We start from the raw sequence: 57,671 nt of genomic DNA, 5'->3' as shown, positions 1-57,671 counted from the left end.
ATATTCTGAAGCAATGAAAGCGACCGTTCAAGGCGAAGATGGTAAACCTCTTGTGATGACAATGGGTTGCTACGGTATTGGTGTAACTCGTGTGGTGGCTTCAGCGATTGAACAGCATCATGATGATCGCGGTATTATTTGGCCTTCTGATGAAATTGCCCCATTCACTGTCGCCATTGTGCCAATGAACATGCACAAATCTGAAGCCGTGCAAAAATACGCTGAAGAACTTTACCGCACTTTACAATCACAAGGCGTAGATGTGATTTTTGATGATCGTAAAGAACGCCCAGGCGTGATGTTTGCAGACATGGAACTTATCGGTGTGCCGTATATGATTGTAATCGGTGAGAAAAACTTAGAGAACGGTGAAATTGAATATAAGAACCGCCGTACCGGTGAAAAAGAAATGATTGGTAAAGATCAGTTGCTCAATTTTTTGAAAGAAAAGTTGGGTAAAGCTTAATAAGTAAAATTAATTAGAGTTTTGAACTGATTCTAAAAACTAGCTTATTCACTTAAAGACTGACGACTATATTATATTGTCGTCAGTCCTTTTATTTCAGTTAAATTCATCGATGATTACAGTAATCTAAATAATCTCTTACTGTATCAAGTATCTCTTCTCTACTGTATAAAATTAAGGGGCTGACGTAGATTAGCAAGTGTGTTAGTCTATAAAAATGAAGATAACTCATTATAAATTAAAGAAATCTATACAAAATAAGCTCCTTGAATTTTTTGTATTAGAAGTGACAGCCCGAGCAGCGGCTGATTTACTCGGTATCCAAGCCAATTCAGCGATTTTGTTTTACCGAAAAATTCGTGAAGTCATTAGCTATCATTTAGCCCTTGAAGCCGATGAGGTTTTTGATGGTCAAATTGAGCTTGATGAAAGATATTTTGGCGGTCATCGTAAAGGAAAACGAGTCGAGGTGCAGCAGGAAAAGTTGCCGTATTCGGTTTGTTAAAGCGACAAGGAAAAGTATTTGCAGTAGTGGTAGAAAATACCAAAACAGGGACATTAATGCCTGTTATTGTGAGAAAAATTAAGCCTGATAGCTGGGTTTATACCGATACTTATCGACTCTATGATGCCCTTGATGTGAGCAAATTTCACCACGAACGAATCAATCATTCCGAACTATTTGCGGTGAAACAAAACCACATAAATGGAATAAAAAATTTCTGGAGTCAGGCGAAGAGAATCCTTCGAAAATATAATGGAATTGACCGAAAAAACTTTCCTTTATTCTTGAAGGAATGTGAATTTAGGTTTAACTTTGGAGCACCAAAAGAACAGCTTAAAATATTGAGAAAATGGTGTGGTATTTAGGGCTAATCTACGTCAGCCCCAAAGATCTTGATGCAAAATATATCATTATTGGCCATTCTGAACGCCGCACTTATCATAAAGAAAGCGACGAATTCGTAGCGAAAAAATTTGGTGCATTAAAAGAAGCTGGTTTAGTACCAGTATTATGTATCGGTGAAACTGAAGCTGAAAACGAAGCTGGCAAAACAGAAGAAGTGTGCGCGCGTCAAATTGATGCAGTAATCAACACATTAGGTGTTGAAGCATTCAAAGGTGCAGTGATCGCATACGAACCAATCTGGGCGATCGGTACTGGTAAATCTGCGACCCCAGCACAAGTACAAGCTGTTCATGCATTTATCCGTGGCCACATCGCAGCAAAATCACAAGCTGTAGCAGATCAAGTGATCATTCAATATGGTGGTTCGGTAAATGACGTTAATGCAGTTGAATTCATCGACAATTCCCTCCACCAAATAATCCCTTACTACATCAACTATCTTCTCTCTACGGTTAAATAGCCAGCCATAAAACATCCCGTTTTTAATGGTTCAAAGAAACTTTCCATTATTTCATTAGCGAATATTTTTATAGCTATACTGTCTGGCTATAATAAAATCTGCACCTCAATTATTGGTAATTTAGTCCAACGTTTGAGGTGCAGATTATTTTCTCTGCACTTTTGTGCTTTTAGATACAATTAGAATTCAAATTGAACTGACATTCTATAGTTTCTACCTGGGGCATAGAAACGATTGATACCTAAGCCTGTATCTTGATTAATCATATTACTTGTACCAAATGGTCTAATTGATCTAGCAGAATCCCAAGTAATATATTTTCTATTAGTTAAGTTATACACACCAGCTCTTAAAGTAAGATTTTTAATTGGTTTGATATATCCTAACAAATCAATGGTTGTATAAGATTCACTTCTCCATTTGATTGTAGTTTCTTTTTTACCTTCTTCTTTATAGAACATATTATAAGTATCTTCTGTATTTTTAGCTGATGCATGAGAGATATAAAGATCTAGACCATATTTATCATCAGGATGAACATAACTTACTCCATAAACAGCTGTTCTAGGCTGAATTGCATTCATTGGTATATTGCCATTTATTCTGCCTTTTTGATAGGTGTATTTATAGCTTAAACTGAAACCATTGAATAATTTAGTAATATTTCCTAAGGATATTTGTGAAGCAATTTCAAAACCAGTTACTTTAGCATTTGGTCTATTTACATTTTGATAAAAATGAAATGGTATTAGTTTTGAGTGCCCATGAACGTCACGACTCCCTTGATAGGATAAATCAATAAAGTTTTGATATCGAGTATCAAAAACAGAAGTTGTAATATATCCCATGTGATTATGCACAGTTAAAGATAACTCTTTGGTTTTTGCTGTTTCTGGTTGAAGATCTCTATTTGGTCGAATAGAAAAATCTGGATGTTTAAATGTAAAGTAGATTTCATCACTTGTTGGTGCTCGGAATCCCTTACTATATTTTGCCTGTAAACGTAACCAATTTAACGGATCAAGTGTTGTACCAAAAGAGTAGGAACTTGCAGAAAATTTTTTCGGTTGTGCAATTTCTTTAATATTTGCTGCAGCATTGGCTTCTTTTTTTAATAATTCATCAGCATCTGAATCTGCTTGACTTGCATTAAATTCTGGTGTGGTGATATAAAGATTTGTCACCATATCATCAGGGATTTTTGGTGTTTTTCCAGGAATATATTCTGGTTCATATTTCACTCGATCATAACGATAACCTAAATTAAAAGCGATATAGTTATTCACACGGAAATCATTAATAAAATATAACGCGCCTGTTTTCGTTTTCACTGGAATTAGGAAAGAGAACACATTGACATTATTACATAATGTACTCGTCCGTTCTGGATTTAACGTTGGTTTAGCACCTGTTGTAGAAGGAGCTAAAAAGATATCACAATTATGTGGATATTGAGCCCACCATTTTACATTTAGAGGGGCATCTCCAGCTAGATTGGTCATTGATTTTTTCATTTCAGACCACAGACCACCATAAGACAAATCGTGCTGTGTTTTACCTAACTCTAGATGTTTTGTTAAGTCAAGGTTAATTTGTTTGGTTTCACTTGTTAAGTCACGTTGCGACCAAAGATTCGCCTGATAACCCTTTTGATTTGGCATAAATAGGTATGGACCAGATCGCTGATCATTAGCTGTAACTTCTGTTTTGGCATATTTTTTGCCATTTTTTTCAATCACATCAAAAGGAATATCTACAGTAGTTCCATTTTTGTTAAATCCTTGAATTGTTTTTTTATCGCAATTTAATCCATCACAGCTAAAAAGATAGCTGATGTTAGTCGGCAATCTTTGTTCATCAGAGATAACGTTTTTATCTGCTTCAGATAAAAGATCGTATTTTTTACCATTGATTTCAAAAGTATTTTCTTTTTGAAGAGTTTTTACCTCGTAAGTACACTTATCCATTTCATCATCAATACAATATCCATAGACTGTCTTACCTGGATGTTTTGCTCGAACAGCATCCCAATCTACTTTTTGCCATGCCCATTTTCCTGGTTTAGTTAGTTCTGCTGATCCTGCCACTCCTGTCTCTTTTATCTCTTTATCAATATCTTTATATTTTACAGAATTACCATCCTTCCCAACAAGTTGATTATCCTGATTGTATTTCATTCCAAGCAAATTACTCGATAATGCACATTTATCATTCCCATCGCAATAATCGTCTGTTCTTGCGCTTGTAGTAATTTTTTGGTGGGAATAGGTGATTTTTAATGTATCCCAAAATGGTGTTTCAGTAAAATTCTCATAAACAAAAGCGATATTTTTACGTTCTACTTTATCGTTAGTATGACGTAATTCTTCTTCATCATATGTCATGTACTGTGTATTTGGTTTTAGAGTATAAGAAAAATCATGACCTTTAGAAGTTTGTTTATATAAATCTGCAACAACTGAGAAACGGTGATTTTCTGTTGGTTGGAAACCAATTTTTAAAAGTGCACTATCTTGGGTTCTTCTATAAGGATCTGCTTTTTCTCTCGTTTTTCCTTGAATTTTATCGTTATAATTTTTATAACCATAGTTTTCTAATTCATGACCTTTACGTGATGTAATTACAGCAATTGCATCAAAATACTTATAACGCCCAGCAAGAGTGAGCGTTTGAAGATTTTGGTTATCTGCTGTGTTATAGCCTCTTTTATAGGAAGCGTAGTAATTTTTGTTAAGTAAATAATCTCTAGCATCTTTTGTATCAAAACTAACAGAACCACCTAATGCGCCACTACCAGATTTTAAAGAATCAGCTCCTTTTCGAATTGTAACTTGTTTTAGCGTTTCTATTTCTGCGCTATTACGCGTATTATTAAAATTTCCATATCCTTCAAATAATTCTTTAAACCCTTGTGAAGAGATGGTTTCTGCTTGATGCAGTCCATCTATTTGAACTGCTACACGGTTTTCTTCCACTCCTCGAACTGCAAAGCCACTATTTCCAAAGCGTCCTGCTTCTACGACAGTAATTCCTGTTTCATAACGCACGAGATCTTTAACATCTTGCGCTTGTTCTTTTTCTAATTTTTTAGCTGTTTTCACAGTTTCGGCAATTTTTGGAGGTGTTTTCGTATCACTATGTTCGGTAGAACCAGATACATTAATTTCCTCAAGTTGCTGTTGAGTTGGTTCATCAGCATAAGCAACACTTGCCGTTAGCCCAAGCATAACGGAATACGCAAGCAGATTTAATCTAAGATTGGTCATTTTTTCCCTCGTTAAAGATGACATGTAAATTAAATTATGTATTTAAATTAACCGCACATTTACTATCACTACTATTATTATGTGCGGTTTAGATAAGAGTACATCTAAAATTCTAATTGAATAGATGCTCTATAATTTCTACCTGGTGCGTAAAAACGATTTAAGCCTATACCTGTTTCAGTATCTATTCGATTGATTGTACCGATAGTTCTAATGGATCGGGCAGATTCCCAAGTAAGATATTTTTGATTTGTTAAATTATAAACACCAGCTGTAAATGTAAGGTTTTTAATTGGTTTCCAGTAAGCAATGGCATCTATCACTGTGTAATGTTTATTACGCCATAATGCTCTTCTGTCAATAACTTTTTCGTTACCATTTACTGTTTTTGCTGGCACTGTTTCAATTGCACCAGTATTAATATTTTCTGCTTGACGTTCAATCATGCTATGCCATTGAGGGTTAAAGCTGTCTTTTGCCTTTTTAGCTGAAACGTCGGTAATATAAAAATCTAATCCCCATATTTTATTAGGTGAATCATAACCTAAATTGTATACGGATGTGGTCGGTTGCAAAGCGTTCATTGGCTGGTCTTGCAAGGCCATATTCATATATTTAGGGTTATGTTCTAATAAATTTTTATATCCCTCTAATGGTTTACCATCTTTTATTCGACCTTTTTGATAAGTCAATTTATAACCCAAATGGAATCCTTCTAATTTTTCAATAAGGTCCCCTATTTCTAGATGAGTAGAAATTTCGATTCCGTTTACTTTTGCCTTATCACGATTCAAACTCTGATAGAATGGATAATAAGACGATTTACTTTGATCAATTGGACGTTCACCTAAATATGCCAAATCAATAAAATTCTTATAATCGGTTTGGAATAAATTAGTAGTGAAATAACTACGTTCTCTATAAAAAGTAAAGGCGATTTCTTTTGTTTTAGCTTTTTCTTCTTTTAAATTAGTATTTGGTAAAAGTGAAAATTGAGGATGTTTAAATGTTATATACATTTCATCAGGCGTTGGCGCTCTAAAACCATTAGAATATTTAAACTGTATTCTTAACCAATCTGTTGGATCCAAGTTTAATCCTAAATTATAGGAATGGTGCTTAAATGCTGTTGATTTTTGAATTGCATTTAAATTGTCTTGTACATTTTTTATATAATCGGCATGATTATAATTATACCAACCATTGCCTCCAGTTAATGCACTATCTGGAATAGGGATCATTGTACCAGCTAATAATCCACGTGGAATTTCAGGATCTTGTCCTAAGCGATAATGCGGTAAATGTCTGACATTGTCATATCTATAATTTAAATCAAAACCAAGCCAATTTGTTACTGTAAAATTATCACCTAAATAAAATGCATGGTTTTTAGTTTTAACTGGGATCAAGTAACTTGTTTTACCTAAATTACTTTCCTTTAAGGCTCCCGTACAATCACTGATAGGATAATATTGAGGAGAGGGTGTTCTTATTCCATTCTCTAATTTATTACAAATAAAGTCATCAGCCCACCATTGAACATTTCCACCTTTGTAACCCTGAAGATTAACCATGCTTTTTTCTGTTTCTGAGTATAATCCACCATATCGTAAAGCATGATCCGTTTTTATTACAGAAAAAGATTTATCAAAGTCAAAGTTAAATTGTTTTGTATTTGTATTTAAATCACGATCATTGTAATCATTTCTACTATATCCTGCAGATTTAGGAAGCAAATAAAAGGCTTCTTCATATTGTGTTAGGGTTGAGTCAAAAGGGCTAGGTCTTGAAGCTAATTCAAGTTGACCATATTTTTTACCATTAGGTAGAGTTTTAATATTAATTCTTCTATCTTCAAATTTATAATTTTCAGTATAACCATACTCTCCATCTAATTTATTTGCAGAGAACACTCTAAATTTCTTATTGCAATCTAACTTATCACAATCTATTGATAAAGACTCTACAGGGCGCTCAAAAATATCATTAGTAACATCTTCATTTCTAGAGTTTTTATATGTTGTGCCCCAATCATATTCTCCAGTGAGTTCTTTGTTATCTTTATCTAAAATCTTATATACACCATTTGAATCATCTAAATGTAATCCTTGCGGATTTAGCACTCCAGCACAATTAGCTGATGCGCAATATTCATCACTACGAGCTTTATTTTTAATTTTTTGAGAGGAATAAGTTAGTTTAAAGTGATCCCAAAATGGAGTTTGTGTAAAGTTTTCATAAGAAAATTGGATATTTTCCCGTTTAGATTTATCGTGAATAAAACGTTCTCCTTGACTGGTTTCAGTATTGACATAAGAACTAGGACGTAATGAATAAGATAAATCTTGTCCATCAGTTTTTAATGTTGATTTATCAACAGCTACACTAAATCGATGATTTTCTGTTGGTTCAAACCCTAATTTCACTAACGTACTATTACGGGAAATGGAATAAGGATCTGTTTTTTCTCTTTTAATTCCAACAACCTTATCGTCATAACTTTCATAACCATAATTCTTCATTTCATTGCTATTACGCTCAGTATGAACAATTAACGCATCAAACCCTTTATATCGGCCAGCAGCAGTAAGAGACATCGTATCTTGACTATTCATACTTTGAGTAGAACGTTTAACACTAAAGTAATGATCTTTTCCTATTAGATAATCTCTAGCATCTTTTGTATCAAAGATAACCGAACCACCCAATGCCCCACTACCTGATTTTAAAGAGTCAGCACCTTTGGTAATAGTCGCTGTTTTAACATTCTCTATTTCTATATCATTACGAGTATTATTAAAATTTCCATAGCCTTCAAATAGCTCTTTAAATGCTTGTGAACTTAAAGTTTCAGCTTGACGAAGTCCATCTACCATAATACCTACACGGTTTTCATCAACTCCTCGAACCGCATAACCGCTTGCTCCAGTTCTTCCTGTTTCAACAACACTAATACCAGTTTCATAACGTACCAAATCTCGAGAATCTGAAGCCTGTTGCTTAGAAAGTTTCTTAGCTGTAATTTGGGTTTCACCAACTTTTTTTTCTTTCACATTTATTGTTTCTGTATTCCCTGAAACATTAATTTCCTGCAATTGTTCAAGCTCGTTGGCGTAAACAGCTCCTGCTGTCAGTCCAAGCATAACGGAATATGCAAGCAGATTTAATCTAAAATTGGTCATGTTTAACTCCATGGGAAAGTAAATAATAATAATTCTCAAATATATTACAAGGAAAAGTATTTTCTCACAATCAGAAAATTTTGTTTTTGATCAATATCAAACAATAAAAATTATTCTCATTATGCTCTATATTTAAATGCGCTTGTTCTCTATAATGCAAGCCATCGATTGTTCATGTTAGAAAGCATACGCAATCGTTTTAATTTTCACCATTAAATGAAAAGTGCGCATTGATTGCGTACTTCTTTTTAGGAGTAATCATTATGATGATAGATAAACGCCTAATTAACACGGTGGCCGATAGTAAAAAATGGATTGGTGTCACTGTGTTGTGGAATTGGGTGGCGTTAGTTGGCGGGATTATTAGTGCCGTCGTGTTTTCTTATATTTTACAAGCCGCTTATTTTAAAGAGTTGACGATGTCAGGTGCGGTGGGTTTAGGTGTGATTTTAATTGCGGCATTGGCATTACGTGCTTTTGCCGGTAAAAAATCGGTGCAGGCGTCTTATTTTGCCAGCACAAAAGTGAAGCATGAATTGCGTAGCCTTATCTATCGTAAATTGGCTTCTATGCCACTTAATCAAGTGAATCAACAATCCACTTCAAGCATTATCCAAGTGGCATCAGAAGGTGTAGAACAGCTTGAAATCTACTTTGGGCGTTATTTGCCGCAGCTTTTTTATAGCTTGCTTGCTCCACTTACTCTCTTTGCCTTCCTGATCTTTTTCAGCTTTAAAACAGCCATTATTTTATTAATTTGCGTGCCGCTTATTCCGATGTCGATTATTGCGGTGAATAAAATTGCGAAAAAACTTTTGGCAAAATATTGGTCCATTTATGTGGGATTAGGCAGCAGCTTTTTAGATAACCTACAAGGTTTAATCACGTTAAAAATCTATCAAGATGATGCTTATAAAGCGAAAGCAATGGATGAAGAAGCAGAGCATTTCCGCAAAATCACCATGAAAGTGCTTACTATGCAACTTAACTCGGTATCACTGATGGATTTGCTCGCTTATGGTGGCGCAGCAATCGGGATTTTAACCGCACTATTGCAATTCCAAGATGCACAACTCAGCGTGTTAGGCGTGATTTTATTTATTCTACTTTCCTCTGAGTTTTTTATTCCGCTTCGTTTGCTGGGTTCATTCTTCCATGTGGCGATGAATGGTAAAGCAGCTTCGGATAAGATTTTCACATTGCTTGATACGCCAGTGGAAAACCAACAAAGTGCGGTGGATTTTGAAGCAAAAAATAACGTTCAAGTGGAAATTAAAGATCTACATTTTGCGTACTCTGCAGAAAAACCAGCAATTCAAGGTTTAACTTTAACGATTCAACCAAACCAACTTTCTGTATTTGTGGGTAAAAGTGGTTGCGGCAAATCAACCTTAGTTTCGTTGTTGATGGGCTTTAATAAAGCGCAACAAGGTGAGATTTTGTTTAATGGACAAAACGCCTCAGAAATTGACCGCACTTCTTTCTATCAAAAAGTATCGTTGGTGAGCCATAGCAGCTACGTGTTTAAAGGTTCGCTGCGTGAAAATATGACGATGGCGAAAATTGATGCCACAGACGAGCAAATTTATGCGTGTTTAGAACAAGTAAATCTTGCCCAATTTGTACGCGAAAATGGCGGGTTAGATATGCCGCTATTAAGCCGTGGCGCAAATTTATCAGGCGGTCAGATTCAACGTTTAGCCTTAGCGCGTGCTTTATTACACAATGCCGAGCTTTATATTTTTGATGAAGCGACCAGTAACATTGATGTGGAAAGCGAAGAAATTATTCTGCAGTTCATTCAACAATTTAAACAACAAAAAACCATTGTGATGATTTCTCACCGCTTGGCAAATGCGGTAAATGCGGACTGTATTAACGTACTTGACCAAGGCAAATTGATTGAGCAAGGCACACACGAAACCTTAATGGCAAAACAAGGTGCGTATGCAGAAATGTTCCAACAACAAAAAGATTTAGAACAAATTAGAGAGGTGGCAAATGCGTAAAAATGGTTTTGTTGTGATGGGGCATTTATTGAAATTAGTGACTCCACTTGCGCACATTATGGCGTTTACCATCACCATGGGAACGCTCGGTTTCCTGGCTGCCATCTTTATTATGGTGCTGGGTGCGATGGGGTTAGTGAATCTTCTTAACTTTGACACCCATTTAACTTTTTCTGGAATTTTGACCGCACTTATCGTATTGGCGGTGGCTCGTGGCGCGTTGCGTTATTTAGAGCAAATGTCTGGGCACTATATTGCTTTTAAATTACTGGCATTATTGCGTGACAAAGTGTTTTCTTCTTTGCGTCGCCTAGCTTTTGTGAAGTTGCAAGATAAACAAGCAGGACAATTAGTGTCATTGGTGACCAACGATATAGAATTACTCGAAGTATTCTATGCACACACCATTGCACCAATTATGATTGCGTTCTTTACCTCTGCGATTTTATTGTTGGTCTTTGCGCATCTTTCAGGCTGGTTTGTGCTTGTGGCATTAGCCGCTTATTTAACAGTTGGCGTGATTTTACCGATTATCACCACCAAATTGGCGCGAGAAGATGGCAGACGCTATCGTGAATTGGTAGGCGAAATGAATGATTTCTTCCTCGACAGTGTGCGTGGTATGAAAGAAATTCAGCTTTTTGGCTATGCACAACAACGTTTAGAAGAAATCCAACAACGTAGTCAAAAAATTGATACAGCTTTCGAACGCATTAAAGACCAAGAAGCAAAAGTGCGTGTTTATACTGAAGTAGCAGTATCAGCATTTAACATCATTATGTTATTCACTGGCTTAATTTTGTTTAGCCTAGATAAGATTGATTTTTCTGCCTTTTTAATCGGCGTGATTTTATTGATGTCGAGCTACGGGCCAGTTATCGCCTTAAGTAACCTTTCAAGCAACTTGTTACAAACGTTGGCTTCAGGTGAGCGAGTATTAAGTTTATTAGCGGAAGAGCCAGAATTAAAAGATGTAGAAAGTGCGGTCGATTTAAAAGATGTTTCTCGCATTGATGTCGAGAATGTAAACTTCGCTTATGGCGAAGAACAGATTTTATTGGATGTCAGCTTATCTGTGAAAAAAGGTGAAATCTTGGGGATTCACGGCAGAAGCGGTAGCGGTAAAAGTACCTTGTTGAAATTACTGATGCGTTTTTACGATCCTAAATCAGGTAGCATTAAAATTAACGGCGAAACTTTACCGAATATCAACACTCGTAGCTTGCGTGACAATATGGCATACATTACCCAGCAAACCTACATTTTCAACGAAACCATCGAGGAAAATATTCGTCTTGCTCGCCGTGATGCAACATTAGAAGAAATTATGGAAGCAGCAAAGAAAGCCTCAATTCATGATTTCATTTTAAGCTTGCCAGAAGGTTATCAAACGAAAATGACGGAATTGGGCGGCAACCTCTCTGATGGTGAAAAACAACGTATCGGTATTGCGCGTGCATTCTTACATAATGCACCGATTATTTTACTCGATGAACCGACCAGTAATTTGGATAGCTTAAACGAAGCGATGATTTTGAAATCATTACTCGATGTTAAAGCTGAGAAATTGATTATTCTCGTCAGTCATCGCCAGTCTACGATGGCAATTTGTGATCAGGTTATTGGTATAGAAAACGGCAGAATGTCCTAAATTAATATAAGAAAAAATCGCACTGTTAAAGGTGCGATTTTTTTGTTATAGAGCGCTAAAGTCCGACTATAAAAACTATATGCTAGAATTTTTAGATAGTTATAGAGCTTATAACTACATGCTCAACGGAAAAGTCTTTGGATATTAATCCTAGGGGTAGGTATTTCCGCTTAATTTCATCAAATTTCTTAAGTATCTTTTTTGTAAACCAATCAATTTAAACTAAATGCTCGAATATAAGGTAGTTTTCCTTTTTCTAGCATTTCTTGAATACCGCTTTGATGGTCATTGGTGCCTAAACCTCTTAATTCTAAGGTTACGCCAATGCTATTATCGTAAACGACCTCATTATGTTTTTGATTTTGGTGGCTTGTGACGTAGCGTCTAGCTCCGATACCAGCAGCCCAACAACAGCTGTTATATTGGACGCCAATATACTGTTCTACTGGTTTCTGTAAGGCGAGATCTTGATAATAGCGCCCTACCACAGCCCAATTATTCACAATTTCCCAGCCTACAACCAATCCCACTTGTTGGATATCTTGTTGATATGCGTTAACTGATTTACCTAAGTTTTGGTCAATATATTCCTGGTTAGCGTATCGATAATTTAACTGAATTAAATTATTTTTTTCAGGATTATATTCTAGTGATGTATTCGCTAATGATGTTGAGTTAGTATGAGTATCAAATTGATAGCTACCACGCCAATGCCATTTATCACTCATTTTCCAATTAGATTCTAAGGCCCAATCTGATGAGGAAGTCGGGGTTTTATTTGCTGGGTTTTCATCAATACGAGAATTACTTAAGTAATAAATTTGACCTGCAGATAAATTAAAGCGTTCTTCGCCACCAATATCATAAAAACGCGTTGTGCCACCCAAGGTAATTTGATTTGCCGATGAAATTCGGTCTAAACCACTATAACGGCGATCACGAAATAGAGAATAGTAATCTTGCTGTACTAATGCTGAATCGTAACCAAATCCTAAATATTCATTATTAAGTTTTGAACCAATATTGCTTTGATTTCGGTAAGGACGATATAAATACTGCACGTGCGGTTCGAAAGTTTGTGTATAGTCTTTTAAGAACGTTGTATCGCGTGCTAATACGCTTTGTAAATCAACTTTAAATTGCGGAATAACTCGATTTACAGTTTTTTGCACGTCCTCTGCATTTTTTCCTGAACCTTTTTTCTGATCGTAGCGAGTCGCATAAAGTTTAGTTTCAATATTCAAACTGCCGTATTTATTTGACATTAAAGAATTTAGGCTAGGCTCTACATGGAAACGCCATGCAGTTGGCATTAATTCACTGTCATTATCAAACCGAACAGCTTGTGAATGTAATTTGAAATTTAACCATCCATTAGCCAAATCATGTTTGTAGTAATTGAAATCTAATTGTGGCATTGCACGATAAGGGCCGATGTCCACTTCATCAAAAATCTGGAACTGATGTGCAGAAAGAGAAAAATTATAATTTTGTTGATAATAAGCTACGCGAGCATATTGGTTTGCGTAGCCATCAGTACTGCGACCATAAACGGACTCAAAATCACTGAAATAACGTTTATCGCTTACTCGGGTATAATCAATATTTAAGCGCCAATTTTGTAAAAAGCTAGAATTGTGATTCCAATAGAACAAATGACGTTTTCGATTATCACTAGAATATTCAGAGTAACGATCGTTACCTAAATATTCTCCTGCGACTTTACCCTCGCCAATAGGGGTTAAATAGCGAAATTCCCCATTTGCTTGCCAACCACGGCGAGACATATATTTCGGGGTAAAAGTAAGATCGTAATTAGGTGCGATATTCCAATAAATTGGTTGTGCATACCAAAGACCATCTCGGTTAGATGTCCCCGCACTTGGAATCAATAAGCCAGAACGACGACGATCTCCAATGGGTAATTGTAAGTAAGGGGTATAAAAGACAGGAACACCATGCACTTTGAAACGAGCATGCCACATTTCAGCATATTCTTCTTTCACGTATTGACGAATTTCTGACGCATCTATAGCCCAAGTATTATTACCTTGCAAACATGAAGTAAAGGTGGCGCTTTTCATTACGCGATAATTATTACTTAATGTTATATCATCAGCCTTACCTCGACCTTGACGACCGACAAATTCATATTCTGAATTTGTTAAATTGCCATCATGACTATCTAAATTAAACTCCGCATCTTTACCCAACATATTGATCTGATTATCTTTATAATCAAATCCATCGCGGACATAAGCCATGCGTAAAGGTGTTGGCTGGTTGCCTGATTGTTTTACCTGCACGGATTGTGCTAACAAATGACGATTGCCTTGTTTCAAATCTACGTTACCTCGATAGGTAGCATTATTTGGCTGATTAATTTCTGCATTATCTGCTTCAATATATACAGGCAGAGAATTCACATCGCCCGTCATGATTTCACCGCTAAATTTTGGCACGCCCATTAAACATTGTTCATGTAAATCCGCCAAACTTTGTTGGCTATAAAGTGCGGTCAAAATAGCAAGTGAACTTAAAGCGTATTTTTTATTCATCGTCTTGTTTTAATTTGTCAGAAAATTGGTCAGATTATACTGGAAAAAGGTCAAGGCTAGTAATATTTTTCAATAAACTGTTGATGGGATGTATCTAGATTTTTCTATAACTTTACGTGCATAAAATTAAAAAACTCAGCAAAAGCCGAGTTTTTCTTATTTTACAACGTTAAATGTCAACGGAGCATAAACAATCTTACCTACTTGAACTTGGATTGTATATTGGCCTTAAGGATCCTTTTCTCAAATTTCCAGCTATTAACCATCTTTTACCTAAATCAGTTGGGGGCTCCAGACTTATCATAGATTGAAAGATAAAGTATTAGTTGCGGTTATTTTGGAACATCGGACATTGTAAATACGGATTTACGTATAAAGAAAGTACGGCGAATATTAATGATTTTTCATTATTTAAATAAAGTATGAATGATTAAAATTCATGGTGTTTTAGGATAGTTAAAGCTATTGTACCACCAGTACGCTAATACATCCCATATCTTCTAGCATTAAATTCGATACCCCAAATAAGAATGGGTAGTTGCCAGAAGATGCTTGATCAAATTTCACTAAAATTTGAGTTTTGTTTTTTACCCAAACTGTATCTTTCCAAGCTAATTCTTCAGCTTGGAATTGATGTTCTCCTTGGCTTTCCACCACAAATTTGGCACCTTGAATAGTAAATCCAACAGGTAAATTTGCATTTAAAATCCAGCGTTCAATTGTTCCTTTTCGGGCTATTACATCAACTTTGCGTGGGTCAAAACGTCTTTGGTTAATTAAACCGTTTGTGACATCAATATTAAATTCTCGAGTTTGTGCAACGGCTTGTTGTAACATTGCTGGCGCATCCGTTCCGAAAGTGAGGTTTGGTTGTTTGTTAAATGCGGATATTTGTCCTTGGGCTCGTAATTCAAGCACTGTGTTATCAGCGAGTTCATCGCTTGAGATCAACATATTTTTCATTTTGTCGTACAAGCCACGTTTACTTCCGCTAATGAGAGATACGTTGTCAATTTCATTCATATTAACCAGTATTTCTGCGCGTTCTCCTGGCGAGAGAACCAAAGATTTGACCGATTTAGCCTGTGGTAAGAAACCTAAATCTTGTGCAATAAGTAGTATTTCTTGATCATTATCTAAGCGCAAATCATAAGCACGAGCTAATGAAGCATTGAGCAAACGTAAACGAATCCAGCCGCGTGCGACATCTAAATATGGTGCTTCAATACCATTTACTAATAAGCGATTGCCTACAAAGTGCGGTTGATTTTGTTTGAATAATTGGAGACCATCATTATTAAATTCCATATCTTGTAAAATCAATGGAATGTCATCAACGCCATATTTATTGGGAAGATTCGCTTTTAGGCTTTGTTCATCTTCAATCAACCACATTCCAGCTAAACCACGATAGGTTTGATAGGCTGAGTTGGCTAATGTTGCGGAACGATACCAACAGCTTGCTGCGGGTTGTTCAATAGGCACGATGGGTGCCCAGGACTCGCCTTTTTTTAGTATTCTAGCCGCTCCACCAAACAGTTCACCCGATGCTTGTAAGCCTTGAATAGATAAGGCAACGGATTGTGGCAAATTGTTATGATAATTAAGTTTAGCAAAGCTACCTGATTTGATTTTAATGGTTGGGCCAAGATAATTACCGTTGAATCCCCATACTGTCACATTGTGTGAGCCATCTAGGGGATAATTCATTTCCTGCATTGTTAATACAATCGGGCGACCGTGACGAACTTCAATTAGTGGTGGCACAACTAATTTTTCACGGCTTGCCGCTAACAATGGTGCTGGCACAGTGGAAAGTGCGGTAGAAATCGCAGCTGTTCTTAATAATTGACGGCGAGAAAGGCGTGGCATTTTAGTTTCCTTTTGCTATCTCTTCATCAAGTTCGGCAATGCGTTTTTCCATTAGATCATGACAATAAGCCGCAAGATCTCGAACATTGTCTTTGGTATAGCCTGAAACATCGATTGGACCCATTATTTCGCAAATCACTTTGCCATTATCCCAGCGATTTAAATTAATTTTATTATGCGTGGTTGAGCAAACGACTGGAATAATCGGTACACCTGCTGAAATTGCCGCATGGAATGCACCCGTTTTAAAGGGTAATAAACCGCGACCGCGACTGCGAGTGCCTTCTGGGAACATCCAAATAGATAAATTATCTTCATTAATTCGTCGTGCGAGCTGCGACATCGTACTGTGTGCTTTTGTGCGGTTTTCTCTATCTAAGAAAATATTGCCTGTTACCCAATACAGAATGCCGAAGAAGGGTATCCAAATTAAACTTTTTTTACCCACACTTACTGTGCGAGGTTGCACCATATAAGAGATTGTCACCATATCATAATTGTTTTGGTGATTACCGATATAAATGGCACGTCCAATCTGCTCTTGATTTTGAGGAATACGATGTTCTACTTTTAAGCCAAAAAGTGGATATAAACGCCCAAACCAACGTGCAACAATGCCTACGTTGCTTGGATTTTTAAAGCGGATAAAAGAATAAATCGTACCCAGTACACAAATTAGAATACAGCAGATTAATACGAGGAAAATTCGAAGTAATTTTAACATGAGGATGTCCTATACAAAATTTCGTTAAAGTATAGCAAATTCAATATCAATATGTGCTAATCTAAACAAAAATCGTGGAATTTTTATGAAACATAGCTATTTTATTTCTGATTTGCATCTAAGCGAAAATCGGCCTGAATTGACTGCACTTTTTTTCAATTTTATGCAGAGTCTTGCCCCACAAGCTGAACGGCTTTACATTTTAGGTGATCTTTTTGATTTTTGGATTGGTGATGACGAGCAATCTACATTGATTCAACAAGTTAAAGATTTAATTAAATCTGTAAGCGAGCAAGATGTGCAATGTTATTTTCAGCACGGCAACCGTGATTTCTTAATTGGTGAACGTTTTGCGAAAGATACAGGTGTTCAGCTTTTGCCTGATTATCAATTAATCACACTTTATGATAAAAAAATCTTACTTTGTCATGGTGATACACTTTGCATTGATGATGAGGCTTACCAACAATTTCGCCGCAGAGTTCATCAAAAATGGTTGCAGCGTTTGTTTTTGTGCTTGCCATTAAAAGTGCGGGTGACAATTGCGGAGAAAATTCGGGCGAAGAGTAATCAAGATAAACAAGCCAAATCACAGGAAATCATGGATGTAAATCAAGCCTTCACGACAGAAAAAGTACAAGAATTTGGTGTAAATTTATTAATTCACGGACACACACACCGTGAGGCGATTCATCAACAAGAAGGATTTACCCGAATTGTATTAGGGGATTGGCGAAAAAATTACGCGTCAATTTTAAAAATGGATGAAAGCGGAGAATTTGGTTTTATTAAAGATTAGAAGTGCGGTGAAAAATCACCGCACTTTTGATGTTAAGATTTTGTTCGAGCAAACGCCGCGGCTTCAGCGATTAATTCATCGCTTGGGCGTTGATGTGTATAAAGTTCAAATTGTTCTACAGCCTGAAGTACAATCACTTCTGCGCCAGAAATGGTTTGTTTTCCTTGTGCTTGAGCATAACGAATAAAGGGCGTTTCAGCAGGAATGGCGACTACATCAAACGCGACACTAGCATTATCAATGAGCGCTTTTGGAAAGGCTAAATCCATTTCTTCCTTGCCTCCTTTCATGCCGATTGGCGTAACATTAACTAAAATGTCAGCCTTTTGGTTTTCTAAAGAATCAATGTATTCGTAGCCGTAAAGTACGGCGAGATATTGACCTGTTTTTACGTTGCGTGCGTAAATTTTTAACTTCTCAAAACCTGAATTTTTAAAGGCCGCCACAACGGCTTTTGCCATACCACCACTGCCATGAACAATGACTTTAGCATTTTTATTTAAGTGATATTTTTCAATTAATTTTACGATGGCAATGTAATCAGTGTTATATGCACGCAAAAAGCCATTATCGTTCACGATTGTGTTTACAGATTCAATAGCTTGTGCTGACGGATGAATTTCATCTAAAAATGGCATACAAGCTTCTTTGAATGGCATTGACACTGCACAACCACGGATGCCTAATGCGCGCACGCCTTTGATAGCGTGTTCAATATCCTGCGTGGTGAAGGCTTTATAAATGAAATTCAAGCCTAGTTTGTCGTACAAATAATTGTGAAAGGTAGTACCGAAATTACCTGGGCGACCAGATAAAGACATGCAGAGTTGGGTATCTTTGTTGATCATGGTGTCTCCTTATATGTTTAAATTCATTCCATCATCAATGCTGATAAAATATTGGTTCATATCGAAAGCAGGTTTTGCCGCTTTATCTTGACTCACAATGCGAGCTGGTACACCTGCTGCTGTGGCATATTCCGGCACAGGATGAAGCACAACGGAATTTGCCCCAATTTTGGCGTATTTACCCACTTCAATATTGCCGAGAATTTTTGCTCCCGCCCCAATCATGACACCCTCGCGTACTTTAGGATGACGATCGCCTGATTCTTTTCCTGTACCGCCAAGCGTTACGCCTTGCAAAATTGATACATCATTTTCAATTATAGATGTTTCCCCTACAACAATACCTGTTGCATGGTCGAACATGATTCCGTGACCAATTTTCGCTGCGGGATGAATATCGACATCGAAAGCTACTGAAATTTGGTTTTGTAAATAAAGAGCAAGGGATTTACGGTTTTGATTCCATAAATAATGGGTGATTCGATAACTTTGAATCGCATGGAAACCTTTTAAATAAAGCAATGGGGTGGACCATAACTCCACAGCAGGATCTCGGTGGCGGACAGCTTGAATATCGCAAGCAGCACAATCAATGATCGACGGATTGGCTTGATAGGCTTCCTCAATAATTTCTCGGAGAGAAATGGCGGGCATAATAGGATTGGCTAATTTGTTCGCTAATAAATAACTTAGCGCACCGCCCAGATTTTGATGTTTTAAAATCGTAGAGTGAAAAAAACTCGCAAGCATAGGTTCGTTTTCGGCAAGTTCTTTGGCTTCTTGGCGAATATGTTGCCACACATCTAATGTCATTTTTCCTCCTGTTGCCTGCTTTCAGACTACGCGTTGATGATATATGTTAATCATAGCTGAATTTGTGTATATACGGAAAGATCTATTAAAAACAAAAGTGAAACAGGCTAGAAATAATTTCTAACGAGGATATTACTTATTTACTGGGCGGAATTTAAACGGCACAATGGATATGCCATTTTTTCCATTTTTTAGTTGATAAAATTGAGGGTAGTTAAAATTACGTTGAACGATATTGTAAGGATTTTTATCGCCTTCTAGTTTAGCATTTTGATAAAGTTGATTAATCTCCCGCACTTTTTCATCTTTTTCACCATCGCAGCGGCGATAGATTTCGAGACGATTAGATTCATCTAAAATGTAAACATTGAAGCTGTCATCGGAATTATCTTCAAAAAAGAATTGTAGGAATCCTTCACTTGCGAAGGCATCCATTTCTGGTGGATAGCGACGACTTTCTTGGTTTGTCTCGCCATCTTCAATTGGTGTTTGTAAAACTTCGTCAAAATCCACCGCACTTTCAGCTTCATTACAAACCGATTCATTTCCGATTTCTTGTAAGCTGATCCCGCGATCTTCAAAAAATAATTGCCAGTTTTTACCCGCTACGCGTAAGCGCGATGTTTGGCAAGGTTGTTGAATATCACCTACTTGGATACTAACGCATCGATTTACTAATCCCATCACTAATTGGCGTAAATCTTGGCGATAACGTTCGCTATAACAATAGACTTGGATGGAATCTGGGCGATTAACGCCACGATAAATTTTGTTAGAAAGTACTTTTAGCGCAAGCAAAATGGCATTTTGCCCTTCAAAATGGAGCGTTCGGATTTCGTTCCACACATTGCGATAAGTAAAATCAATACTGCCCACAAGGCTTTGTTCGAGCGATCCAAAACTAAATAAATCTCGCGATGAAATACCGGTTAATACTTCTTCTACTTTGGATGTTGGATCGGCGGTGAGATTTATGGCAATAAACAAGCTACGAATTTCGCATTGATTTAATAAATCGCTATTTTTAGGTTGTTTAGCGATGGTGCTTGGAAAAGACTGACGTAAGTTAGTGACAAAGCGTTGCAATGTGCTTAAAGTCACATTCTTGCTAAAAATTGACAATTCGGTTTTTTCAGTGAGTAAATGATTGAAATAAGCCCAAGAGACTAATTTATTTAGGCTTTCTCCGTATTCAATCACACGTTCTTTAGAGAACATAATATGGTGTGTTGGTTGATTGATAAGGTACCAACCATCTTTAAAATGTTTATTGCCGCGAACTTCCACAAAAGTCAGGTGTGCTTCTGATAAATTGTGAGATATTTGTGTGTTGAGTAAGGACACTTTGCCGGGAAGCTCTTCAAAAGCAGTATAAAGTTTGCGAGAAAGAATGTTGATATCTTGTGGCACGACACTCGAGTGAATGTGATGCTTTCGCGCAAATTCCACTAAATTACGATAACTCAACATTAAAAATTTCATTATGTTATCGTGGTTTTCTTTTACTGCCTTAATTTTCCAAAATGGACGCTTATTGAGATGTTTTACCGTTTCTGCAGACCATCCCCATTCTTGCGCAAGGATTTCCATATAACGAATACGCCAATTATTGGTTTGGTAACGCGCAAAATCTTCCGTTGCTTTCACATAGAAACAACGGCGCACAAAATCCAAACGTTTAAATTCAGAAAGTGCGGTTAAATATTGGGTTACTTTTGCAAGAATGGCAATGTAAGGATCAAAATGGTGATCAGGATCGGTATTACCAGCAAGTAAATCTCGCTTAAAAGTGCGGGCAATTAAGCAAGTGTTTGGGTATTCTTTGGAATAGGCTTCCAACAACAAAATTTTGAGCACAGATTTATAAGGTGAATCAATCCCTTTATAAAGATGCCATAAACTGGCACCGAAATATTCGTTTGCAGAAAATTGCCCTAAACCGCCGAAATCTACCCAATCATTTGGATCAATTTCCCCTTCCGTAATTAAACGAGCGACCTCTTTTTCATAGTCTTTTTCATTTTCCACCCATAAATGCAACCAAAGTAGAGGTTTGCCTGCTAAGCGTACAGCGGAGCGATAGAATTCATCAAGCAATAACATATATTGCGCAGAGCCGCTATTTTCAATAGTTAGTGGGTCAGCATAATGTTCATTGCGGAAACGTTGTTGATCCATCAAATAAAAATTAATTTCCACATTAAATTGCATTGCCCATTCACTAATCCGTTTAGTTTTTTGGATAAGAAGAGCGTGTTCATCAGGAGTTAAGTCGTCTCGGACACAAATCCAAGTATCAAGATCGGAAGAAGATGTTTGACTTATTGAGCCAAAGCTACCCATTAAATAAACGCCTAGAATGGGTGGTAAAACTTCGTGAAAATTTACCGCACTTTTGAGTATTGAAGGCTTATGATCGGCATAGTGAATAGCGTATTCATTGGTGAGCCATTTTTTTTGATAATCAGATGCGAGGAAACTTGCAATACCTGAGGGGGCGTGAATAACATAGCCCGGAAGTTGCGGATGGTTTAGGTGTAAAAGTAAAGGAACAACCGCTAAAACGTGTTGGAATGCATCGCCTGAACCTTGTAATGCACGCTCAAAACGGCGTTGATCCAAGGCGCTAACCCATTGTTTTGCTTGTGCTAGATTACATTCCACGCGGCGTCCCTACCAGAACAACAAAAATTGGTGAACAATTTACCACTTAGGGAGTATAAATGCAAAAAATTGTGATGCAAATCACAGTTTGTGAAGAATCCGAGACTTTAAATCATCAGAAAGCAAAATAAATGACGAGAAATCTTATTTTTAATTCAATTTCTCATATCTGAGGTGTTTCTTATATCAACAATCAAAATGACTTTCTAACCTAAGAGTGATAGGATACCCCTCAATTTCATTGCGTAAATTACTTAATTTCACTAATGTAAGGATTTACATTTCTTTACAGTTGGTGGAAGAACTGCTCCGTATTTTTCTTGTCAAAGCGAACGCATTACAGATTTTAAAAATAAGCCTAAGGGAAAAATATTGTGATTTTCCTAAAGGGCAATAATTTGAATTTATTGAATACCTTACTCAATCTGACTTATTAAGGAATTGATATGGCAAAAGATCAATCTAACGATATCACTGAACAAGTCGGTGATACGCCGGAAACGGTGGTTGAAAAAACAGAAACGATGCAGCCAGTTACACAAACTATTGTGAAAAAAACGGGCACAGCATTGAGTTTATTGGCGATTCTCATTGCGCTAGGTGTAGGGGGGGCTGGTTATTATTTTGGTCAGCAACAAGTAGCTGAAATTCAGCAAAAATTAACCGCACTTGAAAGCCAAAGTGGTGTAGCGGTTTCTGTCCCTGTGTCTGATAATAGTGGACAGGTTACACAATTAGAACAGGGCTTAAAAACCTCACAAGATAAAGTCGAGCAACTTGAGCAATTAGTTGCAGGCAAAACAAGCGAAATTGCTACGTTACAAGCCCAAGTAAAACAAGTTAGTCAACTGGCTGGCGCACAACAACCGACTGACTGGTTATTTTCCGAAGCAGATTTCTTGTTAAATAACGCCTTGCGTAAACTTGTTTTAGATAACGATGTTGATACAGCTATTTCTTTATTAAAATTGGCTGATGAAACACTTGTTAAGGTAAACAATTCACAAGCGAATACGATTCGTACTGCAATCAATCAAGATTTAAAACAACTTCTTTCACTTTCAAGCGTAGACCAAAATGCAGTAATGCAAAAACTTTCACAGCTTGCCAATACTGTGGATGAGCTACAAGCATTGAATGTAAATTTTGATGAAACGCCAGAAAAGAGCGGTAAATTATCTGATGATATTGCAGATTGGCAGCAAAATGTGGAAAAGAGCGCAACTTCTTTCCTAAATCACTTCATTCGTATTTCGCCAAAACAAAGTGTGGATAAAAAAGAATTGCTTGCGCCAAACCAAGATATTTATCTGCGTGAGAACATTCGTTTGCGTTTACAACTTGCTATTATGGCCGTACCTCGCCAGCAAGATGAACTTTATAAACAATCTTTAGATGCGGTTGCTTCTTGGGTTCGTAGCTATTTTGATACGAATGCAGAAGTGACGCAAAATTTCTTAAAATCAGTAGATGAGCTGGCTGATTCTTCTATTTATGTCGATGTGCCAGAGCAATTACAAAGTTTGACTTTGCTGGATAAATATCTTAATCGTGCGCCGTTAGATGTTCAAAAGGTGGAAATTGAAGCGGATAAAGCCATTGAAACTATGCCTGAAGCTGAAGGGGCGGTAACAGAAGTATCTGCACCAGAAAAACAAGAATCTCAACCAGCAAAAGCTGAGCTACAAAAATAAGGATAGCCTATGTTTAGAGTGCTTTTTTTAATGCTAGCATTGCTTGCTGGGTTGATTGCAGGGCCTTATCTTTCTGGTCAGCAAGGCTATGTTCGTATTGAAACAACGAATAATATCGTTGAAATGTCGATCACGACATTAGTGATTTTCTTCGTGATTGCTTTAGCGATTATTTATGGTTTGGAATGGATCGTAACGCGTTTTCTACGTTTAAGCCGCGGTTCTTATAATTGGTTTTCTAGCCGTAAACGTGTGAGAGCTCAGAAACAAACCCTTGAAGGTTTGATGAAGATGAATGAAGGGGATTACGCCAAAGCAGAAAAATTGATTGGTAAGAATGCCAAACATTCTGCTGAGCCTGTGTTAAACCTCATCAAAGCGGCTGAAGCAGCACAACAACGTGGTGATGAATTTAGTGCAAATCGCTATTTGATTGAAGCCACTGAATTAGCTGGTTCGGATAATTTGCTGGTGGAAATTGCCCGTACGCGTATTTTATTGCAACAAAACAAATTGCCAGCAGCGCGCAGTTCTGTGGATAGCTTGCTAGAAATGGCTGGTCGCAATAAAGAAGTGTTAAAACTGGCGGTAGAAATTTATCTTCGTTCTAAAGCCTATCAAGCCCTCGATAAGATTTTAGACGGTGTTGAAAATAGCGGTTTATTCAGTGCTGAAGAGTTCAAAGATCTTCGTTCTCAAACAGAAAACGGTTTGCTCGATGAGAAAATGAATGAAGAAGGCGTAGATGGTTTACTTGAATGGTGGGATGCTCAGTCTCGTAGTCGTCGTAATAATATTGATCTCAAAGTTGGTTTAATTCAGCGTTTAATTGATTGTAATGATCATGAATCAGCATCAGAATTTACTGTTGAAGTATTAAAGAAAATTGGCGATAACACCAGTATTAGCAAAGAACTTTGTACTCAAATTACACGTTTACAACCAGAAGATAACAGTAAACTTCTCAAGCTAATCGAAAAACGTGCAAAACGTGCAGATGAGAAACAAAAATGCTGTATCAATCGTGCTTTGGGTTATTTATATGTTCGTAACAATGAATTTGCTAAAGCAGCAGATGTATTCAAAAACGTGATGGCGTGCCCTGAACAGTTAGAGCCAAATGATTTGATGATGGCATCTTATGTATTTGAACAAGCAGGTGATAAAGCATTAGCTGAGCAAGTTCGCCAAGAGAGTTTGAAATCAGTGATGGCAATTCAGGATGTCGTCCCAGAAAGTGAGGAAGAAAAAACAGAAGAAAATTCAACCGCACTTTTAGAAAGCAAATCTGAGTAGCTCAACTAAAAAGACAAAACGCACTTCAATTGAAGTGCGTTTTTTGTTGCTTTGAATCTAAAACTATATATTTTTCAGTTTATTAGAATATAACACCAAACATAGTGCGATCACCATAATCAAAATTGCGCCTGCAAATAAGATGGTATCCACCGAGCTTTCATGATTAACAATGATTAAACGCAACATCGCAGTGATCCCAGCATAAATAAAATAGCGCAAAGGGAAGTGATAGCCGCTTTTAAAATACTGCACGATCAAACCAATAAACCCGAAATATAAGAAAAACATCACTGCTTGTTCAGCTACATCATAAGGCACGACAGTCGAAGTATTAAGCACCATCATCGCTAAAGTATAAGTGATTTTTCCAAGGGCAATGATGAGTACAATCGCTAACGCAATCAATGCCGTGCAAAGCACGATTTTTAATACACCAGTAATAATTCGTGGCAATTTTTCTAATTCTGGAGATTCTTCCATTTTTATTCCTTACAGCAAAAATCAAAGGCTCATATTCTAATGCAAGATTGTAAAGTTGGTCAAAGTCATTTGGAAAAATAAAGTGTGGTGGAATTAGAAAAGTCTATTGTTTTTAGGATTTCAATTTCTTTCTTTTTCATCTTTGGCTTCACTATTTTCGATGTTTGAAGGGTTGTATAAGGAGATTTCACACCATCAAGCCCTCTTTCTCGAAATGTCTTTAGATAATAAATGACGAGAGCATGAGAAATTTGATGAAGTTTAGCCACCTCACGGATACCATAATCCTGTTCGATGACGAGTTTGATAATTTTCAAACGAAATTGATAAGAGTAGGACATAATCAGCACCTCAAATTAGGTGTCCAGGTTTTGGGGTGCAGATCATCCTTTAGATAAGCAATCTCCGCTCGAGCTAAGGCGAGTTCTCTCTGCAGCTTTTTAAACGCTTTAGGTGAAAAGTCTGTGGTTTCTGGAATTTCAATGTCTTTCTTTTTCATCTTTGGCTTCACTATTTTCGGTATTTGAAGGTTCGTATAAGGCGATTTTACGCCATCAAGTCCTCTTTCCCGAAACGCTTTTAGCCAATAAATGACGAGAGCATGGGAAATTTTATGAAGTTTAGCCACCTCACGGATACCATAATTCTCTTCGGTGACGAGTTTGATAATTTTTAAACGAAATTGATAAGAGTAGGACATAATCTGCACCTCAAATTAGGTGTCCAGATTTTGGGGTGCAGATCACTTTTCATTTAAAAAATTAGTTAATAATATAAATCAATCCGACAATTTATAACCATATTCTAGTATAAAAACAATTACTATAAAACTTTTTGTCTCTCCTTAATATATCTGACTAAAAGAATTCTATATAAATTATGTAGCTAGTGAATAAATTTCAGAAAAAGTTTATATTCTAGAAAGCCCTAATGTAGATTATTGCACATTCTTAAGTAATGGTTTTTTCTATTGCTATCAGCTAAAATAGAATCTTTTAAAGTCGCAAATCCTAACGCCATCAGAGCATCTAATGAAAGCGAATTTCTAAAGTTTAATCTTAGGAACTTACTAACTAGACTCATAAAAAAATGACCTTTTATATCGTGTGTTGGTATGTAACTTATGCTATTAATATCTTCTTCTATACTAGGATACTCATTCTTAACCTCATTAAATCTAACATCTATTCTCGCATGATTAATATCACCATTCTTCTGAGTAAATTCATCGCAAGATTTCCCTAATATTCCAATTCCATATTCATTCTTTTGCACGACTATATCCAATTTAATTAGTTTTTGAAAACCATTTGTCATAGCATCTAACCAATCGTTCACAACTTCAACATTCGATGTTTCATCACTCTTAGATAAATTAGAAAAAATAGTAAGTATATTTTTATCAGAGAACAAACAATTTTCTATAGAGTGTCCAAATGTATATAGTACATTTTTATGCTCTACTTTCTGCCCCTTATAAATTAAATAATCAGAGTCTCTTGCAATTATAATGGATTTATTTAGCTCTCCACTAACTAGCTTTTTTATTTTATCATCTAAAACCCCACACCCTCGAACATCATCTTCATATCTGAAACTGAAACTTTTCTCTTTAGCAAATAAACAGAAGATTTTTTTCCAAAAAAACTCATCATCTTTATCTTCTACAAATACAACATAATCTGTTTCAGTAAATTGAGATAAAGTATTTACTGCATCCATTGAATAAATTAAATCATCTGTCATAATAACTCTCTTTTTATTTCACTCATTTTTTTAATCTTTGACTTATATTTCCCTGCAATTTCAGGGGAATGTGTAGCGACAATAATCTGAGCATTAGGATTTAAAGAGAGAACTGATGATATAATTTCCCTTTGCCATTCTATATGTAGTGATATTTCTGGCTCATCAGCTAAAAATATGCAATTAGATTCTCTTTGTAATAGGGCCTCAATTAGAAGTATCAATAGTTGTTTTTCGCCTGATGATAATTTAAACAATGAGACTTCCTCACCTGAAGATAGCAAAAAAACCAACTCACCTTTTTTAAATTCAAAATTCTTATTAGTAAATGACTTAATTATACTTATAAATTTGTTGTTATTATTAAAAATAGCCTCATTTTCCTTCTCTGCATTGCTAGATAATTCAATTATTCTATCTGTGACTTTTTTTGCTTCTAATATGGGTGACGGAAATTCAAAATTATTAAAATCAACTTTAAATTCAAATTCTTTTTTAATTTCTTCAATTTTATTAATCTCTTTAAAGACAATCTCAATATGCCTATCTATTTTTTTAGAAACCTCATCATCATAAAACCCAAACCGCTTATAAGCATTTTGTAATTTTTCTTTTTCTTTTTCTTTATCTAGACCTTTATTGTTTTTTGATTTTGTGGTTTTCCCCTCATTCGTATATAGTAAAGAGAGCAGAACACCTCTTTGTAAATTCTCTGATATTTTTTTAGAGTTTTGTGTTAATTCTAATTGATATTTACCTAGCTCAATTAGCAACTCATTAAGATAAAAATCAGTTGGCGATAGCATTCCTTTTCTATAAAGATTTCCCCTTTCCCGCTCCCTTTCATATTCATAATTTTTTCTATTTCTATAAACAGATAATGAGAAAAGCTTGATATATTTGTTTATATTATCCTTAAGTTGTTCATATCTATCAAAATATCTTCGTCTAACATAAGAGGGAGCATCTCCCATTGGGAGATTCAAATCATATTCGTTCCCATCTATAACATAAGTGACATTAAATCTAAAATCATCTTCATTTTTTATAACCTTAATCTCTTTTTCTTCCTCATTATTTACTAAAGATAAAGTCACCTCATTAAATTCATTATCTCTTAACTCATCAAAATCTAGAGATAATACAGCATGTAGTATATTCATGAACGTTGTTTTACCCGTTCCATTCTTACCAATAATAATATTAATATCATTATTAAATTCACTACTACATACATACTCCCCCCAAAAACCTTTTATAGATATATATTTAATCTTAAATTCAGACATTTAAACCTCCTAATAAATCCACTCAAAGACATATAACTTATACCTTTATGAAAAACACTTAATTATATATCAATAATTATTTTCATGCTTAAATCCTCACCCTATAATTTCAAAAAATTTCTTATTCAAGAATTACCAAAAGCCTATTCCTTTAATATCATAAGATTTACTAAACATAGTAATATACATATTTTAAGTGTTATATTATCGGAATAATTAGCATATAAATAATTTAGTAAAAAGGCTTGCCATTTATCCCAGCAAGCCTTCCAAAATAACGCAATTAAGCAAATTGTTTTTTATTCTCTAAATAGCGTTTTGCACATTCTGCTGCGGCAACTAAGCCGCCTGCCATCATAATAATATCTTTAATCACGAGTCGGCCAGCACCTGAGAGGTATGGGAAGCCATAATTAGGTGTTGGGAAGTCCCCACCTAAATTCGGCACCCAGGTTTCTGGCGTAAATATCAGGAACGACAGCGTGACTATCGACATACCAAAGGTGAGTAAACCACCGAATAAACCTAATGTTGGAGACCAAATGCCTGCTAATACTAAAATACCAATTGTCACAATGATTGTGCCAATAATATAAGAAGCTGTATAGGTGCCATTAGCTTTATGCCATTCAATATTTTTTGCGACCATTTTGCCTTCAGGGTTTTTATATAAGGTATATTCTTTTACTAAAACACCCTTATCATTTTCTACCATATTCGCTCCATTTTTGTAAAGGAAGCTTAAGAAAGGGCTATTTGACACAAAATGTGCGATACCGTCTGCCTCATATTGGCAAACTTTTAAGCCACCAATCCAAACCATCACCACACAAATAGCAATACGGATAAAGTTAATAAATTGACGTTGCAATGGCGCAACAATATTAGCTAGCAATGTAACTAAACTACTCATTAAGAACTCCTCATATAGTTCAATTGATATTACGGACAAAATATCCAAGAATTTTTATATAAAGTATTTATATAAATCATTAACAATATTACTCTCTAATATTGTTGGCATTTTTTTATTGATCAGATTTATACAATAAAAAAAGAGATACCAATTTAATAGTATCTCTTATTTTTGATTAATTTTCTGTGAGCTATCTCACATTATTTGAAATTCACTCTCGCATTTCTAAAAATTCGCATCCAAGCACCATCTTCAGACCAATCTTCTGGGTACCATGAGTTGCTCACGGCACGGAATACACGTTCTGGGTGTGGCATCATCGCAGCAATACGGCCATCCACGTTAGAAATTGCAGTAATCCCTAATGCCGAACCATTCGGGTTGGCAGGATAGGTTTCTGTTACACTCAAATGGCTGTCGATATACTGCGCTACAATCAAGTTTTGCGCTTGAAGTGCGGTCAAATTCTCAGGTGTTTTGAATTCTACGCGTCCTTCACCATGAGAAACGGCAATCGGCATATGTGAACCAGCCATGCCTTTAAACCACAATGAGTTGGTGTCGTTGATTTTCACCATCGCAGCACGCGCTTCAAAACGTTCTGATTTATTACGCACGAAACGTGGCCAGTTTTCTGCACCAGGAATAATTTCCGCAAGGGTGGAGATAAATTGACAGCCGTTACATACGCCTAATGAAAGCGTGTTTTCATTGGCGAAGAATTGGCTGAATTGATCGCGTAATTGTGGGTTAAATAAAATGGATTTCGCCCAGCCGCCACCAGCGCCTAATACGTCACCGTAAGAGAAGCCACCACAGGCGACCATCGCATTGAAGTCGTTTAAGTTGTAACGGCCTGCCATTAAATCGCTCATGTGAACATCAATCGCCGCAAAGCCAGCACGATCAAAAGCAGCCGCCATTTCAACGTGACTGTTTACGCCCTGTTCACGCAATACGGCTACTTTTGGTTTCACACCTTGGCTGATGTAAGGGGCTGCAATATCTTCATTCACATCATAAGTTAAATGAGCGGATAAGCCTTTGTTGTCCGTTGCTTTTTTCGCTTCAAATTCTTGGTCAGCACATTCTGGATTATCGCGTAAGCGTTGCATTTGGTGAGTGAGTTCTGCCCAAATGCCGCGTAATTCAGAGCGTTTTTCGCTTAATAGTTTTTTGCTACCGCGCGTGATTTCAAAACGATCTTCTGAGCTTACAGAACCGAGTTCATAAGTTAAGCCAAGCAAGTCATGGGCTTTTAATACCTCACGCACAGCGCTTAATTCGCTTTCTGATACTTGGATTACCGCACCTAATTCTTCATTGAATAACACGGCTAAATCATTGTCGCCTAATGCCGAAATATCCACATCGACACCACAGTTACCCGCAAATGCCATTTCTGCAAGCGTGGTAATTAAACCACCGTCTGAACGGTCGTGGTAAGCCAATAATTTATGCTCAGCCACTAATGCTTGCATTGCATCGAAGAAGTTTTTCAATGTGGCGACATTTACCACATCGGCTGGTTTGTCACCTAATTGTTTATATACTTGCGCAAGTGCGGTCGCGCCTAAGCGATTTTTTCTTTCGCCTAAATCAATCAACAATAAACGGCTTGCATCTTTGTCTATGCGTAATTGAGGTGTCACGGTTTTGCGGACATCTTCCACTCGGGCAAAAGATGAAATCACTAAAGAAAGCGGTGCGGTGACGGATTTTTTCTCGCCATTTTCTTCCCAAGTGGTTTTCATCGACATGGAGTCTTTACCCACTGGAATAGTAATGCCTAATGCCGGGCAAAGCTCTTCACCGACTGCTTTTACCGCTTCATATAAGCCAGCGTCTTCACCACCATGACCTGCCGCAGACATCCAGTTTGCAGACAGTTTAATGCGTTTAATATCACCAATGTTGGTGCCCGCAATGTTGGTAATGGATTCAGCCACCGCTAAACGTGCAGATGCCCCAAAATCTAATAATGCCACGGGTGCACGTTCGCCCATTGCCATGGCTTCGCCGTGATAGCTGTCTAATGATGCGGTGGTGACTGCCACATCAGATACTGGAATTTGCCATGGGCCGACCATTTGATCACGCGCCACCATACCGGTTACCGAACGGTCGCCAATAGTGATTAAGAAGGTTTTTTCTGCCACCACTGGTAAGCGTAATACGCGATGAAACGCTTCTTTTAATTGAATATTTTCTGTTGCAAGCGGTCGATTTTCGACAGTTTTTGACGAAACCTCACGCGTCATTTTCGGGGTTTTGCCTAATAACACATTCATTGGCAAATCAATTGGATTATTGTCAAAATGGCTATCGTGTAAGGTTAAATGTTTCTCTTCCGTTGCCTCACCAATGACCGCAAATGGCGCGCGCTCACGTTCACAAAGTGCGGTAAATAATTCGAGTTTTTCTGGCGCAACCGCTAAGACATAACGTTCTTGCGATTCGTTACACCAAATTTCTAATGGCGACATGCCTTTTTCATCGCAAAGGATGGAGCGTAAATCAAATTTACCGCCACGTTCACCATCGTGAACCAATTCAGGCATTGCGTTGGATAAACCACCCGCACCCACATCGTGGATAAAGAGAATTGGGTTTTCATCACCTAATTGCCAGCAGCGGTCAATCACCTCTTGGCAACGGCGTTCCATTTCTGGGTTTTCACGTTGAACAGAGGCAAAATCTAGATCTTCTTTTGATTTCCCGCTGTCCATCGAAGACGCTGCGCCACCGCCTAAGCCGATGTTCATGGCTGGGCCACCTAATACGATCAATTTCGCACCAACAGGGATTTCACCTTTTTGAACGTGTTCGCCACGAATATTACCGATACCGCCCGCTAACATAATCGGCTTGTGATAACCACGCACTTCTTCACCATTGAAGCTATTAACTTTCTCTTCATAGGTACGGAAATAACCTAATAACGCAGGGCGACCGAACTCGTTGTTAAATGCTGCGCCACCTAATGGGCCTTCAATCATAATATCTAAGGCTGAAGCAATACGGTTTGGTTTAGAAAGCGGATTTTCCCAAGGTTGTTCAAAGTTTGGAATGATAAGGTTTGATACGGAGAAACCAGTTAAACCTGCTTTTGGCTTTGCCCCACGACCTGTTGCGCCTTCATCACGAATTTCACCGCCTGAACCTGTTGCAGCACCCGGGAATGGTGAAATTGCGGTTGGGTGGTTGTGGGTTTCCACTTTCATTAAGATATGTGCATCTTCATTGTGATAGCGATATTGCCCATCTTGGTCAGCAAAGAAACGGCCGACTTTTGAACCTTCCATCACCGCAGCATTATCTTTATAGGCTGAAAGCACGAAATCAGGGGTTTTCTCAAAGGTATTTTTAATCATTTTAAACAGGGATTTATCCTGTTTTTTGCCGTCGATAATCCAATCTGCATTAAAGATTTTATGGCGGCAGTGCTCAGAGTTGGCTTGCGCGAACATATAAAGTTCAATATCGTGTGGATTGCGCCCTAATTGAGTGAAGTTTTCCACCAAATAATCAATTTCATCTTCTGCCAGTGCCAAACCTAATTCTACGTTAGCTGTGACCAAGGCTTCACGTCCACCTTTCAAAATATCCACGGTTTTAAATGGTTTCGGATCTTGATGACGGAATAAGATCTCTGCATCTTCAGGACGACGCATCACTGTTTCCATCATTCGGTCATGTAAAAGTGCGGTCAATTTTTCTGTTGTTTTTTCATCAAGCGGTTGGCTTAACTCAAAATAATATGTCAAACCTCGCTCAATGCGCTCCACTTCACTTAAACCACAGTTATGCGCAATATCGGTTGCTTTAGAAGACCAAGAAGAAATCGTGCCAACGCGTGGAATCACGATAAAAGTTTCGCCTTTGGCATCGTGTTCTGCCAAAGTTGGACCGTAATGTAACAACGCTTTTAGTTTTGCTTCCTGAGCGCTAACAAGTGGTCGATTTAATTCCACAAAATGCAAATATTCCGCATAAACCGATTTCACCGGTAATTGATTTTGTTGGAATTTTTGCATTAAGCCTTGAATACGGAATTCAGAAAGGGCGGGTGAGCCACGAAAAGTTTGAAACATACGGGTACCTTTGAGTTGTGTTTGAGGTGAAAATCGCGGGCTATTATAAAGGAAAAACACCAAAACGAAAACGTTTGCGTCAATCATTTTCAAATGATTTTCAGTGGGAGAAAGCATATAATCAGCAAGCAATTCAAAACAATCTGAAAACTAACCGCACTTTGGGGCGTCACAATGATCATCAACGACATCAATTTCAACGATCTCTATCAACAACATCTAAAAGCCTGTAATCACTATAATCTTCCACCAACAAAGTGGGATAAAAAAGCCACTAAAATGGCTGAGAATTTAGTGGGCAAACCAAGCCGTTATAATGAAACGTTACTCAAAGCCATGAATGTGCAACCTGATGAAACCGTATTAGATATCGGCTGTGGCCCCGGAACGTTTGTTATTCCTTTAGCCCAACAATGCCAAGCTGTGTATGCCCTCGATTACAGCCAAGGCATGTTAGAGATGGTTCAGCAATATAAAGAAAAGCATCAACTGAATAATATTACCCTTCTACATAAATCATGGTCGGATAACTGGGATGATGTGCCTCAAGCGGATGTGATACTCGCCTCTCGCTCTACGCTTGTAGATGATTTGGATGACATGATTGAAAAGCTGCAAAGTAAGGCAAAAAAACGCGTCTTTTTAACCTCGGTGACACAACGCCATTTTCTCGATGAAGGTGTATTTGAAGCTATTGGCTGTGATGATGTAGGCTTCCCAACTTATATTTATTTAGTTAATCGCCTTTACCAAAAAGGCATTCACGCGAATGTGAGTTTTATTGAAACCGAATCAGGCCATTTCCAAGGCGAAACCTTTGAAGATTTATTAAATTCTGTGGAGTTTTCTCTCGGCAATCTCACCGAAAAAGAAAAACAAAGTTTGTCTCAATTCTATCAACAAAAACAAATAAACAATGAACCGATAAAACACGGACAATGCAAATGGGCGTTGATTTGGTGGGAGGTTTAATAAAATATAAGTATTGTAATTTACTTTTAAATTAAAACACTTAACCTTATAAAATTAACTAACTTATAGACAAATTGAATTTCTAATGATACAGTCCAGTCTGATACCCTTGAAGGTATTTTATGGCTACTTTTTCAATAAGGAATATTAGTATGTTTTCTTTAAATCATGTTTTAAAATTTGGTTCAACATTATTGATAGCTTTCGCATTATCTGGTTGTAGTAGCGGTAATGGTAGCAATAATGACAATCACGAAAATACTGCACCGACTAACAATCAAGTAGAACAAAATAGCTCTGGCGCTCCTATTAATAGCAATGAAACCCAACAAACACAAAAAACAGAAACAGGTGCTGCCCTTGTAATATCTGGTAGCAATAATAACTTTTCTGGTCAGCGCATAGCTATAGATAACTATAACACCACTAGTATCAATGTTGATGGTACTAATGTAGTAATTGGATATCCAGGGATTCAATCAGGTAGTTGGTCAAAAATTACCGCAAATGGAAGAAAATTAGAAACATGCTGTGGTAGTTATTCTGACACTCGTTTTGGTATAGCTAATAGTTTAGACGGTAATAGCAATAGTTATTTATTCTATAATGGAAACCCTACATCCGATATGCCGACAAGTGGTCAAGCATCCTATTTAGGTAAGGCTATTATCATTGCCGATATTCCAACACTAAATGGTAAAGATTCCTATGCTGCTAATTCACAATTTAATGTTGACTTTGGTAATAAATCATTTAATGGTTCATTAGATATTAATGATATCCGAGCTATAAATATAGATGGATATATTTCAGGAAATAATTTAAGCGGATATGCGAGCTCCTCTATTAATTACTCGATGCCTACATCACCAGTAGAGGGTAAATTTTATGGTGAACAAGCAAAAGAACTGGCCGGTTTAATACAATCTAAAGATAATAGCTGGGGCGCAGTATTTGGTGCCAAGAAACAATAATTAATAAAAAAACAATAAAGCAAGCTTTCGCTTGCTTTATTTTTATAAAAAAACTAGATAATAATTAATAAATTAAAGAATCTCTAATAACTTCGAAAAGTCATCAAACACCCAATCTGGGTTTGATTCAGCAATCGGAATGTTGTAGCGGTATTTGGCAGAGTTGGCTTGCGCGAACATATAAAGTTCAATATCGTGCGGATTGCGCCCTAATTGGGTGAAGTTTTCCACCAAATAATCAATTTCATCTTCGGCCAGTGCTAAACCTAATTCTACGTTAGCTGTGACCAAGGCTTCACGTCCGCCTTTTAAAATATCCACGGTTTTAAACGGTTTCGGATCTTGATGACGGAATAAAATTTCCGCATCTTCAGGACGACGCACCACAGTTTCCATCATTCTGTCGTGTAAAAGTGCGGTCAATTTTTCTGTTGTTTTTTCATCAAGCGGTTGGCTTAACTCAAAATAATACGCCAAACCACGCTCAATACGCTCCACTTCACTTAAACCACAATTATACGCAATGTCCGTCGCTTTAGAAGATCAAGAAGAAATCGTGCCAACGCGTGGAATCACGATAAAAGTTTCGCCTTTGGCATCGTGTTCTGCCAAGGTCGGGCCGTAATGTAACAATGCTTTTAACTTAGCTTCTTGCTCGCTAACAAGCGGTCGATTTAATTCCACAAAATGCAAATATTCCGCGTAAACCGATTTTACCAGTAATTGATTTTGTTGGAATTTTTGCATTAAACCTTGAATACGGAATTCAGAAAGGGCGGGTGAGCTACGAAAAGTTTGAAACATAAGGGGGTCCTTTAATGAGGATAGGAATGAAAATCGAGGGGTATTATAAAGGATATTTTTAGAAACGAAAACGTTTGCGTGAGCTGAAAATAAAATCCCCATCTTTAAGAATTTGATGGGGATAAGAAGATTAAAGGGTTATAAAACCATCATATACATGGGTTGCTTCGCCAGTCATATAAAGTGGATGACCAATGCCATCCCATTCAATGATTAATGAACCGCCTGGCAAATCGACTTGAACTCGATTGTTCAATAAACCTTGCATAATTCCAACTGCAACAGCTGCACAAGCGCCACTTCCACAGGCTTGCGTTTCTCCTGCACCGCGTTCATAAACTCTAAGTTTAATATGCTCTTTATTGATGATTTGCATAAAACCAGCATTGACACGTTCGGGAAAGCGTTCGTGACTTTCTAGCAAGGGACCGAGCTGTTCAACATTTGCTGTTTTAATATCATCTACTTGTACAACACAATGAGGATTGCCCATTGAAACGGCACCACATAAGACGGTTTGAATATCCGTGCGTAGGATGTAATTTTTCTCGAATTTATTTGCGGTAAATGGAATTTTTGCTGGCTCCCAAATAGGCTCACCCATATTCACACGAATTTGGTTATCGTCTTTTACTGTTAGAACCATATTGCCTTTTTGCGTGCTAACCGCGATGTCTTTTTTGTTAGTTAGCCCTTTTAATGTCACAAAACGAGCAAAACAGCGGGCACCATTTCCGCATTGCGAAACTTCACTTCCATCGGCATTGAAAATGCGATAATGAAAGTCGAGTTCGGGATCATAAGGTGGTTCAACAAGCAAAAGCTGATCAAAACCAATTCCACGGTGGCGATCAGCTAAGCGTTGAATGGTTTCTGACGTAAAAAAAACATTTTGAGTAACACCATCAACCACAACAAAATCGTTGCCTAATCCGTGCATTTTGGAAAACTGCATTTTTCCATCCTTTATTTAAATTCAAGATTGATTGCATTATAGAGAGCGGTAAAAAGAATGGCAAATTCAGAATTTTAGATTAAGAAAAGTGCTGTAAAACACAGGAAATTTTTACCGCACTTTATTTGCTAGTTTACTCAGATTACATCCAAGCATTATTGCGAATGATCCCTACTGCAATACCTTCAATTTCAAAGTTTTCTTGTTCTTCAAGATTTACCACGATTGGATCAAATTCTTCATTTTCTGCGTGTAGATAAATGATAGAACCTTTTTTCTCAAGGCGTTTTACCGTCACTTCATCTTCAATACGGGCAACGACAATTTGTCCATTACGTACATCCTTGGTGCTATGTACAGCTAATAAATCACCATCTAAGATACCAATGTCTTTCATGGATTGACCATAAACTTTTAGTAAGAAATCTGCTTGTGGTTTAAACATATCGGCATCTACACGATAAGTTGCTTCGATATGTTGTTCTGCAAGAATCGGTTCTCCAGCAGCTACGCGGCCAACGAGTGGTAAACCATCAAATTCTTCATTTGCGCTATTGTCTAAAATGCGGATACCGCGAGATGCGCCTGGAATAATTTCAATCGCACCTTTGCGTGAAAGTGCTTTTAAATGTTCTTCTGCAGCATTGGGTGATTTAAAGCCTAATTCTCGAGAGATTTCGGCTCGTGTTGGTGGCATGCCTGTTGTTTCTAAATGACGTTTTAATAAATCCAACACTTCTTGTTGGCGAGCTGTTAATGGTCTCATATACACTCCTGTTTTTAAATACAGATAACTGGTATTGTATACAGATTACGTGAAGTTGCAATAGTTATTTTTTAAATCTGTGTATTAGGTCACATTCTGTCACTAAATTTTTTAAAGCGGTTGAGATCGGATGTGTTAAAATATTTCAAATTTACAACAAAGAGAAAATTTATCATGGCAAATTTTGTAAATATGTATCGTCAATTATTGAGCTTGCCTCTGTCAGTATTAGTGAAAAATAATCCAATTCCAGCCAATCCGATAGAAGAGCTTTCTCTCAATATTCATCAACCTGTTGTTTATGTTTTGCCTTATACCTCTCAAACCGATTTCGTTATTTTCCGTCGAAATTGTTTAGCGTTAGGTTTACCTGATCCTGCTGAGAAAAATGAAATTGATGGTGTGAAGTTGCCTCGTTATGTGTATTTAGATGAGGGACGCCGCATTTTTAAATCGAAAGGTGCGAAAGATGAAACCACCACGATTTTCAATAAATACCTCGAATTACACCGCACTTCTGAGAGTTTAGATGTGCAACTTATTCCAGTTTCTGTTCTTTGGGGGCGTTCTCCTGGGCATGAAGATAAATCCGGTTTGCCTAACTTGCGTTTGTTAAATGGCATGCAAAAAACTTTTGCTGCTATTTGGTTTGGTCGTGATACTTTTGTGCGTTTTTCTCAAGCCGTTTCATTACGTTATATGGTGAATGAGCATGGCTCGGATGAAAAAATTGCGCAAAAGCTGGCTCGAGTGGCAAAAATGCATTTTGCCAAACAGCGCATTTCTGCGACAGGCCCGCGTTTACCGAATCGCCAAGCTATGTTTAATAAATTATTGCAATCAGAAGCGATTCAACGTGCGATTGAAGATGAAGCAAAATCGAAAAATATCAGTATTGAAAAAGCGCAAAAAGAAGCGCATAAGATTTTGGATGAAATCGCAGCAGATGTAAGCCATTCAAGTTTACGAGCCGCTGATCGTTTTTTACGTTGGCTTTGGAATAAACTTTATTCTGGTATTGATGTACAAAATGCAGATCGTGTACGTAAATTAGCACTTGAAGGTCATGAGATTGTTTATGTGCCTTGTCACCGTAGTCATATCGACTATTTATTGCTTTCTTACGTGCTTTATCATCAAGGGCTTGTTCCGCCTCATATCGCAGCAGGAATTAATTTAAATTTCTGGCCTGTGGGTAGAATGTTCCGCAGTTGGGGCGCATTCTTTATTCGCCGCACTTTTAAAGGAAACAGATTATATTCTGCAATCTTCCGCGAATATTTATCAGAGTTATTCCATCGTGGTTATTCGGTAGAATATTTTATTGAGGGTGGTCGTTCTCGCACTGGCCGTTTACTTGCGCCAAAAACAGGCATGATGTCGATGACTCTTCAAGCGTTGCAGCATAATCAAACTCGTCCAATTTCTGTTGTGCCAGTTTATGTAGGCTATGAGCACGTATTAGAAGTAGATACTTACGCAAAAGAATTACGTGGTGCGGCGAAAGAAAAAGAAAATGCAGGTTTGGTTCTTCGAGTAATAAAAAAATTACGTAATCTTGGTCAAGGTTTTGTGAATTTTGGTGAGCCAATTACACTTTCCAACTACTTGAATCAACATTTCCCTGATTGGAAAGAGCAAAACCACGAAGAAAAACCACAATGGTTTGCTCCAGCAGTTGATTCTATATCAAAACAAGTAATGGTGAACATTAATAAAGCTGCCGCGGTGAATGCGATGAATTTAGTTGGGACGGCATTATTGTCTTCTCGTCAGCGTGCACTTTCTCGTGAGCAACTTTTAGAACAACTGGCAAGTTATCAACAATTACTACAAAACGTGCCTTATTCCGCAGATGTTGTATTGCCAACGGCTACGCCTGAAATGATGTTAAATCATGTACTAACGCTTGATCGTGTTGGTGTGTTAGTCGAAAAGGATAACTTTGGGGAAATTGTGCGTTTGGAACGCGCATCAGCCGTTTTGATGACTTACTATCGCAATAATATTCAACACTTATTTGTATTGCCATCTTTAGTTGCAAGCACCATCCTGCATTATGAGGCGATTCAAAAAGATTTATTAGTTGAAGCTGTCGGCAAGATTTATCCGTTCTTAAAAGGCGAGTTATTCTTGCACTTTAGTGAAGAAGAGTTAAAAACTCAAATTCACCAAATTATTGATGAATTTGCGCGCCAACAGGTGATTAACTCTAATGATAATTTCTTATCTATCAATAAATCAAAAGTACGTATTTTACAACTTTGGTCTGCGGGAATGCGTGAAATCTTGCAGCGTTACTACATTACGGTGACAATTTTGCAAAAACAACCAGATATTTCACGTGCAGAACTTGAGAAAGAAAGTCAACTTGTTGCACAACGTTTATCTGTATTGCATGGTATTAATGCGCCAGAGTTCTTTGATAAAGCCGTCTTTTCTATGTTCATTGCAAATTTGAAAGAGCAAGGTTATTTTGATGAATCAGGCAATGGCAATCTTGAAAAAATAGAATATTTGGCCTCAACGCTTTCTCATTTGATTTCAACGGAAATTTGTTTGACTGTCAAAGGAACGGTTGAAAAAGCGGAAGAGCACGCTTAAGTTAGATTTAAATTTTAGGAGCATCATTTGATGCTCCTTTTTTATCTTAGCTATATAAAAAAGTACGGTGAATTTGGAACTATTTCCCAAAAGTTGGGCTAAACAAACCAAGAATTGAGGTGTAGATTTTATTATGAGTCAGCTCTACACAATTGAACTTAAATTATAGGTTTTCTACCTATTTGATTGATTATTCTAGTTAGCTCACTAATTCTATTATTAAGATAATTTTGTGTTTTTTCATTCACTTCAATCTTTGTGTCTATATTAGAAATTTCTTTTTCTGCAGCAGTTTTTTCAGCAATAGTTTGCGTCAAGCCATTTGTTGCTGTCACAGTATTATTATAACCAGTTATGACGCCATTTTTTCCCGTAACAAGATTACCTTCACCTGTAGTAGAAGGAGAAGAATTTGCAATATGAGAATAAAGTGGCAGAGTAAATAATAGAGAAAAGGCTAAATGTTAGGGGGTAAATAGAAATTTTTTCAAAATATCCTCCGTTATTGTTTAATAAAGAGGGGAAATAGAGTTTGATTGAAAAACAATAAAAAATGTCTTTTAACTAAATTTTGTTCTGTTTTATATATTCTGTAGAATACGGTTTATTTGCGTTAAATTAAGATGTATTTCAACAATGATTGTATTTAGTAATCTGTCCTTAAAACGAGGGCAAACGGAACTTCTCGAAAATGCTTCTGCTACGATTAACCCCAAGCAAAAAGTCGGTTTGGTGGGGAAGAATGGTTGTGGAAAATCTTCGCTTTTTGCCTTATTAAAAAAAGAATTAACGCCAGAGGGCGGAGAGATAAATTATCCAGCAAATTGGCGGGTCTCTTGGGTGAATCAAGAAACGCCTGCATTGGATATTCCCGCCATTGATTATGTGATTCAAGGGGATCGTGAATATTGCCGTTTGCAGCAGGAACTTAATGAAGCCAATGAACGTAATGATGGCCATGCGATTGCGCGTATTCACGGGCAATTAGAAACCTTGGATGCGTGGACAATTCAATCTCGCGCAGCTTCTTTATTGCATGGTTTAGGATTTAGTCAAGAAGAAGCCAGCCAGCCAGTGAAGGCTTTTTCGGGCGGTTGGCGGATGCGTTTGAATTTGGCGCAAGCTCTGCTTTGTCCGTCAGATTTCTTATTACTTGATGAACCGACGAACCATTTGGATTTGGATGCGGTTATTTGGTTAGAACGTTGGTTAGTACAATATCAAGGCACCTTGGTATTAATTTCTCACGACCGTGATTTTCTCGATCCGATTGTGACGAAAATTCTCCATATCGAAAACCAGAAACTCAACGAATACACGGGTGATTATTCTTCCTTTGAAGTGCAACGAGCAACTAAACTGGCTCAACAAACAGCGATGTATCGTCAGCAACAACAAAAGATCTCTCATTTACAAAAATATATCGACCGCTTTAAAGCCAAAGCGACCAAAGCCAAACAAGCACAAAGCCGCATGAAAGCCTTAGAGCGTATGGAACTGATTGCACCGGCTTATGTGGATAATCCTTTTACTTTTGAATTCCGTCCACCACTATCCTTGCCGAATCCTTTAGTGATGATTGAGCAGGCGAGCGCAGGTTATGGCAACGGTGAAAGTGCGGTAGAAATTTTAAGTAAAATTAAGCTGAATTTAGTACCGGGTTCGCGCATTGGTTTGCTCGGGAAAAATGGTGCAGGAAAATCAACCTTAATCAAATTGTTAGCCGGCGAGCTCACCGCTCTTTCCGGTACAGTACAATTAGCTAAAGGCGTGCAACTTGGCTATTTTGCTCAGCATCAATTAGATACTTTGCGCGCAGACGAGTCTGCTCTGTGGCATATGCAAAAACTCGCACCTGAGCAAACGGAGCAACAGGTTCGAGATTATTTGGGCAGTTTTGCGTTCCACGGTGATAAAGTAAATCAAGCAGTGAAATCTTTTTCTGGAGGAGAAAAAGCCCGCTTGGTGTTGGCTTTGATTGTTTGGCAACGCCCGAATTTGTTATTACTTGATGAACCAACTAACCATTTGGATTTGGATATGCGTCAGGCATTAACGGAAGCGTTGGTGGATTACGAAGGTTCTTTGGTGGTGGTGTCTCACGATCGTCATTTATTACGTAATACCGTGGAAGAATTTTATTTGGTTCACGATAAAAAAGTGGAAGAATTTAAAGGCGATTTAGAAGACTATCAAAAGTGGCTGAATGAACAAAATAGCACATCTGAAAATAAAGTTTCGGAAAACGTTGGCGATAATGAAAATTCGGTTCAAAATCGTAAGGAACAAAAACGCCGTGAAGCAGAGTTACGCCAACAAACTGCGCCATTACGTAAAAAAATCACGCAATTAGAAGAAAAAATGAATAAATTTTCTTCTGAGCTTGCGAACATAGAAAATCAACTGGCCGATGCCGAATTATATAATGCCGAAAATAAAGAAAAATTGACCGCACTTTTGGCTCAACAAGTGGATGTGAAGAAAGCATTAGATGATGTCGAAACGGAATGGATGACCGCACAGGAAGAATTGGAAGAAATGCTTCAAGCATAAGGATAGATTATGAATCAAAGCCTTTTTCATCATAGCAAACAACAGGAATATTGCCCTCAATGTGGTGCGCCTTTACAAATTAAACAAGGCAAAAAAAGGCTGTTTTTAGGTTGCTCTGCTTATCCTGAATGTGATTATTTGCGTCCTTTGCAACGGGCGGAGCATAAAGTATTAAAAACACTTGATGAAATTTGCCCAAAGTGCGGTAATTTATTGCAGTTGAAACAAGGCAGTTTTGGGATGTTTATTGGTTGTAGCCATTATCCTGAATGTGATTTTGTGGTGCGGGAAGAATCTGAATCTGAGGAAAAAATTACTTGTCCTGAATGTAAAACGGGGCATTTGATTTCTCGTCGAGGTCGTCAAGGAAAAATTTTTTACGGCTGTGATAATTTCCCTAAATGTAAATTTTCTTTGCCTGCCAAGCCTTATACCGTGCCTTGCCCAATGTGCCATTTCCCACTTTCTTTGTTAAAAGTCGAAGATGGGGAAAAACAAATTTTCCAGTGTGCAAATAAAACTTGCCGTTATATTTTTGAGCAATAAAAGTAAAAGAGTAAAATGAATAGAGAACAAATCGCTGAGGCCCTTCGACAAAATCAAGTGGTCGCTTATCCCACTGAAGCTGTATTTGGCTTGGGATGTAATCCGCAAAGTGAAAGTGCGGTAAAAAAATTACTTGATTTAAAGCAACGCCCAGTGGAAAAAGGGCTGATTTTAGTGGCGCCTAGCTTGGATTTTTTCCGTCCTTTTGTCGATTTTGAGCAGATTAACGATGAACAGCTTTTTCGCCTGCAAGGTAAATATGAACGCCCAACTACTTGGATTGTGCCAGCTAAATCCACCACTCCGCATTTTCTCACAGGCAAATTTGATAGCATTGCAATACGTTTGTGCGATCACCCATCTGTGAAAGCCTTATGTGAACTCACGGGTTTTACATTAACTTCAACGAGTGCAAACCTAACAGGAGAGCCACCTTGCCGCACCTCCGATGAAGTGCGGTTACAATTCGGTGCGGATTTTCCAGTATTAGATGAAATTGTGGGAGATGCGCGTAATCCATCAGAAATTCGAGACTTGCGCACAAATCAACTTTTTAGACAAGGATAATTTATGGATCTTTATGCTGTGTGGGGCAATCCGATTGTGCAAAGTAAATCGCCATTAATTCAAAGTCAGTTAGCAGCACAAACCCATCAAACCATAGAATACATTGCAAAATTAGGCGATCTTGATGCTTTTGAACAACAGCTTTTGGCATTTTTCGATGAGGGGGCGAAAGGTTGCAATATTACTTCGCCTTTTAAAGAACGAGCTTATCTACTGGCAGACGAATATAGCCAACGAGCAAAACTGGCGGAAGCCTGCAATACGCTAAAAAAACTCGATGATGGAAAGCTTTATGCGGATAACACTGATGGGATCGGTTTGGTGACAGATTTACAACGTTTAAATTGGCTTCACCCAAATCAGCGTATATTAATGTTAGGAGCGGGAGGAGCAACAAAAGGCGTATTATTGCCACTTTTACAAGCTCAACAAAATATTGTCCTTGCCAACCGCACTTTTTCGAAAGCCAAAGAATTAGCTGAAAGATTTCAGCCTTACGGCAATATTCAAGCGGCCTCAATGGATTCTATTCCGCTACAAACTTATGATTTAGTGATTAATGCGACTTCAGCTGGATTAAGTGGTGGAACAGCTCCAGTTGATACTGAAATTTTAAAATTGGGCTCGGCTTTTTACGATATGCAATATGCGAAAGGCATAGACACGCCATTTATCGCATTATGCAAAAGTTTAGGTTTAAGCAATGTTAGCGATGGCTTTGGAATGTTGGTCGCGCAAGCCGCCCATTCTTTCCATTTATGGCGAGGCGTAATGCCAGATTTTGTCGCGGTTTATGAGCAGCTTAAAAAGGAGATGTTATGATTACTCGATGCCCTTGGGTTGGCGAACAACCTATTTATATTGATTATCATGACAAGGAATGGGGAAAGCCTGAATTCGACAGCCAAAAGCTATTTGAAAAAATTTGTTTGGAAGGGCAACAAGCGGGACTTTCGTGGATTACGGTTTTGAAAAAACGTGAATCTTACCGTGAGGCTTTTCATCAATTTAATCCGAAAAAAATTGCAAAAATGACCGCACTTGATATTGATGCTTGTATGCAAAATACAGGATTAATTCGCCATCGAGCTAAGTTAGAAGCCATCGTTAAAAATGCGAAAGCTTATTTGGCGATGGAAAAGTGCGGTGAAAATTTCAGTGATTTTATTTGGTCATTTGTGAATCATAAACCGATTGTCAATGATGTGCCTGATTTGCGAACTGTACCAACTAAAACAGAAGCATCTAAAGCACTTTCTAAAGCCTTAAAGAAACGTGGTTTCGTCTTTGTTGGCGAAACCACGTGCTATGCGTTTATGCAGTCCATGGGGTTGGTAGACGATCATTTAAATAATTGTCCTTGCAAAACTCGCTAGTGTGTATGCTGATCGCGCTCCCATAAATCGGCGTATTTTACAAAGGTTGAATGCGCCGATAACACAGCTAATAAAAATCCTTGTTTGCCATCTAAAAAACCCGCTTTTAACAAATACATCTTCACAAAACAGCCGAGTGCGTGGGTGATTCCTTGCCAAAGTGTCGCTTTTTTTCCTTTAGCTTGACGTTGGTCTGCCCATGCTTTTGCATAACCTGCGGATTTCACTAGATAATGATGAATGCTTTTATAAGTGAAATGCTCTAAATCACCTGTCAATTTTTCTACTTTTGTCCCAGCAGGAAATTCGACTTTTTCATGTACCAATGAATCGTTATATTGCGCATAGTTTGTGCGATAGAGGCGAATCACATAATCGGGATACCATCCTGAATGGCGAATTTCATGTCCAAAGACTTCACTCACTCGTGGAATTTCATAAACGGTATTTTCTCGATCATTTTTAACCGCACTTAAAATAGCCTGTTGTAGCTTGGGTGTAACGCGTTCGTCTGCATCTAACCAGAGTACATAATCACTGGTTACATATTGTTGGGCTAATTGGCGTTGTTTACCAAAGCCAGGCCAGTCTCTATTTTCATAGAATTTCGCCCCATAACTGAGCGCAATTTCTTTAGTGTTATCTGTGCTACCGGAATCTAGAATGATAATTTCATCCACCCAATCTTTTACGGTGTCTAAGCAATTGGCGAGGTCTTGTGCTTCATTTTTTACAATCATCGCAACGCTAATTGTAGGCATATTTTCAATCCTTTTTTTGCTATACTAGCCGAAATCTTTTCAAGTATAACCGAATTTCATTTATGTGGCGTTTTTTTTATACGAGCTTGATGTATCTGATTCAACCGTTAGTGCTACTCTTTATGTGGCTACGCGGATTTAAGGCACCGAATTACCGAAAAAGGCTTGGTGAGCGTTATGGTTTTTATGCTTTACTGACACCGCCTGAAACTGGTGGTATTGTTATTCATGCGGCATCAGTGGGCGAGGTTATTGCTGCTACGCCACTTGTGCAAAAACTCCAACAAAATTACCCGCACTTACCTATTACTTTCACTACAGTTACCCCTACGGGTTCTGATCGTGTCAAAGCGGCTTTTGGCGATAGCGTTTTCCATTGCTATTTGCCTTATGACATACCTTGTGCCATTAATCGTTTTATTGACTTTGTTCAGCCAAAACTTTGTATTGTGATTGAAACCGAACTTTGGCCAAATTTAATCCAACAATTTTCTCGCCGTGGCATCCCTTTTGTGGTGGCAAATGCACGCTTGTCTGCCCGTTCTGCGCGTCGTTATGGAAAAATTAAACCGCGTTTGCAAAATATGTTTTCACAAATTGATTTAATTGCACCTCAAGACAAAATTAGTAGCAATCGTTATTTGGGTTTAGGTTATCGCAAAGATAAATTGAAGGTGACGGGCAATATTAAATATGATCTTGCCATCACGGATGAGTTACGCGAAAAGATTGATGCTTTACGAGCACTTTGGGTAAAAAATCATCCGATTTGGATTGCTGCGAGTACCCATGAAGGCGAAGAGCAAATTATCTTACAAGCACATCGTCAATTATTGGAAAAATACCCAAATTTATTGTTATTGCTCGTTCCGCGCCATCCAGAGCGTTTTAATGTGGTGGCTGATTTACTTAAAAAGGAAAAATTCCAATTTATTTGCCGTTCGACAAATGAGTTACCAAATGAGAATACTCAAGTGATTTTGGGTGATAGCATGGGTGAACTGATGTTGATGTATGGCGTTTCTGATATTGCTTTTGTGGGTGGAAGCCTTGTGAAACATGGTGGACACAATCCACTGGAACCTCTTGCATTTAAAATGCCAGTGATTACTGGCAAGCATACTTTCAATTTCCCTGAGATATTTCGAATGTTGGTGGAAGTACAAGGTGTGCTGGAAGTTAATTCCACAGCAGATGCCTTAGAACGTGCGGTAGAAGCCTTATTAAATTCAAAAGAAGCGAGCGAACGTTTAGGCAATGCAGGCTATGAGGTGCTGATGGAAAACCGAGGGGCATTACAGCGTTTGTTAGATTTATTAAAACCTTATTTGGAGCGCAATGTATGACGAGCGTGATTTATCCCGGTACTTTTGACCCGATTACGAACGGTCATTTAGACATTATTGAAAGAAGTGCGGTGATTTTTCCTCGTGTTTTAGTGGCGGTGGCGAACAGCCCAAGCAAAAAGCCACTATTTTCTTTGGATGAGCGTGTGGAGCTTGTTCGTCAATCTGTTGCGCATTTATCCAATGTTGAGGTGTTTGGTTTTTCTGATTTGTTGGCAAATGTGATTAAACAGCACAATATTTCCGCCATTATTCGCGGCGTACGCACGACAACAGATTTTGAATATGAACTTCAATTGGCTGCGCTTAATCGTTTACTCACAAAAGGCGTAGATAGTCTGTTTTTCCCACCAGCAGAAAAATGGGCGTTTGTTTCTTCCACCATTGTGCGTGAAATTTATTTGCATGGTGGTGATGTTGCTGAGCTAGTACCTGTGTCTGTGTTTAATGCGTTAAAAGCACGATGATAAAAACCTTTATTTTTTTGACCGCACTTATCGCTTTATCTGGTTGTGGTTCCGTGATTAAACTTATCGATCCCACAGAAAAATATACCGCCTATGCTGGGGCTGCTTATGATCTTGAAATGGCTCAACAATGGGGATTTCCAATCTTAGATTTGCCTCTCTCATTTTTATTAGACACTGTATTACTGCCCTATGCGTGGACTCAATAATTCTTATGAAACTCAATCTTCAACAACAACAAGCCGTTGAATATGCGACAGGCCCTTGTCTTGTGCTTGCTGGTGCTGGCTCAGGCAAAACTCGCGTAATCATTAATAAAATTGCCCATTTAATTGAAAAGTGCGGTTATTCTCCAAAACAAATTGCTGCTGTTACTTTCACCAACAAAGCCGCACGCGAGATGAAAGAGCGTGTTGCTCATTCCATTGGCAAAGAACAATCCAAAGGCTTGCTTGTTTCTACTTTTCATACGCTCGGTTTTGACATTATTAAGCTCGAATATAAAGCGTTGGGCTTTAAATCAAATATGACCTTGTTTGACGAACATGATCAATTTGCGTTGTTAAAAGAGCTAACCGCTGATGTGTTAAAAGAAGATAAGGATTTATTGCGTGAGTTAATTTCAGTGATTTCTAACTGGAAGAACGATTTAATTTCGCCAAAACAGGCATTTGCGTTGGCGCGTGATGCAAAATATCAAACTTTTGCAAAATGTTATGAGCGTTACGCCGCACAAATTCGAGCCTACAACGCCCTTGATTTTGATGATTTGATTATGCTTCCGACATTATTGTTCAAGCAAAATGAAGAAGTGCGGTCAAAATGGCAGGCAAAAATTCGTTATTTGTTGGTGGATGAATATCAAGACACCAACACCAGTCAATATGAGCTGATTAAACTTTTAGTGGGTGATCGTGCTTGTTTCACTGTGGTGGGCGATGATGACCAATCTATTTATTCGTGGCGTGGCGCACGACCAGAAAATATGGTGCGTTTACGCGATGATTTCCCTCGTTTGCAAGTGATTAAGCTAGAGCAAAATTACCGTTCAACCCAACGCATTTTGCATTGCGCCAATATCTTGATTGATAACAATGACCACGTGTTTAATAAGAAACTTTTTTCAACCATTGGCGAAGGGGAAAGATTGCTTGTTATCGAAGCAAAAAATGAAGAACACGAAGCAGAGCGGATTGTCGCCGAGTTGATCGCCCATCGTTTTAGCCGTAAAACCAAATATAAAGATTATGCGATTTTGTATCGAGGTAATCATCAATCCCGATTACTCGAAAAAGTACTGATGCAAAACCGTATTCCTTACAAAATTTCAGGCGGTACTTCTTTTTTCTCCCGTGCAGAAATCAAAGATATGATGGCGTACTTGCGCTTGGTGGTGAATCAAGATGATGATGCCGCATTCCTGCGTATTGTGAATACACCGAAACGTGAAATTGGCACCGCGACGTTACAAAAACTTGGAGAGTTGGCTCAAGAAAAACACATCAGTTTATTTGATGCTATTTTTGAGTTTGAACTTATTCAACGCATTACACCAAAAGCCTATGATTCATTGCAAAAATTTGGCCGTTGGATTGTAGAACTTAATGATGAAATTCAACGTTCTGAACCAGAACGTGCGCTACGTTCAATGTTATCCGCGATTCATTACGAAGAATATTTGTATGAATACGCAACAAGCCCTAAAGCGGCAGAAATGCAAAGTAAGAATGTTGCCACGTTATTTGACTGGGTTGCGGATATGTTAAAAGGCAATGAAACCAATGAGCCGATGAATCTTAATCAAGTAGTAACCCGCCTGACATTACGGGATATGTTGGAGCGAGGCGAAGATGATGATGAGAGCGATCAAGTTCAACTGATGACATTGCACGCCTCTAAAGGATTGGAATTTCCTTATGTTTATTTGATCGGTATGGAAGAGGGCATTTTGCCCCACCAAACTAGCATTGATGAAGACAACGTGGAAGAAGAACGCCGTTTGGCTTATGTGGGGATCACAAGAGCGCAAAAAGAACTCACTTTTTCCTTATGTCGTGAGCGCCGTCAATATGGTGAATTAGTTCGCCCAGAACCGAGCCGATTTTTAGCTGAATTACCCAATGATGATGTACTGTGGGAACGCGATAAACCAAAACTAACCACCGAACAAAAACAAGAAAAAACACAAAATCAACTTGATAGATTGAGGGCGATTTTGAAAGGATGTTAGAAAATCTAGCTCAAAATGAAAAGATAGGAGGAAAAGAGCGGTCAGGTTTTAAAGTATTTTTGCAAATTGACGTTAAAATTTGATTCTTATGAATTTTAATTATCCCTTTAGTTCTTCTACTAAAAAGTCTAAAAACACACGTAGGCGAAGGTTGACGGCTTTATCGCTGTAGTAAACAGCATTGAAGGGGAGCATTTTATTGGAGGTTTGCTCAACAAGTAAGGGAATTAATTTTCCTTCAGCGATGTCATTGTCTATCAAAAAATCTGATAAGCAAGCGATACCACAACCTGAAAGGCACAATGACCGTAAGATTTCACCGCTGCTGGCGGTAAAATGCGGTGAGATTTTATAGGGATTTCCTTGAGCATCGAAAACTGCCCATGTATTTAGAGAAGTAGGCTCGGTGAAGCCTAAACATTGATGGTTGGCAAGATCTTCGGTGGATTGCGGCGTGCCGTGTTTTGCCAAGTATTCTGGACTGGCGACTACGCGGAAGTGGCTATCAAACAAATGACGAGTACGTAACCCAGAATCATCCAATTCTCCAGCTCGTAAGGCAATATCGACTTTGCGTTCAATTAGATTGATATAGCCTTCGGAAGAAACTAGCGAAAGTTGAATGTGTGGATAGCGTTCGTTGAATTTTGCTGACAGTGGCACTAGCAGATGTAACACCATCGGCATAGCGGAATCTACGCGTAGTATGCCTTGTGGTATTTCGTCTACAGCCAACATTTCAGCCTCTGCCGCAGCCATTTCTTGCAGAATTTTCTGCACTCGGTGAAAATATTGCGAACCTTCTTCTGTTAGTCTTAGTTGTCGCGTGGTACGGTTGATTAGGTTTACGCCTAATTTTTCTTCTAGTCTTTTCACCACGCGGCTTACCGCAGAATTTGCCATCGCTAGCTGCTTGGCTGCACGGCTAAAACTGCCATTTTCGACTACTTGTACAAATACCGTTAATTCTTCAGAAGTTGTTTTCATTTTATTATTCTGTTTAACGCAAAAGAGTTTTTTTATTTTTGCACTTTTTAAGTATAAAATAGCATAATAAAATCCCTTTTTGAATTCTTTATTTTAGGAGCAAAGATGAATATTTTATTACTAGACGGTGGAAAAGAGTTTGGTCATTCACATGGCGAGTTGAACCACACACTTCACAAAAAAGCGAAAGAAGTTTTGACCGCACTTGGACACAATGTAAAAGAAACCGTGATTGATGCCGGCTATGATGTTGAAGCAGAAATCGAAAAATTCTTGTGGATGGATGCCGTGATTTGGCAGATGCCAGGTTGGTGGATGCACGAGCCTTGGACAGTGAAAAAATACATAGACGAAGTATTAACCGATGGACACGGCAAGCTTTATCACAGTGATGGACGTCATCGTGTTAATCCGACAGAAGGCTATGGCACAGGTGGTTTGTTACAAGGCAAAAAACACATGCTTTCGCTTACTTGGAATGCGCCGATTGAAGCCTTCACTCGCGAAGGCGACTTCTTCGAAGGCAAAGGCGTGGATGCGTTGTATATGCACTTCCACAAACTCAACGAGTTCATCGGCTTGACCCGTCTGCCGACATTCTTATGTAACGATGTGATTAAAAATCCACAAGTAAAACAATACTTAGCAGACTACCAAGCACACTTGGAAAAAGTGTTCGGCTAAGAAAAAATCCATCTTCAATACGAAGATGGATTTTTTGTTTATTTCGTTAAGATTGTTGTTATTTAACAACTTCCCCACAAATCATATTCATCAGAATTTGTGATGGTTACTTTAATCACGTCGCCGACTTTGACATTGATTCCGCTTAAATTATCGACATAAACTAACCCGTCAACTTCAGGAGCATCAGCTTTTGAGCGGCCAATAATGCCTTCTTCGTCAATTTCATCTACTAATACATCAAGAGTTTTGCCGATTTTTTGTTTTAAACGATTTGCAGAAATTTCTTGTTGTAATTGCATGAAACGATGGAAACGTTCTTCTTTCACATCTTCTAGTACTTGGTCAGCCATCTCTGTTGCAGGTGCACCTTCAACTGGGCTGAATTTGAAACAGCCTACGCGATCAAGTTGGGCTTCTTTTAAGAAATCGAGCAATAATTGGAAATCTTCTTCTGTTTCGCCTGGGAAACCTACAATAAAGGTGGAGCGTAATGTTAAATCTGGGCAAATTTCACGCCATTGTTTAATGCGTTCTAAAGTGCGGTCAATGCTGCCCGGTCTTTTCATTGCTTTTAAGATTTTCGGGCTGGCGTGTTGTAATGGAATGTCTAAATACGGTAAGAGCGTGCCGTCAGCCATTAATGGAATTAAATCATCCACATGTGGATAGGGATACACATAATGTAAGCGAACCCAAATGCCAAGTTTGCCAAGCTGTTTACAAAGGGTCATTAAATCATTTTTAATTGGCATGCCATTCCAGAAAGCCGTTTTTACTCCGCCCTCTTGGCGTTTTAAATCCATGGAATAAGCGGAAGTGTCTTGTGATACCACAAGCAATTCTTTTACGCCTGCTTCGGCTAGACGTTTTGCTTCGTCCAAAACTTGCGTAATAGAACGGCTTTCCAAATCACCACGCATAGATGGAATAATGCAGAACGTACAACGGTGATCACAGCCTTCAGAGATTTTCAAATAGGCATAATGTTTTGGTGTGAGTTTTACGCCTTGTTTTGGTACTAAGCTGGTGTAAGGATTATGTGTTGGTTTTTGCACATATTTGTGAACTTGCGCCATCACTGCTTCATAACTGTGTGGGCCGCTGACCTCTAAAACTTTAGGATGCACTTCACGAATTTGGTCTTCTTTTGCCCCCAAACAGCCAGTCACGATAACTCGCCCATTTTCTTCTAATGCTTCGCCAATCGCTTCGAGTGATTCCTGCACCGCACTATCAATAAAGCCACAAGTGTTCACAATCACTAAATCAACATTTTCATAGCTTGGCACAATGTTGTAACCATCGGTGCGTAGTTCCGTTAAGATTCGTTCAGAATCTACTAAGTTTTTTGGGCAACCAAGGCTTACAAAGCCAATGCTTGGGGTTGAATTTTGCATAAAAATAACCGTTCTTTCGCTCTATAAAATTTCAAACGCAAGATTTTACTCAATTTTCGAAAGAAAGGCGATAAATTAAAGGCTTGAAAGGGTAAAGATTTTAAGCTAAGTGATGTAGAATAAACGATTATGTCGGACTTATTTTTATCATTATGGAAAATTCATCTTTACTTTTGACCGCACTTTTCGATCCTTATCATTTGATTATTTTTAGCAAAATGCTATTGGCGATGGTGCTTGGTAGTGTTATTGGCTTAGAGCGTGAGCTTAAGCGCAAACCTGTGGGCGTGAAAACTTGCGCCATTATTGCCGTCACTACTTGTGTGCTAACCATTGTTTCGATTCAAGCCGCAGAGCATTATGCGCAAGTTTCAGAAAATATTCGTACGGATCCGATGCGTCTTGCGGCTCAAGTGATTAGCGGCATCGGTTTTTTAGGTGCTGGTGTGATTTTGCATAAGAAAAATGATGCGATTTCAGGTTTAACCACTGCGGCGATTATTTGGGCTTCTGCGGGGATCGGTATTGCTGCTGGGGCAGGTTTCGTGTTCGATGCGGTTATCGCCACTGTGATGATTTTGGTCTCTATTCGATTAAGTCCGCTGGTACAACGTTGGGTTCATCGTAAATCACAACGTCGTCGGACAAAATTCAATATTCTCGTCAATGGTGCGGAAAGCATTGGAAAAGTCACCCAATTGTTAGTAAACAATCAGTATCGTATTGAACATATACAGGTGAAAGATCAAAGTAGTGGTGAAGTGCGGTTACAAATTCGCTGTTTTTCCATTGATTCCACAATGTTGAAAGATGCGTATGCATTGTTGAAAGCGGAAGAAGGCGTGATAAGTGTTGACGTAGATAACTAGAAAAGAGCGGTCAAGTTAAATTTTCTTTTAAATTGACCGCTCTTTTTTATTTCTTATTTAATTTCTTTCGCAAAATGTAAATTTCCATGAAAAATACTTGATTTTGCTAACGCTATCTTGTAATTAATAATTCTATTCAAACACAACAAACTAAGGAAACAACAATGAAAAATGTAGGCTTTATCGGCTGGCGCGGAATGGTCGGTTCCGTATTAATGGATCGTATGTCGCAGGAAAATGATTTTGCGAATCTTAATCCCGTATTTTTTACAACTTCACAAGCAGGTCAAAAAGCACCTGTATTTGGTGGCAAGGATGCAGGCGAACTTAAAAATGCATTCGATATTGAAGAACTCAAAAAATTAGACATTATCGTGACTTGCCAAGGTGGCGATTACACTAATGAAGTCTATCCAAAATTAAAAGCAACAGGTTGGGATGGTTATTGGGTTGATGCTGCGTCTGCATTACGTATGAAAGATGATGCAATTATTGTGCTTGATCCGGTAAACCAACACGTGATTTCTGAAGGCTTAAAAAAAGGCATTAAAACTTTCGTGGGCGGTAACTGTACCGTGAGCTTAATGTTGATGGCTATCGGCGGTCTATTTGAAAAAGATTTGGTGGAATGGATTTCTGTGGCAACTTATCAAGCGGCTTCAGGTGCTGGCGCAAAAAATATGCGTGAATTACTTTCACAAATGGGCTTATTAGAACAAGCGGTTTCGAGTGAATTAAAAGACCCTGCTTCGTCAATCTTAGACATTGAACGTAAAGTGACTGCAGAAATGCGTTCTGATAGCTTCCCAACGGATAATTTTGGTGCGGCATTAGGTGGTAGTTTAATCCCTTGGATTGACAAACTTCTTCCAGAAACAGGACAAACTAAAGAAGAATGGAAAGGTTATGCAGAAACCAACAAAATCTTAGGTTTAAGCGACAATCCAATTCCTGTTGATGGTTTATGTGTACGTATTGGTGCATTACGTTGCCACAGCCAAGCGTTCACCATCAAACTGAAAAAAGACTTACCATTAGAAGAAATCGAACAAATTTTAGCGTCTCACAACGAATGGGTGAAAGTGATTCCAAATGACAAAGAAACCACATTACGTGAATTAACGCCAGCGAAAGTAACAGGTACATTAAGCGTGCCAGTGGGGCGTTTACGTAAATTGGCAATGGGGCCTGAATATTTGGCTGCCTTTACTGTGGGTGACCAATTATTATGGGGTGCTGCAGAGCCAGTTCGCCGTATCTTAAAACAATTGGTGGCATAATTGGCAGAGTGCGTGACGTAAAATCTCACGCACTTTTTCTTTCTTTTGTATGCGTTTATGTATCCCATCTAAAAACTTATGAATCGAGAATCCAACTTTACTCAATTTGCCTTTACCGAACTGTTATCTTTTTTCAATCAATTTCCAACGCAATATTTCATTAGCAAAAATAATGTTCAAATCGCTTATCGTCATTTAACACACGCTAAAAGTGCGGATAGAAAATTGATGATTTTGGTGAGTGGTCGTGCTGAAAATATGTTGAAATGGTCGGAGCCAGCTTATGATTTTTATCATCAAGGCTATGATGTGTTGCTATTTGATCACCGTGGTCAAGGTTATTCAACCCATTTTTTGAAGGATTCTGAAAAAGGGCATTTAGATGAATTTCGTTTCTATGTCTATGATATGACGAAAATCATCGAAAAAGTGACCGCACTTTTCAATTATTCCACGCAGCATTTGCTTGCTCATTCGATGGGCGCATTGATTGCAACGTATTATTTGGCAAATTGTGATCATAGCATTAATAAAGCAGTGCTCTCTTCACCCTTTTACGGTATTCCTTTAAAATACCCTATTAGAGATGAATTGATTATTGCCCTGGTGAATACTTTAGGACAAGGCGAGTGTTATGTTTTTGGTAAAGGGCCTTATCAACAAGCCCATTTGGAATACAATGAACTAAGTTTCTGTAAAACTAGAATGAAATGGATGAATCGTATAAATCGTAAAAATCCAGCAATTCATCTTGGCGGACCAACGTTCCGTTGGGTGCATTTGTGTTTGAATGCAATTAAACGTTTGCCGAAAGTTATTCCTAAGATTGAAATTCCAATCCTAATTTTACAAGCCGAAAAAGAAAAAATCGTAGATAACAAAAATCTTGAAAAATTAACCGCACTTTTTCCGAATGCTCAATGTAAAGTTGTATTGAACGCTAAACATGAGGTGTTATTTGAGCAAGATGAATTAAGACGGGAAACAATATCTAAGATTTTAGTATTTTTGAATAATGAGTAGATTTTTATTCAATAATATATTTAATGTGTAGATAAAATATTCAAACAGGTGTGTTTTTCAAAAAATGGTTTGACATATTTTCTAAAAAACGTATTATACCGCTCACACCGATTGTGGTGAGATGGCCGAGCAGGCTGAAGGCGCTCCCCTGCTAAGGGAGTATGGGGTTAAAAAGCTCCATCGAGGGTTCGAATCCCTCTCTCACCGCCATTGTTTGTTTTATTTATTCTGCACCCGTAGCTCAGCTGGATAGAGTACTCGGCTACGAACCGAGCGGTCAGAGGTTCGAATCCTCTCGGGTGCGCCATTTTAAAACGGCTCTATCTTCTAAAAATGGTCATGAATAATTAAAGCATCATCTACGCACCCGTAGCTCAGCTGGATAGAGTACTCGGCTACGAACCGAGCGGTCAAAGGTTCGAATCCTTTCGGGTGCGCCATTTCATTTTATTCAAGTCTATTGATTTTGAGTTACTTTCTAATAATCACAGTATTTGTTATATTGTAATTATCTTTTATTTGTAAAATTTTTAAATTATGACAAGACAATCTTTGCCTCGTGGTTTTAGTTTATTTTCCTGGGGATTAGCTATTTTTTGTGCTCCAGTATTGTTATGTCCGATGGCTTTGTTGCTTTCCACTACATTTGATAAAAATCCTAACTTGGAAACTTGGCAAGTTAATTTATTCTCAATATTTTTTTTGATTTATCCTGTTATTCTTGCGGTGGTAGCTCGAATTTTATATCGCCTACATCAGAGAAAACC

General features: G+C 37.9%; 43 protein-coding genes, 3 tRNA genes and 4 pseudogenes (2 of these 50 running past the window's edge). 28 read left to right on the top strand and 22 right to left on the bottom strand.

The annotated features are described in order from the left end of the window. The 3 genes and pseudogenes from proS to tpiA form a co-directional block, all read left to right on the top strand. Positions 1–466: the end of a proline--tRNA ligase gene (proS, locus tag AC6H22_RS07535; RefSeq protein WP_497515593.1), read on the top strand. Its footprint begins 1,253 nt before the window's first position; 466 of the gene's 1,719 nt are visible here — the last part of the coding sequence; its start codon lies off the left edge, out of view; it ends in the stop codon at positions 464–466. 217 nt (positions 467–683) lie between these two features. After that, positions 684–1,336, top strand: a pseudogene (locus AC6H22_RS07530) (IS1595 family transposase). Positions 1,337–1,356: 20 nt separating this feature from the next. Then, positions 1,357–1,767: pseudogene (gene tpiA, locus AC6H22_RS07525) on the top strand (triose-phosphate isomerase); the annotation flags it as partial. 248 nt (positions 1,768–2,015) lie between these two features. Here the strand turns inward: tpiA and AC6H22_RS07520 are convergent. Together AC6H22_RS07520 and AC6H22_RS07515 are read right to left on the bottom strand one after the other, a co-directional pair. After that, positions 2,016–5,102, bottom strand: coding sequence for a TonB-dependent hemoglobin/transferrin/lactoferrin family receptor (locus AC6H22_RS07520; RefSeq protein ID WP_497512760.1), 3,087 nt, complete (start codon positions 5,100–5,102; stop codon positions 2,016–2,018). Between the two features lie 104 nt (positions 5,103–5,206). Further along, positions 5,207–8,284: a TonB-dependent hemoglobin/transferrin/lactoferrin family receptor gene (locus tag AC6H22_RS07515; protein WP_192885355.1), complete on the bottom strand. Its 3,078-nt coding sequence runs from the start codon at positions 8,282–8,284 to the stop codon at positions 5,207–5,209. 263 nt (positions 8,285–8,547) lie between these two features. Between AC6H22_RS07515 and AC6H22_RS07510 the strand changes: the two genes are divergently transcribed. Both AC6H22_RS07510 and AC6H22_RS07505 read left to right on the top strand, forming a co-directional pair. Then, positions 8,548–10,293 (top strand): ABC transporter ATP-binding protein/permease, encoded by a 1,746-nt coding sequence (locus AC6H22_RS07510; RefSeq protein WP_005625565.1) that lies wholly within the window; start codon positions 8,548–8,550, stop codon positions 10,291–10,293. Further along, a complete protein-coding gene (locus AC6H22_RS07505) occupies positions 10,286–11,944 on the top strand; it encodes an ABC transporter ATP-binding protein (RefSeq protein ID WP_118817527.1) in 1,659 nt (552 codons plus the stop codon). Before AC6H22_RS07510 ends, AC6H22_RS07505 begins: the two co-directional genes overlap by 8 nt. A 212-nt stretch (positions 11,945–12,156) precedes the next feature. Here AC6H22_RS07505 and lptD read toward each other — a convergent pair whose 3' ends face one another. The 3 genes from lptD to AC6H22_RS07490 all read right to left on the bottom strand — a co-directional run bounded on the left by lptD (position 12,157) and on the right by AC6H22_RS07490 (position 17,098). Next, positions 12,157–14,502: an LPS assembly protein LptD gene (lptD, locus tag AC6H22_RS07500; protein WP_005625569.1), complete on the bottom strand. Its 2,346-nt coding sequence runs from the start codon at positions 14,500–14,502 to the stop codon at positions 12,157–12,159. 462 nt (positions 14,503–14,964) lie between these two features. Continuing rightward, positions 14,965–16,374, bottom strand: a complete 1,410-nt coding sequence (locus tag AC6H22_RS07495; RefSeq protein ID WP_046953196.1) for a multicopper oxidase domain-containing protein — start codon at positions 16,372–16,374, stop codon at positions 14,965–14,967. Position 16,375: 1 nt separating this feature from the next. After that, a complete protein-coding gene (locus AC6H22_RS07490; protein WP_046953195.1) occupies positions 16,376–17,098 on the bottom strand; it encodes a 1-acylglycerol-3-phosphate O-acyltransferase in 723 nt (240 codons plus the stop codon). Between the two features lie 85 nt (positions 17,099–17,183). Between AC6H22_RS07490 and lpxH the strand changes: the two genes are divergently transcribed. After that, complete coding sequence (lpxH, locus tag AC6H22_RS07485) at positions 17,184–17,897, top strand: UDP-2,3-diacylglucosamine diphosphatase (protein ID WP_005625577.1); 714 nt, start codon at positions 17,184–17,186, stop codon at positions 17,895–17,897. Positions 17,898–17,929: 32 nt separating this feature from the next. Here lpxH and AC6H22_RS07480 read toward each other — a convergent pair whose 3' ends face one another. From AC6H22_RS07480 to AC6H22_RS07470, 3 genes are all read right to left on the bottom strand, one after another. Further along, a complete protein-coding gene (locus AC6H22_RS07480) occupies positions 17,930–18,745 on the bottom strand; it encodes a shikimate 5-dehydrogenase (protein ID WP_005625579.1) in 816 nt (271 codons plus the stop codon). 9 nt (positions 18,746–18,754) lie between these two features. Further along, the gene (gene cysE, locus AC6H22_RS07475; RefSeq protein ID WP_005625581.1) at positions 18,755–19,558 is read right to left on the bottom strand and encodes a serine O-acetyltransferase; all 804 of its coding nucleotides are present in this window, start codon (positions 19,556–19,558) and stop codon (positions 18,755–18,757) included. Positions 19,559–19,690: 132 nt separating this feature from the next. Beyond that, positions 19,691–22,222 (bottom strand): class I adenylate cyclase, encoded by a 2,532-nt coding sequence (locus AC6H22_RS07470; protein WP_005625583.1) that lies wholly within the window; start codon positions 22,220–22,222, stop codon positions 19,691–19,693. Positions 22,223–22,668: 446 nt separating this feature from the next. On the opposite strand from AC6H22_RS07470, the gene AC6H22_RS07465 reads away from it, so the two are divergent. Continuing rightward, positions 22,669–23,916: a uroporphyrinogen-III C-methyltransferase gene (locus AC6H22_RS07465; RefSeq protein ID WP_005625585.1), complete on the top strand. Its 1,248-nt coding sequence runs from the start codon at positions 22,669–22,671 to the stop codon at positions 23,914–23,916. A 9-nt stretch (positions 23,917–23,925) separates the two neighbouring features. After that, positions 23,926–25,212 carry a heme biosynthesis protein HemY gene (locus AC6H22_RS07460; protein ID WP_005625587.1) on the top strand — a complete coding sequence of 429 codons (1,287 nt, stop codon included), beginning with the start codon at positions 23,926–23,928 and terminating at the stop codon, positions 25,210–25,212. 63 nt (positions 25,213–25,275) lie between these two features. Here the strand turns inward: AC6H22_RS07460 and psiE are convergent, their stop codons facing one another. The 7 genes and pseudogenes from psiE to purL form a co-directional block, all read right to left on the bottom strand. Beyond that, positions 25,276–25,695 (bottom strand): phosphate-starvation-inducible protein PsiE, encoded by a 420-nt coding sequence (psiE, locus tag AC6H22_RS07455; RefSeq protein ID WP_005625591.1) that lies wholly within the window; start codon positions 25,693–25,695, stop codon positions 25,276–25,278. A gap of 95 nt (positions 25,696–25,790) precedes the next feature. After that, positions 25,791–26,036, bottom strand: a pseudogene (locus AC6H22_RS07450) (transposase); the annotation flags it as partial. A 2-nt stretch (positions 26,037–26,038) separates the two neighbouring features. Next, complete coding sequence (locus AC6H22_RS07445; protein WP_005625596.1) at positions 26,039–26,395, bottom strand: transposase; 357 nt, start codon at positions 26,393–26,395, stop codon at positions 26,039–26,041. Between the two features lie 227 nt (positions 26,396–26,622). Beyond that, positions 26,623–27,441: a DUF4435 domain-containing protein gene (locus AC6H22_RS07440; protein WP_497515591.1), complete on the bottom strand. Its 819-nt coding sequence runs from the start codon at positions 27,439–27,441 to the stop codon at positions 26,623–26,625. Beyond that, positions 27,438–28,730, bottom strand: a complete 1,293-nt coding sequence (locus AC6H22_RS07435) for an AAA family ATPase (protein WP_497515590.1) — start codon at positions 28,728–28,730, stop codon at positions 27,438–27,440. Before AC6H22_RS07435 ends, AC6H22_RS07440 begins: the two co-directional genes overlap by 4 nt. 283 nt (positions 28,731–29,013) lie before the next feature. Then, positions 29,014–29,643, bottom strand: a complete 630-nt coding sequence (locus tag AC6H22_RS07430; protein ID WP_497515588.1) for a YkgB family protein — start codon at positions 29,641–29,643, stop codon at positions 29,014–29,016. A gap of 203 nt (positions 29,644–29,846) precedes the next feature. After that, a complete protein-coding gene (gene purL / locus AC6H22_RS07425) occupies positions 29,847–33,740 on the bottom strand; it encodes a phosphoribosylformylglycinamidine synthase (RefSeq protein WP_497515587.1) in 3,894 nt (1,297 codons plus the stop codon). 174 nt (positions 33,741–33,914) lie between these two features. Between purL and AC6H22_RS07420 the strand changes: the two genes are divergently transcribed. Next, positions 33,915–34,712: an SAM-dependent methyltransferase gene (locus tag AC6H22_RS07420; protein WP_005625648.1), complete on the top strand. Its 798-nt coding sequence runs from the start codon at positions 33,915–33,917 to the stop codon at positions 34,710–34,712. Between the two features lie 122 nt (positions 34,713–34,834). Next, on the top strand, positions 34,835–35,686 hold the full coding sequence (locus AC6H22_RS07415; RefSeq protein WP_497512751.1) for a Slam-dependent surface lipoprotein: 852 nt from the start codon (positions 34,835–34,837) through the stop codon (positions 35,684–35,686). A 102-nt stretch (positions 35,687–35,788) separates the two neighbouring features. Here AC6H22_RS07415 and AC6H22_RS07410 read toward each other — a convergent pair. The 3 genes and pseudogenes from AC6H22_RS07410 to lexA form a co-directional block, all read right to left on the bottom strand. Then, positions 35,789–36,490 (bottom strand): annotated as a pseudogene (locus AC6H22_RS07410) (phosphoribosylformylglycinamidine synthase); the annotation flags it as partial. A gap of 130 nt (positions 36,491–36,620) precedes the next feature. Continuing rightward, entirely contained in the window at positions 36,621–37,445 is an 825-nt protein-coding gene (gene dapF, locus AC6H22_RS07405) for a diaminopimelate epimerase (RefSeq protein WP_005626330.1), read from the bottom strand. Between the two features lie 142 nt (positions 37,446–37,587). Then, a complete protein-coding gene (gene lexA / locus AC6H22_RS07400) occupies positions 37,588–38,211 on the bottom strand; it encodes a transcriptional repressor LexA (protein WP_005632942.1) in 624 nt (207 codons plus the stop codon). Positions 38,212–38,385: 174 nt separating this feature from the next. On the opposite strand from lexA, the gene plsB reads away from it, so the two are divergent. After that, positions 38,386–40,815: a glycerol-3-phosphate 1-O-acyltransferase PlsB gene (gene plsB, locus AC6H22_RS07395; RefSeq protein ID WP_005626326.1), complete on the top strand. Its 2,430-nt coding sequence runs from the start codon at positions 38,386–38,388 to the stop codon at positions 40,813–40,815. A gap of 158 nt (positions 40,816–40,973) precedes the next feature. Here the strand turns inward: plsB and AC6H22_RS07390 are convergent, their stop codons facing one another. Beyond that, the gene (locus AC6H22_RS07390) at positions 40,974–41,150 is read right to left on the bottom strand and encodes a hypothetical protein (protein WP_155397211.1); all 177 of its coding nucleotides are present in this window, start codon (positions 41,148–41,150) and stop codon (positions 40,974–40,976) included. A 301-nt stretch (positions 41,151–41,451) separates the two neighbouring features. On the opposite strand from AC6H22_RS07390, the gene AC6H22_RS07385 reads away from it, so the two are divergent. The 5 genes from AC6H22_RS07385 to AC6H22_RS07365 are packed head-to-tail and all read left to right on the top strand — an operon-like array spanning position 41,452 to position 45,857. Further along, positions 41,452–43,368 (top strand): ABC transporter ATP-binding protein, encoded by a 1,917-nt coding sequence (locus AC6H22_RS07385; protein ID WP_118817517.1) that lies wholly within the window; start codon positions 41,452–41,454, stop codon positions 43,366–43,368. Between the two features lie 9 nt (positions 43,369–43,377). Then, positions 43,378–43,914, top strand: a complete 537-nt coding sequence (locus tag AC6H22_RS07380; RefSeq protein ID WP_005626642.1) for a DNA topoisomerase family protein — start codon at positions 43,378–43,380, stop codon at positions 43,912–43,914. A gap of 15 nt (positions 43,915–43,929) precedes the next feature. After that, on the top strand, positions 43,930–44,481 hold the full coding sequence (gene tsaC, locus AC6H22_RS07375) for an L-threonylcarbamoyladenylate synthase type 1 TsaC (RefSeq protein WP_005626640.1): 552 nt from the start codon (positions 43,930–43,932) through the stop codon (positions 44,479–44,481). Positions 44,482–44,484: 3 nt separating this feature from the next. After that, complete coding sequence (aroE, locus tag AC6H22_RS07370) at positions 44,485–45,303, top strand: shikimate dehydrogenase (RefSeq protein ID WP_118817516.1); 819 nt, start codon at positions 44,485–44,487, stop codon at positions 45,301–45,303. Further along, positions 45,300–45,857, top strand: a complete 558-nt coding sequence (locus AC6H22_RS07365) for a DNA-3-methyladenine glycosylase I (RefSeq protein WP_118817515.1) — start codon at positions 45,300–45,302, stop codon at positions 45,855–45,857. The genes aroE and AC6H22_RS07365 overlap by 4 nt, the downstream gene beginning before the upstream one ends. Here the strand turns inward: AC6H22_RS07365 and AC6H22_RS07360 are convergent. Further along, positions 45,854–46,618: a glycosyltransferase family 2 protein gene (locus tag AC6H22_RS07360; RefSeq protein ID WP_118817514.1), complete on the bottom strand. Its 765-nt coding sequence runs from the start codon at positions 46,616–46,618 to the stop codon at positions 45,854–45,856. The genes AC6H22_RS07365 and AC6H22_RS07360 overlap by 4 nt on opposite strands. A 62-nt stretch (positions 46,619–46,680) precedes the next feature. On the opposite strand from AC6H22_RS07360, the gene waaA reads away from it, so the two are divergent. Genes waaA through rep form a run of 4 tightly spaced genes read left to right on the top strand, consistent with a single transcriptional unit; the run spans position 46,681 to position 50,661 of the window. Beyond that, positions 46,681–47,964 (top strand): lipid IV(A) 3-deoxy-D-manno-octulosonic acid transferase, encoded by a 1,284-nt coding sequence (waaA, locus tag AC6H22_RS07355; RefSeq protein WP_005626632.1) that lies wholly within the window; start codon positions 46,681–46,683, stop codon positions 47,962–47,964. Next, positions 47,961–48,431 (top strand): pantetheine-phosphate adenylyltransferase, encoded by a 471-nt coding sequence (coaD, locus tag AC6H22_RS07350; protein ID WP_005626630.1) that lies wholly within the window; start codon positions 47,961–47,963, stop codon positions 48,429–48,431. The genes waaA and coaD overlap by 4 nt, the downstream gene beginning before the upstream one ends. Then, the gene (locus AC6H22_RS07345; protein WP_005626628.1) at positions 48,428–48,640 is read left to right on the top strand and encodes a YceK/YidQ family lipoprotein; all 213 of its coding nucleotides are present in this window, start codon (positions 48,428–48,430) and stop codon (positions 48,638–48,640) included. Before coaD ends, AC6H22_RS07345 begins: the two co-directional genes overlap by 4 nt. 5 nt (positions 48,641–48,645) lie before the next feature. Next, on the top strand, positions 48,646–50,661 hold the full coding sequence (rep, locus tag AC6H22_RS07340) for a DNA helicase Rep (RefSeq protein ID WP_118817513.1): 2,016 nt from the start codon (positions 48,646–48,648) through the stop codon (positions 50,659–50,661). Positions 50,662–50,760: 99 nt separating this feature from the next. Here the strand turns inward: rep and yafC are convergent, their stop codons facing one another. Beyond that, complete coding sequence (yafC, locus tag AC6H22_RS07335) at positions 50,761–51,648, bottom strand: DNA-binding transcriptional regulator YafC (protein WP_118817512.1); 888 nt, start codon at positions 51,646–51,648, stop codon at positions 50,761–50,763. A 105-nt stretch (positions 51,649–51,753) separates the two neighbouring features. Between yafC and AC6H22_RS07330 the strand changes: the two genes are divergently transcribed. Then, entirely contained in the window at positions 51,754–52,332 is a 579-nt protein-coding gene (locus AC6H22_RS07330) for an NAD(P)H-dependent oxidoreductase (RefSeq protein WP_005626623.1), read from the top strand. Positions 52,333–52,394: 62 nt separating this feature from the next. On the opposite strand, the gene rimO is transcribed toward AC6H22_RS07330, so the two are convergent. After that, positions 52,395–53,732: a 30S ribosomal protein S12 methylthiotransferase RimO gene (gene rimO / locus AC6H22_RS07325; RefSeq protein WP_005626621.1), complete on the bottom strand. Its 1,338-nt coding sequence runs from the start codon at positions 53,730–53,732 to the stop codon at positions 52,395–52,397. A 152-nt stretch (positions 53,733–53,884) separates the two neighbouring features. Between rimO and AC6H22_RS07320 the strand changes: the two genes are divergently transcribed. From AC6H22_RS07320 to AC6H22_RS07290, 7 genes are all read left to right on the top strand, one after another. Continuing rightward, entirely contained in the window at positions 53,885–54,601 is a 717-nt protein-coding gene (locus AC6H22_RS07320) for an MgtC/SapB family protein (RefSeq protein WP_005626619.1), read from the top strand. 164 nt (positions 54,602–54,765) lie between these two features. Further along, the gene (gene asd, locus AC6H22_RS07315; protein WP_005626617.1) at positions 54,766–55,881 is read left to right on the top strand and encodes an aspartate-semialdehyde dehydrogenase; all 1,116 of its coding nucleotides are present in this window, start codon (positions 54,766–54,768) and stop codon (positions 55,879–55,881) included. A gap of 78 nt (positions 55,882–55,959) precedes the next feature. Further along, complete coding sequence (locus AC6H22_RS07310) at positions 55,960–56,904, top strand: alpha/beta fold hydrolase (RefSeq protein ID WP_046953182.1); 945 nt, start codon at positions 55,960–55,962, stop codon at positions 56,902–56,904. 115 nt (positions 56,905–57,019) lie between these two features. Further along, positions 57,020–57,114 (top strand) — tRNA-Ser (locus tag AC6H22_RS07305). Between the two features lie 20 nt (positions 57,115–57,134). Continuing rightward, a tRNA-Arg gene (locus AC6H22_RS07300) sits at positions 57,135–57,211 on the top strand. A 56-nt stretch (positions 57,212–57,267) separates the two neighbouring features. Further along, positions 57,268–57,344 (top strand) — tRNA-Arg (locus AC6H22_RS07295). A gap of 97 nt (positions 57,345–57,441) precedes the next feature. After that, positions 57,442–57,671 carry the 5' portion of a DUF5389 family protein gene (locus AC6H22_RS07290; RefSeq protein ID WP_497515586.1) on the top strand. 82 nt of this gene lie beyond the right edge of the window, so only the first 230 of its 312 coding nucleotides appear in the window; its start codon is at positions 57,442–57,444; the stop codon falls past the right edge of the window.

The sequence above is a fragment of the Haemophilus sp. THUN1690 genome (assembly GCF_059704375.1).
Note: the sequence above shows the minus strand (reverse complement) of the source record. Positions and strands in the feature narration are given on the sequence as shown.

Bases quoted from the DNA above. Each gene is read 5' to 3' on its own strand.
- AC6H22_RS07445 (WP_005625596.1), bottom strand. From the start codon at position 26,395: ATGTCCTACTCTTATCAATTTCGTTTAAAAATTATCAAACTCGTCACC.
- rep (WP_118817513.1), top strand. From the start codon at position 48,646: ATGAAACTCAATCTTCAACAACAACAAGCCGTTGAATATGCGACAGGC.
- dapF (WP_005626330.1), bottom strand. From the start codon at position 37,445: ATGCAGTTTTCCAAAATGCACGGATTAGGCAACGATTTTGTTGTGGTT.
- AC6H22_RS07520 (WP_497512760.1), bottom strand. From the start codon at position 5,102: ATGACCAATCTTAGATTAAATCTGCTTGCGTATTCCGTTATGCTTGGG.
- AC6H22_RS07460 (WP_005625587.1), top strand. From the start codon at position 23,926: ATGTTTAGAGTGCTTTTTTTAATGCTAGCATTGCTTGCTGGGTTGATT.
- AC6H22_RS07345 (WP_005626628.1), top strand. From the start codon at position 48,428: ATGATAAAAACCTTTATTTTTTTGACCGCACTTATCGCTTTATCTGGT.
- AC6H22_RS07440 (WP_497515591.1), bottom strand. From the start codon at position 27,441: ATGACAGATGATTTAATTTATTCAATGGATGCAGTAAATACTTTATCT.
- AC6H22_RS07510 (WP_005625565.1), top strand. From the start codon at position 8,548: ATGATGATAGATAAACGCCTAATTAACACGGTGGCCGATAGTAAAAAA.
- purL (WP_497515587.1), bottom strand. From the start codon at position 33,740: ATGTTTCAAACTTTTCGTGGCTCACCCGCCCTTTCTGAATTCCGTATT.
- tsaC (WP_005626640.1), top strand. From the start codon at position 43,930: ATGAATAGAGAACAAATCGCTGAGGCCCTTCGACAAAATCAAGTGGTC.
- AC6H22_RS07465 (WP_005625585.1), top strand. From the start codon at position 22,669: ATGGCAAAAGATCAATCTAACGATATCACTGAACAAGTCGGTGATACG.
- AC6H22_RS07495 (WP_046953196.1), bottom strand. From the start codon at position 16,374: ATGCCACGCCTTTCTCGCCGTCAATTATTAAGAACAGCTGCGATTTCT.
- AC6H22_RS07490 (WP_046953195.1), bottom strand. From the start codon at position 17,098: ATGTTAAAATTACTTCGAATTTTCCTCGTATTAATCTGCTGTATTCTA.
- AC6H22_RS07320 (WP_005626619.1), top strand. From the start codon at position 53,885: ATGGAAAATTCATCTTTACTTTTGACCGCACTTTTCGATCCTTATCAT.
- AC6H22_RS07310 (WP_046953182.1), top strand. From the start codon at position 55,960: ATGAATCGAGAATCCAACTTTACTCAATTTGCCTTTACCGAACTGTTA.
- aroE (WP_118817516.1), top strand. From the start codon at position 44,485: ATGGATCTTTATGCTGTGTGGGGCAATCCGATTGTGCAAAGTAAATCG.
- lpxH (WP_005625577.1), top strand. From the start codon at position 17,184: ATGAAACATAGCTATTTTATTTCTGATTTGCATCTAAGCGAAAATCGG.
- asd (WP_005626617.1), top strand. From the start codon at position 54,766: ATGAAAAATGTAGGCTTTATCGGCTGGCGCGGAATGGTCGGTTCCGTA.
- rimO (WP_005626621.1), bottom strand. From the start codon at position 53,732: ATGCAAAATTCAACCCCAAGCATTGGCTTTGTAAGCCTTGGTTGCCCA.
- AC6H22_RS07480 (WP_005625579.1), bottom strand. From the start codon at position 18,745: ATGATCAACAAAGATACCCAACTCTGCATGTCTTTATCTGGTCGCCCA.
- lptD (WP_005625569.1), bottom strand. From the start codon at position 14,502: ATGAATAAAAAATACGCTTTAAGTTCACTTGCTATTTTGACCGCACTT.
- AC6H22_RS07420 (WP_005625648.1), top strand. From the start codon at position 33,915: ATGATCATCAACGACATCAATTTCAACGATCTCTATCAACAACATCTA.
- coaD (WP_005626630.1), top strand. From the start codon at position 47,961: ATGACGAGCGTGATTTATCCCGGTACTTTTGACCCGATTACGAACGGT.
- psiE (WP_005625591.1), bottom strand. From the start codon at position 25,695: ATGGAAGAATCTCCAGAATTAGAAAAATTGCCACGAATTATTACTGGT.
- waaA (WP_005626632.1), top strand. From the start codon at position 46,681: ATGTGGCGTTTTTTTTATACGAGCTTGATGTATCTGATTCAACCGTTA.
- AC6H22_RS07380 (WP_005626642.1), top strand. From the start codon at position 43,378: ATGAATCAAAGCCTTTTTCATCATAGCAAACAACAGGAATATTGCCCT.
- AC6H22_RS07365 (WP_118817515.1), top strand. From the start codon at position 45,300: ATGATTACTCGATGCCCTTGGGTTGGCGAACAACCTATTTATATTGAT.
- AC6H22_RS07415 (WP_497512751.1), top strand. From the start codon at position 34,835: ATGGCTACTTTTTCAATAAGGAATATTAGTATGTTTTCTTTAAATCAT.
- cysE (WP_005625581.1), bottom strand. From the start codon at position 19,558: ATGACATTAGATGTGTGGCAACATATTCGCCAAGAAGCCAAAGAACTT.
- yafC (WP_118817512.1), bottom strand. From the start codon at position 51,648: ATGAAAACAACTTCTGAAGAATTAACGGTATTTGTACAAGTAGTCGAA.
- plsB (WP_005626326.1), top strand. From the start codon at position 38,386: ATGGCAAATTTTGTAAATATGTATCGTCAATTATTGAGCTTGCCTCTG.
- AC6H22_RS07435 (WP_497515590.1), bottom strand. From the start codon at position 28,730: ATGTCTGAATTTAAGATTAAATATATATCTATAAAAGGTTTTTGGGGG.
- AC6H22_RS07505 (WP_118817527.1), top strand. From the start codon at position 10,286: ATGCGTAAAAATGGTTTTGTTGTGATGGGGCATTTATTGAAATTAGTG.
- AC6H22_RS07430 (WP_497515588.1), bottom strand. From the start codon at position 29,643: ATGAGTAGTTTAGTTACATTGCTAGCTAATATTGTTGCGCCATTGCAA.
- AC6H22_RS07360 (WP_118817514.1), bottom strand. From the start codon at position 46,618: ATGCCTACAATTAGCGTTGCGATGATTGTAAAAAATGAAGCACAAGAC.
- AC6H22_RS07385 (WP_118817517.1), top strand. From the start codon at position 41,452: ATGATTGTATTTAGTAATCTGTCCTTAAAACGAGGGCAAACGGAACTT.
- lexA (WP_005632942.1), bottom strand. From the start codon at position 38,211: ATGAGACCATTAACAGCTCGCCAACAAGAAGTGTTGGATTTATTAAAA.
- AC6H22_RS07330 (WP_005626623.1), top strand. From the start codon at position 51,754: ATGAATATTTTATTACTAGACGGTGGAAAAGAGTTTGGTCATTCACAT.
- AC6H22_RS07515 (WP_192885355.1), bottom strand. From the start codon at position 8,284: ATGACCAATTTTAGATTAAATCTGCTTGCATATTCCGTTATGCTTGGA.